Origin of the sequence: Lihuaxuella thermophila (genome assembly GCF_900110165.1) — a bacterium.
GTDB lineage: Bacteria > Bacillota > Bacilli > Thermoactinomycetales > Thermoactinomycetaceae > Lihuaxuella > Lihuaxuella thermophila.
The window spans coordinates 230686-288356 of sequence record NZ_FOCQ01000002.1 but is presented as its reverse complement, the minus strand read 5'-3'; the positions used below and the strand labels follow the sequence as shown (position 1 = coordinate 288356).

The window sequence follows — 57671 nt, the reverse complement described above, 5'->3', positions numbered from 1 at the left end:
TTTTTATTTGGACACAGCATGGGCTCTTTTCTTTCCCGAAGATATATACAAAAATACGGGCAGGAACTTTCCGGCGTCATTTTGTCAGGCACGGGGGCCGATCAGGGAATATTAAGTTCCATTGGCATCGGGATCGTGAAGCTGGAGATGCGGATCAAAGGAAAAAAAGCCCCAAGCCGCCTGCTCCATTTTCTCTCTTTCGGAAACTTCAACAAACGCTTCAAACCCAACCGAACTCCGTTTGACTGGCTGAGCAGGGATGAACGGGAAGTAGACAAATACATTCAGGACCCTTATTGCGGCTGGCTCCCAACGACCGGTTTTTTCTGTGATTTACTGACCGGGATCAAGCAACTGGACCATCCTGAACAGATCAGCAGGGTTCCGAAAGATTTGCCGATCTTCCTGTTTTCGGGAGACCAGGATCCGGTTGGACTTTATACCAGAGGAGTTCTAAAAACCTACAGAAACTTAAAAAAAGCGGGCATTCGGGATATCAGTTACAAATTCTATGAAGAAGGGCGCCATGAAATGCTGAACGAAATCAACAGGGATGAAGTGTACCAAGATATCATCAACTGGTTAAAAGCCCGAACGCCGACAAGCTCTTCATGAGATGGCAACAGTGTTGCCGGAAATCAAACTTGGAAAAAGCTCCGGACTCAACATCCGGCTGATCAACTGTCATATGATTCCTGTCGGGAGGGGACCCTATGTTTTCTGAGTCAAAGGAAACAGGATATATATCGAAAGAAATCAAACGGGAACTGGTTTCCATCGTGGGCGCTGAGTGGTATCTGGATTCTCCGAATGAATTGTATGCGTATTCGTATGATGCCACTCCCATTTTTCAATCCATGCCGAACGCAGTGGTCATGCCGGGAAGCGTGGAGGAAGTGGCTGCTGTTTTAAAAGTGGCCAACCGACATCTGATTCCGGTTATTCCCCGCGGCTCGGGAACGAACCTGGCCGGCGGAACGATCCCGATCCACGGCGGGATTGTGATGAATATGAATCGATTCAATCAGATCCATGAAATTGATCAGCAAAATTTGACGGCCACCCTTGGTCCGGGAGTGGTGACCGCGGATCTCCATCAGGCAGTCGAGGCGGTCGGCCTGTTTTATCCGCCCGATCCGGGCAGTATGAGAATTTCCACAGTCGGCGGGAACCTCGCGCAATGCGCCGGCGGAATGCGCGGCCTCAAATACGGGGTAACCAAAGATTATATCCTGGGAGTGGAATATGTATTGCCATCCGGGGAAGTCTTGCGTTCCGGAGGAAAAAACGTCAAAGACGTGGCCGGATATGACATGACCCGTCTGCTGGTCGGATCCGAAGGCACACTTGGCGTCATTACCGAGATAACCGTCAAGCTCCTTCCGTTGCCGGAAACCAAGCGCACCCTGGCCGCTTACTACAAAAACCTGGTTGATGCGGCAAGGACCGTGGAGAGAATCATCGCATCCAAAATCATTCCCGCTACGATTGAGTTTATGGATCAGGCCACCATGAAAGTCGTCGACGACTTCGCCGGTCTCGGCCTGCCCACGGACATGAAAGCGATGCTGCTGATTGAGCAGGATGGCCCCGAAGAACTGGTGGTGCGGGATATAGAAAAAATGGCCGAAATCGCCCGGCGGGAGGGGGCAGCCGATGTGCAAATTGCCCGCAACATGGAAGAGGGGGCTAAATTGCTGGCTGCCAGACGTGCCGCTTTATCTGCACTCTCCCGCATCAGACCGACCACCATTCTGGAAGATGCGACGGTCCCGCGTTCCAAGCTGGCGGAAATGGTGGAAGAAATTGAGCGCATCGCGGAGAAATATCAAGTGCAAATCTGCACCTTCGGCCACGCGGGAGACGGAAATCTGCATCCGACCTGCATGACAGATGAACGCAATAAAGAAGAGATTCAGCGTGTCGAGCAAGCATTTGACGAAATTTTCCGCACGGCGCTCCGGCTGGGTGGAACGATCACCGGAGAGCATGGAGTCGGGATGGCCAAACTCAACTATTTGGACTTACAGGTTGGCGATGGGGGAATCGAATTGATGAAACGGATTAAACAGGCATTCGACCCCAACAACATCATGAATCCCGGAAAATTGGTTCCGAATCATGGGCGTCGCAGACTGGTGGTGAAAAAATGAGTACCATTCCGGAAAAAACTGAACAGCAGACAGGCCCGGCATGTGAGTCCGCCTCCTTGATCAATTCGGAAAACGGGAAATTGCATAAATTTAACATGGATGAAATCCTGAACTGCATGCACTGTGGATTTTGCCTTCCTGCCTGCCCCACCTACCGGCAGACCGGAAGAGAATCGGCCAGTCCCAGAGGCCGGATTGCCCTGATGAAAGGAGTTGCCCGTGAACAACTCCCCATCGATGAGGAGTTTGAAAATAATATGTATCTGTGCCTGGGATGCCGGGCTTGCGAAACGGCCTGTCCGGCCGGTGTTCCTTACGGGAGCCTGTTGGAAACGGCGCGCGGGGTGATTGAAGAAAATAAAAAATCCAGTCAGCGGCCCTCTTGGATTCGCCGGATCGTATTTGAAAAGTTGTTCCCATACCCCAAACGGATCAAAGCGCTGGGGACACTCCTCTGGGCAGTGCAGGCTACTGGTTTGCAATCATTGGCCGCCAAGACCGGTTTGATCAAGATCTTTCCCCGGGCGATGGCCGAGATGCAGCAAGCATCAGGAAAGATCGCTTCTCCTTTCGAACGGAAAAAGCGGAAAAGGGTCATGAAAGCGGAAAAGGAAAAACTCTTTACGGTCGGGCTTTTCACCGGTTGCGTGATGGACATCCTGTTCTATGAAACCAACCAGGCGACGGCCCGACTGTTAACCAAAGCCGGCTGCGATGTCGTCTTCGTGGAAAATCAGGCATGCTGCGGAGCCTTGCACGTCCACTCGGGTGAAATGGACCTCGCCGTCCGTCTGGCTAAACGCAATATTGAAGCTTTTGAACAAGCCAATGTGGATTGGATCGTGAATAATGCGGGCGGCTGTGGTGCAGCGCTGAAAGAGTACCACCACTGGTTCCATGGCGACCCCGATTGGAAAGAACGGGCCCTGGCCTTCGTGAACAAAATGCGTGATGCCAATGAATTGCTTGCAGAACTGCCTTCGTTGACATTTGGCAAACCGCTCCCTGTTCGCATCACCTATCAAGACTCCTGCCATTTAGCCCATGGGCAGGGAATCCGCAATCAGCCCCGCGAGCTGTTGAAGCGCATTCCGGGCATCGAATATGCAGAAATGGAGCAGGCCGACAGTTGCTGTGGTTCCGCAGGCATTTATAACCTGACTCACTTTGACATGTCGATGCGGATTCTTGATGAAAAGATGGAAAATGTCAAACAAACCAAAGCCCAAATCATCGCTACTTCCAATCCGGGCTGCCTGTTGCAGATGAAACAGGGAATCCTCCGAGCCGGCCTGCAGGACCAGATGGAAGCCGTTCATGTGATGGACCTGCTTGATCGAGCAATGCAGAGTCCACACGAATAAAAGTAAGCCGCCCTACAATGTGGCGGCTTTTGACGACTTTTATCTATCATTCCTGTGCAAAAACCCGCCCTTCATAAGCGCAGGACGGGTGCTTGCTTTGTCATAAAACCTACAATCCGATTCGTCTAACGGCGATAATGTCTTCTTTCATCGACGATGTCAGTGTTTTATACTGAATTCCCGATGATGAAAAGCTGACCAGAATGGTATCGGAATCTACATAGAAAGCAACATAATCGGACTCCCCATCCTGGTCGGAGTCAAAAAACACCAGATCTCCCGGCACGGCATTGGCCAAGGAAACCGCGGTTCCTTGCGTCCGCTGTTCATTGGAGTAACGGGACATGCCGACATAGTGATCATAAAATACCTTTTGGACAAACTTGGAGGAATCGGGCGTAATCATGGGAGGCTGACCGTTTTCCCCATCCGGTCCGATATCTTGGATCTGGGTCTTGCCCACATAGCTGACAGCGGTTTTGAATACCTCTTCATTGATCGGCAGAGGACCTTTCAGATCCAGAATGCGTTTCCCTTTGACATACGCGCTGTTCCAGTAAGACGAAGAAGCAAAGGTGGTGTAGGTTACTCCTTTGGATACGGTGTTATGGAGCAGGCGGTCCTCATTGATATAAATGGCGACATGCGTGATAATCCCGTCATGGTCGCTGTCGAAAAAGACTAAGTCCCCTGTTTTCAACTTCTCTCTCGGGACGTCGATGCCCACCTTCGACATATCATTCGCTGTTGCCGGGAGCGAAATTCCGCGCTCCGCAAACACCTGATTCACAAACTTGGCGGCTGTTGAAAAAGAGGTTCCCAGATACTTTTCACCGGTTCTGACGATGTCGCGTTGTGTAACGGCAGGGATGGATTCATTGATCATCCGCTTGACCATCACTATGTTTTCTTTACGTTCCCGGTTAAAGTAGGTATAGTTGACGCCGTAGGTTTCAGTGGCGTGCAGGAGTGTATGTTCATTAATATAAATAGCAACGTGATGGATTTTCTCCAGATTCGGCGTTTCCACCTCGTTGTCGAAGAAGATCAGGTCGCCTTTCTTCAGCAGCGGCCGAATATCTTCGAATCGCAAACGCTCCCCTTTTGGCTTTACCGTTCCGGCTCCGATAAATTCTTCGGGATTCGGTACAGAAGCAACGGTTTTCCCCTGGGTGGACTGTTCCCGGGAGTCCCGTTTTAAATAGATGCCATTTTCTGCAAATATACGCTGGGTAAAAGAGGAACAATCAAAATAGCGGTTGGTTTCGCTATACGGCTCTGCTCCCCATTGATAGGGGGTTCCCAGGTATTTGTCTGCGGAGTTGAGTACATCATTCACCTTGGACTGAGACGGCAGATTTGCTTGGGATGTAACCATCTCCTCCGGCCCCAAATAATCAGGCTCTGCCCCATGGGCATTGCTCGTACCGATATTGAATCCTACGATCATCGATGCCGCGAGCACCAAAGCCAAATGCCTTTTCTTCAAACAGATCTCTCTCCTCATGTTCTTAACTTAATACGAATTCAAGTTTACCAAAATTCATCTGCTTTTTGTATAGATAGATGATGACAGATGCTTGACGTATCGCGGATAATAAAGTATCAGAATAAATAAAAGCAATAATATCTCATCGAATCCTGATCCCGAGCATTTTCTTCGTCCGTAGGCTTCAGACGTCGCTCAAACAGGTCACCGGCTTCCTTTGTGCGGAGTCTCCTCCGGCTACATCCCAAAGACACTCCGCTCGATCACAGCCTCCCTGCGCGATTTTGCCGATCCTCACCCGGATGTGCTGGCAAGTGATGAAAGTTGTCAGCCAAATACATCGTAAACCTTACCGCAAAACACCCTGACTCCTTCCTCTATCTCCACCACGATTAAATCCAGCATCGGGAGGTTAATGATCGCTCCTTCTGCCGTCACCATCTGCACCATCCTCAACCGCCGATCGGGCCGATGCCTGACATAGCAGGTGACACTTACATCGATCTGCCCTGTCATACCTTTGTTTTTAACTTCCTGGTGAATCAGTTCAATTTGCGGCCGCTGTTTCAAATCATGCAGAAACGGCTGAACCTTATTGGGTTGACCTTCTACTTGAAGCTTAATCAATTTTTTTTACCCCCTTTTTAACATTCCTCATAAAAGGAATCACCTAAATCCGATGAATATAAATGATTTTCCGAATTATGCTAAGAGGATTATATGTTAATTGTGAATGTGAAATCAATCATTTTCCCGTCTAAGTTTAAGTTTAGGCAAATGAACATCTGCCTGATCGATCCAATCTTCATACATAGCTAAAAGGGCATTTGTCTATTCAGGAATTAGACAATTTTACAATATGATTCTTTCAATTTTTCACAATAGAACTGTAATATATAATTATCGATAGTTTTACGAAGGAGAGGTTGAATGAGGATCGACTTAAAGGATGATACGATTCGATACGTTCTGAGAAGACGGAGAAAAAAAGAGTTAAAAAAAAGCACAAGAGACTTGGAAGACCATGATATCTCTAAAGGAACCGTCAGCAATATCGAGCAGGCCAAGGGAAACATTAAGCCGGAAACCATTGAGATCTATCTTAAGAAGATCGGTCTTACCGCCGATGAAGTAATCGCACAGGCTGAAGAAGTGGAAAATAAAATGAAGGAAGTCTACTATCAGCTGGAAGCGATCGAGCATATCATTGATCGGGGGCATCCCGGAACAGCGAAAAGACAACTGGAAAGGTTTCAATTTGAAGACTATTATCCCTTAACCCCTTTCATCCATTATTTGAAAGGAAGAATCTGCTACGAAGAAAAGAGCTGGAAAGAAGCTGAGGAAAAATATCACCATGCTTTAAAGCTGCTTAAACATTACCGATTTAACCCTAAAGACAATATTGTGGCTGCTTGTTATACTGAATTAGCCCGATGCAGCTTTTCTCAAAACAATATAGAACAGGCACTGAAGTTTGTTGAGCAAGGATTGAAACAGTTTGACGAAACAAAAGAAAAGAAGGGCATCAAGTACAGATTGTTGGGAAATAAAGCCTTGTACTTATTGAGAACTTCCCGAAATGATCAGGCTTCCCGCTTGCTGGATCAAGTTTGGCCGGAAGTAGAAAAGCTGGATCACAGTTACGAGGACTACCCTGTACTCAACCTTTATAAATTCAGATCCATGATCTTGCGTGACCAAGGGATGTATGAGGAGGCCATCGACTGCTGTCATAAGGGAATGCAAATTGCCAGAAGCCGCGGGAGCATAAGAATAGGCCTTTATCTCGATTTTCTCATCATCTATGGAAGCATAAACTTAAAGCAAAAGGAATTTACCAAAGCTTATGACAGCTTTCAATTGGCGCTGGCCTCAGACCCGGATTTTCGCTCTCCCCGCCGGCATGTCGATGCACACACTTATCTGGCCGTCTTGTTTAATTCGCAAAAAGATTGGACTCAATCCATGGTTCATTTGGAGGAAGCCATAAAAATTTTGCAGGAAAATCCTGATCCGTTCCGCCTTGCAAAAACCCTGATTGTCAAAGGTAACCTATTTTTCCTGCAAAAACACTATGCTGAAGCCCTCCCATATTTTCAAGAGGCGGCAAAAATTTCAGGAAAACACGGTTATCAGCAGAGGGAATATACAGCTTTATTGAAATCAGCAGATTGTTTTGATAATCTATTCGATAAGGAACAATTTTATTATAGTTTAGAAAGAATGTATCGAATTCAAAAAGAACTCCACATCAAAAGTGAGGCTGAGATTTATGAAGTGTAGAGGATTCATTTCTTTTGCTTCAAGGTACGGCGACGATGACGACCAAGAGTAAGTGGCCGGTTCACCACAGGACTTATTCAATAGTCTTTAATAAGTAAACAGGGGAGGGATTTCTCCCCTGTTTCTGTGTTCGCACTCTTTTACCATTCGCGTCAAGCTAAGCAAGTGACATAAAAAAATGAATATATGTCTCTATAAATGCCACCGTGATCAGAGAAGGGCATACAAGTTAAATAAATCTGTTCTCCTTGGAGCGGTGAATTGGCGGAACTGAACAGGAGTCAGTCGGAGAAAGAATCTTTCAAAGAGGAGTTGGCGATGAAATTATTTCACTTCAGCGAAAACCCGGCTATTTCTTTATTTGAACCGCATATACCAGCAACCAATCCCGATCAGCCGCCGCTTGTTTGGGCAATTGATGAAGAACACGCACCTCATTACTATTTTCCCCGTGACTGCCCACGGGTGATTTACTGGATCACTTCGGACACCACCCCTGCAGACATCGACAAGTTCTTCGCCCATACGACTGCGCGTAAAATCATTGCCATTGAAGGAGCCTGGCTGCATCGAATCAGAAATACGCGGTTGTATGCATACCATCTTCCCGGCGAAACGTTTGAATGCATCGATCCCAACGCGGGTTATTACGTTTCCCGTGAAACGGTTAAACCTTTATGGGTGGAGCCGGTAGAAGATCTGTTGGAACGCGTGATCGCGGACAATATAGAACTGCGCGTCACCCCCTCCCTTTGGAAGCTCCATCATGCACTTGTCTCTTCATCTGTGTCTTTCTCCATGATTCGTATGCGCAATGCATCCCTGGAAACGGATTGAGATTATAGTCCGAATTCTGCACCTTCTCCACATCTCCAGGAAGATATAGCCATTTCCCCACATGATCTCTCAAATATGAGATGATAAACACACGGACCTTCCTTTCATCTTAGAGATTGATGGCAGCACATCGAGGGAAGAAGCCAACCCTGGCGTTTACAGAACCGGGAAAGAGAGGTAAATCAAATGCTCACCCTCTTCTTCATTTTTTCATCTATCGCATGCATAGCCGTCTCTTTTTGGATCACCTTTAAACTGGGAAAAATGCAAAATCCGTCACAAAATGAGAAATATAAAAAAAACAGGGGCAAAACTTTTCTCTTATTAAGCGCGATCTACGGATTCACTCTTCTTCTCGCTGTGTGTCTGGTCTACCTTTTGTTTTTGTAAGCGGGGATCAGCCAATCCTTTCCCTGTCACATGGAAAAGACCCGGATACAAATGAGAGTCCAAATCGGTAAGTGATTTGGACTCTTGGTTTATACGTACCGGCTCAGGTCGGCGTCCTTTCATAACAGAACAATGTCCCTTCTACTCTTTGCTCAACAAGGAAGCCCCTGCAATTCCGGGATGTGTCATTTCATAGGGATCTAAAATCAGATCCAATTCCTCTTCACTTAAGACATTGTATTTTAAGCATAATTCACGTACGGATTGGCCGGTAAGGATGGCCTCCCGTGCGATTCGTGCAGCAACTTCATATCCGATATGGGGATTGACTGCGGTTATCACACCCACACTCTTGTCTACATATTCCTTGAGCCTTTTCTTATTCGCTTCAATCCCGGCCAAACAGTAATCGGTAAAGACACGGAAGGCATTGTTCATGATACTGATCGACTGGAGTAAGTTAAAGACAAGGACAGGCTCCATGACATTCAGTTCCAATTGCCCGGCTTCAGAGGCAAGACAGATGGTATGGTCGTTGCCAATCACTTGAAAAGCCACCTGATTGATGACTTCGGCCATCACGGGATTTACTTTTCCGGGCATGATGGATGATCCGGGCTGACGGGCGGGCAAGGTAATCTCAGCCAGTCCGACCCGGGGACCCGAGGCCATCAACCGCAAATCGTTCGCGATTTTGGACATGTTCATCATGCATACTTTTAACGCTGCGGAAACTTCCGTATAGGCATCTGTATTCTGGGTTGCATCCACCAGATGTTCCGCACCGACCAATGGGAATCCGCTGATTTCGGCAAGATGTTTCACCACACTCTTGATATAGCGCGGGTCCGCATTTAATCCTGTGCCGACCGCGGTTGCCCCCATATTCACCTCATACAAATGTTGGCGGGATTGTTGAATCCGCTTGATGTCACGCTCCAACACCCGGCTGTAGGCTTCAAATTCTTGGCCCAGACGAATGGGAACCGCATCTTGAAGGTGGGTTCGCCCCATTTTTATGACAGGGTCAAATTCCTGTGCTTTAGCCGTAAACACTTGATGCATATCTTCCATCGTTTTCAGCAGTTTCTCTAAGAGGGTGAGCGTAGCAATATGAATGGCAGTCGGAAATACATCATTGGTTGATTGGGACATATTGACATGAGTGTTGGGGCTGAGCTGAAAATAATTTCCCTTTTGCTCGCCCAGCAGTTCCAGGCCCCGATTGGCGATGACTTCATTGGCATTCATGTTGATGGAGGTGCCGGCCCCCCCTTGAATCGGGTCGACGATGAATTGATCATGCCACTTCCCGTCAATAATCTCTTGAGCGGCTGTGACAATCACATTTCCCAGGCGCGGGTTCAGCCGTCCGGTTTCCATATTGGCCAGGGCAGCCGCTTTTTTGACCATCGCGATGGCGCGAATCAGCGATTCGTGCAGGCGGTATCCGGTAATCGGAAAGTTTTCTTTCGCACGCAATGTCTGAATGCCATAGTACGCATCAGCAGGAATTTCTTTTTCCCCAAGAAAATCTTTTTCTGTTCGAACCGACTCTTGAGCGATCATCTGGCACCAACTTCCTCTTTGGTTATGTCATTGGCGATCGGTGACTCCATGATTCGCTTGACCTCTTGCAGATCATTGGTTTGACCCAAGGCCCACATCAATTTCGGAACAATCGCCTCCGTATTCATATCGCCGGAAAGAATGATCTGATTTTGAGCCGCTTTCCTTCCTACTTCATACAGGCTTAAATCTTCCCCTTCTTCCAGGCATTGTGTGGTGATCACCACCGCAATGCCTGAAGCGATCAGTTCTTGCAATTTGGGCAGAAGGTTTCTTCCTTGAAATGGAATGCCTCCACTCCCAAAACTCTCAATAATGACCCCTTTGTATAAGTGCTTGATGCAATCAAAGAGCTCCGGTTTCGCACCCGGAGTCAACTTCATCAAAAAGACATCCGGACACAGGGAAGGATTGAAATGGAATTTACCGCGCTTCGGCGAACGAACCGGTTTATTGTACGTCACTTCGGATCCGTTTATATAAGCGATATAAGGATGGTTAATGCTTTCAAAAGCATCATAGCTCTTGGTCCTTATTTTCACTGCCCTGGTTCCCAGGATGACCCTTCCGTCAAAAACAATAAAGACCCCTCCTGTGTCTTCACAGGCAAACCGTATGGCATCGGCAATATTTTTCTTGGCATCCGTCCTCTTAAAACTGATCGGAACCTGAGAACCTGTGATCACAACCGGTTTGGCCGCATTTTGCAACATATAGGAAAGGGCTGCCGAGGTATAGGCCATCGTGTCCGTTCCATGGGTGATCACAAAGCCAGCATAGTGATCATAGTGCTCATAGACGGCCTCGGCTATTTTTACCCAGAACTCGGGTTGCATGTTCGTACTGTCAATATTCATCAACAGTTTACTTTCAATCTGATAGCCTGCCCTTTCTTGCGGCAAGAAGCCCAAAAGATCTTCGGCGTTCATCCCGGGAGCCAGCCCTTCTTCTCGTTGCACGGATGCGATGGTTCCTCCGGTAGCCAGTAAGAGCAGTTTTTTCATATCCTCCACCTCAATCTCAGACAGCTTTCAGGATGAATGTTCAAAATATGACCCGATGCGAGAAGCGCCGATGCAAAGTGTACGCTTTACGCGAACTTTTAAGTGTATTATAGGGGGATTACTGCGTAAAATCAAGAAAACTATTACTCATTCCGCGTACTTTTGTGTTATCTTAACAAAAAACGGATGTTATAATAGGTTTGATGTAAAAAGGGGGAAAGGCGATGATTTTAGACAGGGTCATAGAATTAAGAAAGCGCAAAAGGTGGTCATTGCAATTTACGGCCGACCAGCTGGGGATCGCCAAAAGCACCTATGCCGGATATGAATCGGGTTATCGCCGCCCTTCACTGGAAGCAATCAAATGTATCGCCGATCTGTTTGAAACCTCGGTCGACTATCTGATCGGCCGTGTCGATACTCCCACTTTTCCACCGGAACCAGAGAGAATCAAACAACTCGAGCTGACGCAATTCTCCGAAGCCGAACTGACCGTAGACGGAAAACCTCTATCGGATGAAGAAATCAACCAGTTTATTGCCTTTATTCGCTCCAAACGGGAAATTGAACGGATGAAAGTTTAGATTTCGCTCCCATCCGGCAAAAAAGAAGGGAATGGATGTCGCCGTATCCATTCCCTTCTTTTGTCCCCTCGTTTGATGGGAAAGCGATGATAATCTGGTCTACAGTGGCGGCGCCACACACATAAATCCGGAGAACATCTTGACCCAAGTTCCTTCCTCTGCTTGAACCTCACCCAACAACTTTCACTGGCTTTTCATCCAATACACTGATCGGGCTAAAAGCCTCAAAGTGAATTCGGTTTTTCGGGATACCCATTTCTATTAAAGCTCGATAGATCACCCTCATGAACGGAATGGGTCCGCACAAATAAAACGTTCCATCAGGTTTGGAGATAATGGATTCCAACCAACTGCGGTCAATAAATCCCTCTTTGTCGAAATTCCGTGCTTGACGGTCTTTTTCCGTGGGCCTTTCATAACAGACATAAGACTGGATGTTGGGATTTTGGTCCGCCAACCGGGAGACCTCATCCTTCATGGCGTGGACGTCTCCGTTGATGGCCGCATGGATGAAAGTCACTTGTCGCTCGGGTTGTCTTTCCGCTGTTGTTTTTAACATGCTGAGCAGGGGTGTCAATCCAACGCCGCCACTGATGAGAATAAGCGGGTCCCTATTCTCCAGATCCAAAACAAAGTCACCTGCCGGTGCGCTGAAGGACAACATATCCCCTTCATTTACTTGATGATGGAGGTAATTGGAAACCATCCCCGGTGGGTATCCATTGTGAGCATCTTCCCTTTTGACCGTAATTCGGTAATAATCCTTGCCCGGTACATCGGATAAGCTGTAATGCCGGATATGGTCGTACTTCTCCCCCGGAATTTTCGCCCTTAAAGTCAAATATTGTCCGGGCAGGTAGGGGGCGATCGCTTTTCCGTCGGCAGGCTTTAAATAAAAGGATGTAATCACTTCACTTTCTTTTACTTTTCGATCCACCACAAAATCTCTGAATCCTCTCCAACCACCCGGTTGGGATTCCGCCTGTTCATATAAATCCCGTTCCAATCCTATAAAAATATCAGCGATGTAATGATACGCTTTTTTCCATGCATCCAGGATTTCCTTATTGGTTTGGCTCCCTAACACATCCTGAACTGCTTGGATCAATTTTTCGCCCACAATGGGATATTGTTCCGGAACAACCCCGATGGCCCGATGTTTATGAGCAATCCGTGTGATGATTGGTCGGATTGCATCCAGATTGTCCAGATGTTCTCCGGCTGCGTAAACGGAATGGGCAAGTGCTTTCTGTTGAATCCCCCGGCGTTGATTCGTTTGGTTAAATAGATGGTAGAGCTCGGGGTGGCTTCCGAACAATAATTGATAAAAACGTTTACCAATGGCTTCACTGTATTCTTGAAGAAGTGGTGCCGTGGATTTTACGATCGGGATCGTTTGGTTATCCATTATATTACCTCCTGTTTTGGGTATTACACCCTACGAGTATTCGGAAACGGCAGACATAGTTTCGCAGAATGATTCAACTGCAAGGTCCGAGTATGATCGGGAGCCCATTCAGGAGAGAATCATTTCTTTCTCCCCCGCGCTCTTCTGTTGTGATCTCTGATGTCATCTTTATATCAAGAAGAGACGGATGGAAATGTGAAATAGATCACAAATCAGCCCGATTTCACCTTCCAGACTAAAATCGGTCAAAATATCGGCACAAAAAAATGACTTGAGTTTCAAAAAGCTCTCAAGTCATCGTCAGTCGAACTTTTTTGTCCAAACCAAAAAATCAGAGGCGTGTAATCGAAACGAGAATCCATTGATAGATTCACCACCGAAATCCGGCAGGGATCTTTCACCGGTTCAACCTGTTGATAACAATCACGGGATTCATGAAGCCGGGGCTGTGTTTTTTAGATCCAATAGGGAAATAACATCAACACGACGATCATGAACATGGAGACGGCCGTTAAGAGGCCGAAAAAGCGAACTTTTCGCATCCATGGTTCAAGTTCATATTTACGGGGAGATTTAAGAAAATGACGGATATGATAGCCAAACATCCCACCGAATCCGCCGATCGCCAAATAGGCGAGTGCCACAAGAATCGTCCACTGGGCGGAGTATTCACCTTTTGTGTACAAGTAACCGCCCGTGAACAACTGAACGACGAGAATCCATTGACTGAGAAAGTTCAACCAGTACAATACGTGGAGAACGGATCTATTTTGAAGAACCATCCTTTGCAGGAAGAAGGGCAATACAAGGTAAAATCCCATTCCGACCGCCCCCAGAACGTGAAAAAATAAAATGATCCGAATCAACATCATTTCTCCTTCTCATCATCGGTTTATCCATTTCTTCATTTTATCATCGGCACCGTATGAGATACAGATCACCGATTCAGGGTGGCTATGGGGGCTGCATTCCGGAACGGGCGAACTTTCTATGTTATAAATGAACGATCGCAGCGGCAAACGTCCATAAGAGCCGTGTTTTGTATCACAACCGCTCGCTGATCCATGATGAGGTACATCGACGGGCTCTGCATTTGTTATTTTAAAATCAATCTTGAAGAAAGGAATATGTTGATGGAAAAACGGAATGGTTTGCAACAGTTTTCCATATTCCGAGACTTAAGCCCGCAGGAATTGGCCTGTGTCCAGGAAATCGCCATTCATCGCGTTTTTCGGAAAAAGACGACCATCTTCACAGAAGGAAGCGAAATCGAAGCGGTATTTTTTATTCAGGACGGACTTGTCAAAGCCTATAAAACGGATGAGGCCGGCCATGAACAAATTGTATCGCTGCTGCAAACCGGCGATATGTTTCCCCATACCGGTTTCTTTAATCAGACACCTTATCCGGCAACAACGGAAGCCCTTGTGGATACGCGTCTTTTGGCGATTCCCGTTCACGCTTTCGAGCAACTGATCTTGTCCATGCCCTCGATTGCCATTAAAGTCATTGATGTCATGAGTGAAAAAATCCGGGAACTCCAACAGAAACTTCAGCAGTTGACCGGTTCTGATGCCAACAGCAGGATTCTGTCCTTTTTGCTATATCTGGCAGACAAACACGGAAAAGTACACGGCTCCCGGATTCACATCCAATTGCCCATGACCAACCAAGAGCTCGCCAATACGGTCGGTACATCCCGAGAAACAGTGAATCGTCTGTTAAATCAACTGAAAAAGGAACAATTGATTGAAAAATACCGCCGGGAAATGATCATTTTGGACAAGAATGCGCTCAAACGCCGGATCGAATCCTAATGAGTGGATAGCTCCGTATTTATGGGAATTCAGATGAGGAGCATACTCATAGACAAATACTAGTGGACAAACTTCAACATCAACAGATGTTTCTTCTTTTACTTCTCTTTTAACAGCTTCAATAATTGATTCATTAGATTTAACGCCACCTGCCGGAAGATTATAATGGATTTCCTTTTTCGTCTTTGATTTCAACTAAAAGAATGGAATGATTATAATCACTGCTCCAACTCTCACGCTAATGTGATAAGACATACATCTTCCCTCCCAGTTCACTGATTTTTAAATATTTGGATCATAATACCATCCGTTTTTCGGACAAAAACACTCACCTCCCATCTCTAGAGTGAGTACTCACTTTACACCCATAAAAGTTTATATTAGAATGAACCTGAACTGATTTTCTTCTATAAGGAGGGGCTGATCAAACCGATTGTAAAGTAAGTGCTTAATTTATTTATGGAAAGCTGACCAGATCGTCCCTTCAAACTCTGTTCTCTCGTTCCGGGAGCAGCCATTTGTGCCTCTTTGCAGGGCGGGATCGGAAGCGAGACAAAATTCTCCCCTCGTCGTGACACACAAAACTTTGACAGAAAAATGAGAAATCTATTACCGGGCTTTTGCCAATACTCTTATATATTCATTGCAAAAATGTAAAGTCACTCGGAGCACACCGAAATCAGAGTAAGGACTCACTTTATTTTTCATCATAAAAGAGAGGTGACCAATCAATGAAATCCCATGTATTGTTTTTTGACCAAGTGGACCGGTCCAGCCTGCCTTATGTCGGGGGAAAGGGAGCCAACCTGGGTGAGCTGAGCAAGGCAGGGTTCCCGGTACCTGGTGGATTTTGCGTAACAACTCATGCCTACAAAACCTTTATTGCCACCAGTCCCGAAATGGATTCGCTGCTCGGTGAACTCAATAAACTGAACCCGAATGATTTAAATCAATTGCGGAAATGGGGGGAGCGGATCCGTTCCCACTTGCTTCAACTGGAGATCCCCGCCGAGTTGAAAAGTGACATCATTCATGCCTGGGAGGCGGTCGGAACCAGGTATGCTTATGCCATCCGTTCCAGTGCAACGGCTGAGGATCTGCCTACCGCTTCGTTCGCCGGACAGCAGGATACCTATTTGAACATCCGGGGACAGGATGAACTGCTTCGACACGTCCGGAAGTGCTGGGCCTCGTTGTTCACGGATCGCGCGATCGCCTACCGGGCTAAAAACGGCTTCGATCATCGCCAGGTTTACCTGTCTGTCGTGGTGCAGCGGATGGTAAACCCGGAAGTATCCGGTATCATGTTCACCGCCGATCCTGTGAGCGGAAATCGTAAAGTGGTTTCCATCGACGCCAGCTTCGGATTGGGAGAAGCGATTGTGTCCGGGATAGTTTCAGCCGATTTGTACAAAGTGAAAGCGGGTCAAATCATCCTCAAGAATGTATCGGAAAAGAAAATCGCCATTTATTCCCTTCCTGAAGGCGGTACGATAAAAAAAGACCTGCCTCCCGATCAGCAGACCCAACAAGCGTTGACGGACAGCCAAATTTTGCGTTTGGCTGAGCTGGGTAAAAAAATCGAAACGCATTTTGGCTCTCCACAAGATATTGAGTTCTGTATTGAAAACGGAAAGATCTTTGTTGTGCAAAGCCGGCCGGTCACGTCACTGTATCCTCTGCCTGACATGCCGCAGGAACCGCTTCGTGTCATGATCTCATTCGGTCATGTACAAATGATGACAAATGCCATGAAACCACTGGGGCTTTCGGTACTGCAAACCGTTTTTCCGAAAAATGTATTTTTGAAAGCCGGCGGACGTCTGTTTATCGACCCAACGGAAGTGCTTCGTACCAAGCTGGGCAGAACCATATTTCCCAAATTTATCGGTCATTTATTTGATGAAGCGGTCAGCAACGCCATCCGTGAAGTGATCCAGCGTCCCGAGTTTCTTCGGGTTCCCCCTCAACCGGGTTTGGTTCAGTCAGCACGACGACTGGTGACTCCGATCATCAGGGAGGTGTGGAAAAATCTTTGGAAGCGGGATCCGAAATTAGCGAAAAGCACCGTTGAAAGCTTTATGCAGAAAAAATGGACGGAGTTCCGGGAACAATTGCAGGGTGAAAATGGGGAGAGACGCTTAGAAGCTCTCCAACATCAATTAAGCATCTTTGCTAAGGATTTAATACACAACATCTTCCCATACGTCGCCTGTTTCCCGATCTCATTATTATTGCTGAAGAAATTGCTGGAGAGTGACCAGGAACTCCATCGGCTCAACAAGTCCCTCCCGGGCAATATCACGAGTGAAATGGGCTTGGTGATCGGTGATTTGGCCGATCTGGTCCGCGAACTGCCCGAAGTGGAAGAGTACCTCAAACAGGCAAATGACCGGACGTTCTATGAAGGACTCTTCCATGTACGCGGGGGAGATAGGTTTAAACGGGCGTTTGAAGCGTTTATCGCCAAATACGGACATCGTTGTCCGGGGGAAATCGACCTGACCCGGCCACGCTGGCGTGAAGCCCCTACCCAGCTGGTTCCCGCCATCCTGGGACACATGCGCAGCGTGAAGCCGGGGGAGCATCGGGAAAAATTCATTCAGGGAGAACAGGAAGCGAAAGAAGCTGCAAGGCGAATTCTGGATCAGGTCGGAAACAGCGGTTTTAAGGCCAAACGGATCAAACGTCTGATTGAAGTCTACCGATCCATGGGCGGGCTTCGGGAGCACCCGAAATATTTGTTTACATTGATTTTGGATGAGTGCAAAAAAGTGATTCTATCTGAAGCGGACGAGCTGGTAAAGAAAGGGATTCTACAGCAGAAAGAGGATGTCTTTTTCTTGACTCTTGACGAGCTGGTCCAACTCGGCAAAGGGGAGTTGAAACAAGATCCCGTCTCATTGGTTGCTGAGCGCAAAGAACAATATGAATGGCACCAAACATTGAACCCGCCCAAAGTCATGACGAGTGAAGGGGAAATCGTAACAGGTTCCCCCCGGAAAGGCAAATTTCCCGAAGGGGCGCTTGTTGGAACAGCCGCTTCAGCCGGTGTCGTTGAAGGAAAGGCACGGATCGTCCTGAAACCGGAAGAAGCCCATCTCAATGAGGGGGAAATTCTCGTTGCTCCTCATACCGATCCCGGGTGGACCCCCTTGTTCCAATCAGCCAAAGCATTGGTTACCGAGGTTGGGGGATTGATGACACACGGTTCGGTGGTGGCCCGCGAATATGGAATTCCGGCCGTGGTGGGAGTAGATGATGCGACCAGGAAAATCAAAGACGGGCAGATGATTCGTGTGGACGGAAACCAGGGATTTGTGGAGATTTTAAGTGATGAAAATGAGTAAGCGGTCGATTATATTCACGGGGATTCTATTGGGGGCGGCGGCGAACATGATGATGCAAACCGTCGTCGCCACCATCCTTCCCCAAGCCGCTCGGGAATTGGGCGATTCCCACTTGTATGGATGGGTTTTTAGCGGATATTTGCTGATGTCCACGATTACAATCCCGTTGTTCGCCAAATTAGCCGATCTTTATGGTTATAAGTTGTTTTTCACCCTGGGGATGTCTGTTTTTCTCATCGGATCTTTCCTGTGCGGGCTGGCACCGTCTCTTTCATTTTTGGTTATGGCACGGTTGATTCAAGGAGTCGGGGCTGGTGCACTCGGTCCGGTCACAGTCGCTTTAATCGGGACATTGTTCCCTATTGAAAGCAGGGGAAAAGCGCTGAGTGCCTTTGCTGCTATTCAACTGTTTTCCAATCTGTTGGGACCGGTTGCCGGAGGAATCGTTTCCGCATCCTATGGATGGTCTTCCGGCTTCTATATGGTCATTCCATTGGGACTCCTTTCCTTGATCACCATCCAGTTCGCCCAGATGCACAGGGAACAAACAGAACCAACTTCCTTGAAAAATATGGACTATTGGGGAGCATTGCTGCTCGGTGCCGCCATCGCCTTATTTATCCAAACCTGGACCGTATACGAAAAGTCCGGTTGGAATTGGAACACCACCACCCTGCTGGTTGCCAGTATTCTGTTGTTTATCTGGTTTATGTTTCAAGAGAACAAACACCCGGATCCCGTCTTGTCACCAGGTCTGATCCGGATTCGCAACGTGTCCTTAGCGAATCTGAGTGCCCTGTTTGTAGGCATATTAATGTATGGAGCCATTGCTGTCTTTCCTCTTTACGCTACCGTTATATTTGAAGGCAGCTCCAGTCAAAGCACTCCATTTTTACTGCCGCTGATGCTGGGGTTAAGCACCGGTATACTCTTTTCGGGTCGCATGATACAAAAGATTTCTTACAAAATGTTGGCGCGAACGGGTTGGCTGACATCGGCAACGGGTCTTTTCGGGACAAGCATCTCAAGTTTTATGGTTTTGCCGGTTTTTAGTATTTATATTTTCGCGTTTATCATCGGCTTCGGTGTAGGCACGATCATGCCGACTTTCTTACTGCCAGCCCAAAACGCTGTATCTGAAAAATACCAGGCGACAGTTGGCGGAATGGTTCAACTGAGCAGAAATATTGGAGGCGCCATCGGAATACCTGTCTTGACCAGTATTCTAGCCATCACATCAGGGTGGGGAGAGAAAACGTTCCAATACGGGCTTCTGTTTTTGGTTCTCTTCTTCCTCAGCCTTTTTGGGTTTTTGATTGGCAGTCAATTTGAAGGAGCAGCCGTGACAGGCGAACGGAAGGGGTAGAAAATGAACGATCAACTAAAAGCATTATTAAAGGAATCCCATAATATTTTGATCGACACCAACCTGACAGATAAACAAAAAGATATCATCCGGGCAGCCCTGGAGTTATTCGCAGAAAAGGGCTATGATGGAACCACTACCCAGTCCATTGCACAAAAAGCAAAGGTGTCAGAGAAAACTCTCTTTAAGTACTATGGCAGTAAACAGGAGTTGTTCAGACAAACGGTTTACCCTGCCATGCTACAAGCATTACAACCCATGTTGTTGGAACGTATAGATGGAATTTTAAGCAAAGAAAATGACTATCATGATATTCTTCACGCCATATTTAAGGACAGAGTAGAATTTGCCAAAGAAAACACAGATGTCATCAAGTTAGTATCCCAGGAACTTCTCCTGAGTCCGGAATTTCGCGAAGTGATGTCGAAGTTTGTGAAACAAAGTGTGTTGCCAAGGATTTCACAAGTATTCCAAACCATGAGTAAAGCCGAACATTCAAGCATGCCCCTTTCCTCTTTAATCCGGATCATTCTCAGCTTGCTGGCCGGATATGTGATAACAAGAACCATTCTCCTGCCTGATCAGGAATGGGACGATGAGAAAGAAATTCAATTCATGTTGGATATTTTATTTAACGGCATAGACAGATAGAAAAACGGTAAAAAACCGATCACTCGCTTCAAAACAGTGGGTGATCGGTTTTTCATTGTTTATGAAGGTACAGACTCGGAATGGATGAATGGAATCATAACTTTTCATTCCTGTCGACATTCAGCCCATCCGGTTTTCTGTTTTTTCCAAAAACAGGAAACCGCTGGAATCCGGCCCTTCACACAAACTCCATGCGAATACGTTATAATTGTCGCGATGTAGAGGTGAAACTGAAAAATGTCTTATTCTGTCCTGGTTGTCGAAGATGATCTGGATATCCAAGAGTTGATACGGGAATTTCTGCAGTCGCAGAATTATGAAGTGGATGTCGCCAGCGATGGGCTGGAAGGCATTCGCATGCATCAAAAAAAACCGTATGACTTGGTCATGTTGGATGTGATGCTCCCCAATCTGGATGGGTACAGCGTCTGCAAGATGATCCGCGCCAAGTCGCAAGTGCCGATCATCATGCTCACCGCACTGGGGGAAGAACCCGATCAAATCAAAGGGTTTGAGCTGGGCGTAGACGACTATATCACCAAACCGTTTTCTTTCAATGTTCTGATTAAACGCGTGGAGGCCGTGTTGCGGCGCGCGCATCGGACGCAACCGCCTCAGCAGCTTCACTATAAAGAGCTGAAACTGGATGCCGACGGGTATACAGTGACTGTCCACCAGCAAAAAGTGGATTTAACGACCAAGGAATTCGAAATCCTGCATGCGCTCTTGCGCAATCGCGGCAAAGTGTTAAGCCGCGAAGCGCTGTTGAATCAGGTCTGGGGGTTCGACTTTTACGGCGATCCCCGTGTCGTCGATACGCATATCAAAAACCTGCGAAAGAAATTGGGAGTTCCTTATATACAAACGGTAAAGGGGATTGGATATAAAATTGATGGATAAGCTGAGGCAAGGCATCACCGGCAAAATCTTTCTCATCACCAGCTTGTTATTATTTGTCTCGGCCCTGCTCATCTTCTTGCTCTTCTACTTTCTCCTTCCCTCCTTTTACTATCAATACAAAATGAACCGGTTGGAAAATGGCTTCCATATACTGAAGACCCAGGTCGCTTCCATCCCGGTCACCGAGGCGCAAGAGAAGTTGGACACGTTTGCCAAACAGTACAATGTGGGATTGCTGATTGTCGATTTGGAGGGGAACGTGATTTATCGTCCACCCATCTATATCCTGATCAAACGGTTGCCTGCCGATCTGTCGGCTCCCTCCCTCCAGGGGCGATTCCGCTCCAACGAAACGAAGGAAGAACGCATCTATTCCGCACAAAAACCGCTCAGCTTTCTGGATGGAACCTATATCGCCCTCATCAGCGCAACCCTGCAGCCGATCGACGAAGCGTCTGACGCCATATTCATGTTCATGCCGTATGTCGGCTTGATCATTCTGCTCATCTCCCTCGGCGGTGCGATGGTTTACGCCAAGGTGATCTCCCAACCCCTCTTGCGCATCAACCGGGTGGCCAAACGGATGGCGCAACTCGATTTCAGCGAAAAGTGCGAAGAAGGGTCCCAAGACGAAATCGGCGAACTGTCGCGAAGCCTCAATGAATTGTCCCGCAATCTGGAAGCGGCGATGTCCGATTTGACCAAGGCCAACGCCAAACTGAAGGATGATATCCAGCGGGAGCGGGAACAAGAAGCCAAGCGGCGGGAATTCCTCGCAACGATCTCCCATGAACTGAAATCGCCGATCACTGCCGTGATGGGCCAGCTGGAAGGCATGATTCACAACATCGGGGCCTACCGTGACAGAGACAAATATTTGCAACGCTCTTATGCGATTATGCAAGGATTGCGCGAATTGGTGAACGAGATTTTGGAATTGTCCAAGTTGGAAAGAGTCGATTTCTCCTTAAAGCTGGAACCCGTTTCCCTGTCAAAGTTGGTGGAAAACGTAATCAAACGGTTTGATTACTTCAGCAGCAGTAAACAAATCCACCTGCAAACGAACATCCAACCCGCCGTTCACATCCATGCGGACCCCACGTGGCTGGAAAAAGCCATCTCCAATGTCATCGACAACGCCATCAAATACGCGCCGGAAAAAGCGACCGTCACGGTGTCGCTAACAGACACGGATGACGGGGTCTGCCTTCGCGTTCACAATACAGGGACACATATTGAGGAAAGCGAGATTGAACGCCTCTTTCAAGCATTCACACGCGTGGAAAGATCGAGGAACCGCAACACCGGGGGAAGTGGGCTGGGCTTGTTCATTGTGAAGCGCATTTTGGAAGTCCACCGTTTTCCCTACCAGCTTGCCAATACCGAAAACGGGGTCCTGTTCACCATACGCTTTCCCGCCTCATCACGGACCGATTGAAGCCCGACCGGGCTTCTTTTTTTTGCCATGTGGATTCCATGCACACCACATTTCTGCTTCATCCCAACTTCACACAGCGCCTTTACGATGAATAACAGCAAAAGGAGGGAAGCTTACATGAATTTTGTCAAGCGCGCGATGTTGAGCGTCATCATGCGAAAAGGAAAAGCTTTTGTCATCTTAGCCGTCTTCTTCATCGTCGCCAACCTGGTCCTGGCCGGCTTTGCCATCCAGTCCGCCACCGGAAAGGCGGGGGATTTGGCGCGCCAAAAGCTGGGTGGAAGTGTCACTTTGCAACCCGACATGGAGAAAATTATGAACCAACAGTCCACAAACGGGCAGATGGGACAAGGCGTGCGGGTGAAGATGCCGTCGCTCTCTGAAAAAGATGCCCAACAGCTGACCTCGCTGGATCATGTGCAGGCATACAATTATCTTTCCAACGCGCCCGCGGTGGCCAACGGGTTCAAACCTGTGGAAACGGAAGACTCCGCCTCAGGGGATTCGGGACAGGGACACAGGATCGTCATAGGCGGTATGGCAAACGGGGTTCAGCCTGACATCATGTTGAGCGGAGTCCGCACAACCGATCTGTTGGAAGGATTCAACAACGGAACCGATCAGATCGTGGAGGGCCGCGGCATCCAACCAAGTGATGCCGGAAAATCGGTCGCCGTGATCGAAAAACAGCTGGCTGACGCCAACAAACTGAAAGTGGGCGACAAGATCAAGGTAAATGGTATACGTGAGGGAAGCACGGCCGAGTTGGAGATTGTGGGGATTTATCAAACCACCAACGCAAATGACATGGGAGGCATAGCTTTCACAAACCCCGCCAACAACATTTATGCTCCCTACACGGCCGTCAGTCCGCTCAAAGCCAAAGGCGAAGAGGGGGAAGTCAATCTCAACGCCGCCGTGTACTATCTTGATGATCCGAAGAATATCGAGGCCTTTAAAGAAGCCGCCCAAAAAACCTCGGTCGACTTTGACACCTATATGCTGGACGCCAATGATTCCGCCTATCAGCAAATGATGGGACCCATTGAAAACGTGGCTTCTTTCTCCAATCTCGTCATCTATCTCGTCACGATCGCAGGCAGCGTCATCCTGGGGCTCATCGTGATGTCTTCCATCAAAGAACGCCGATATGAAATGGGTGTCCTGCTGTCCATTGGTGAAAAGCGCTTCAAGCTCGTCGGCCAATTTCTGACGGAAATCCTGGTTATCGCCCTACTGGCCTTTGGCCTGTCCGTCTTCACGGGCAACGCCATCGCCCAGGCGGTGGGAGACAAGCTGGTGCAACAGGAAATCGCCACGGCCAAAGAACAAGAAGCGCAACAACCGATGCAAAAAATGATCCGTATGGGTCCAGGCGCCACGAAACAAAACATCGATGCGGAACCCATCGACCATCTGGATGTAAATGTCACCTCTGCGGAAATGGGCAAGCTCGCTCTCGTCGGCCTGTTAATAGCGATGGTCGCCACTCTGATCCCGTCGATCTCCATCATGCGCTTGCATCCCAAAATGATCCTTGCAAAAAACGATTAAAAGGAGGTGAAACGAAATCGATGAGCGCGATCTTGCAGTTTGACAAGGTAAGTTATGCCTATAACGAAGGCAGGACATCGATCCCCATCCTGAAATCCGTCGACTTTGCCTTTGAGCGGGGACGGTTTTATACGATTCTCGGTCCATCGGGGTCCGGCAAAACAACCACTCTCTCCCTTGCCGCCGCTTTGGATTCGCCCCGATCCGGCCGCATCCTCTATGAAGGACAAGATATCAAGCGATTGGGCTTGGAGCGGTATCGCAACGAAAAAGTGGCGATCGTCTTTCAAAGCTACAATTTGCTCCCTTATATGAGCGCTTTGCAAAATGTGGTTACTGCGATGGAGATTCGCAAAACCAAAGCGGCCAATAAAAAGGCCAAAGCATTGGAACTGCTTGAGCGCGTGGGCCTGACCAAAGAAGAAGCGGAACGCAATGTCCTGCGGTTAAGCGGCGGGCAACAACAGCGTGTCGCCATCGCCAGAGCTTTGTCTTGCGATGTCGATCTCATCCTTGCTGATGAGCCAACGGGCAACCTGGATGAAGAAACGGCGATGGAAATCGTCAACATCTTCAAAGAGCTGGCCCATCAGGAAAACAAATGCATCATTACCGTGACGCACTCCAATGAGATTGCCAACCAGTCGGATGTCACCATCTGGTTAAAGCAAAAATCGTTTGTCGTCGTTTGACCGAAGATGATCTCCGGAACATGCAATTCTCTCCCGATCGATGTTGCATCCGTCCCTCGAAACGAGGGCGGATTTTTTTATCGTTCTTGTCCCTGAACGGCAGGCAAAAAATCCTCCGCTTCATTCTATGATATAAATGTTATAACCCTTGGACCGATTCGATATATTGCGAACTTATCATTAACGGAGGGCATGAACCCTCAGCGGTTGGCAATTCAACCTCCGACACGCGGTTTAGGAATACTTGAATCGAGGAAATAATGTTTGCAGTCTTGATTGGTTATATTCGTTTGGTTTTGCAATCAAGTACGAAGGGCTGACTCTCCCCCCTGCTTTTTTACGAAATTTTATCATCACGCACAGCAACCTATTCTGTTTACTGAGCGTCTTTTTCATACAAAAAGCATATGGGGGATTTCCATGTTCAAAAAAATGGTTATATCCAGCATGGCTTTTTTTACCCTGTTGTCGGGCTGTACGACGCCAGCCCCAAAACCTCATTCTAATCCGCCGTCCGCTAAACCTGTCTATGATATCAAGCAGTTGGACAGACGCATCGTTCACGCAAACAATCGTTTCGGGCTCCAGCTTTACCGGCAAATCATTCAGACCGAAAAAGGTAAAAACATCTTGATTTCTCCTTTAAGTATTGCGATGGCTCTGTCTATGACTTATAACGGTGCGAACGGGAAAACAGAGGAAGCGATGAAGAAGGTGCTTCAGTTTCGGGAATTGTCTATAGATGAGGTGAACAAGGGCAATGCTGTGTTGAAAGATCTTTTGACACATAGCGGTACGGGTTTACAGCTTTCGATTGCCAACTCCCTCTGGGTAAAAAAAGGATGGAAATTTCATGACAGTTTCCTGCAAAATACGAAGAAATATTACGGCGCCGATCTGTCAGCACTGGATTTCAGCAATGCTAAAATCATCAATGACTGGATAAAAAGGAACACGAACAACAAAATCTCCAAAATTGTAGAAGAGCCGATCGACCCGGATACCGTTCTATTCCTTATCAATGCTGTTTATTTCAAAGGTAACTGGGCTCGTCCGTTTCAGGAATCAGCTACAGAGAAGGATCAATTCCAATTGCCGAACGGCTCGAGCCGATCTGTACCGATGATGTCTCAATCCGGGCAATTTGAATATTTGCAGCATGAATTTTTCCAGGCGATCCGTCTTCCTTACGAAGGTGGAAACATGAATCTGCTGGTGATCTTACCAACTGAAAAAACCGATCTCGACAACCTGCTGCAAATCTTGTCGGCCGATCCAAACAGTTGGTCCAGGCCGTTCCCCAAAAAAGAAGGAACCATCCGGCTTCCCCGTTTCAAGACAGCATACGAGACCGAACTCAACGATGCCCTGAAATCGCTGGGAATGGGGATCGCCTTTGATCCATATCACGCAGATTTTGAAAAAATGGCCCCGATTCCGCCCAATACGAATCTTTTTATCAGCAACGTCAAACACAAATCATTCGTAGAGGTCAACGAAAAAGGAACCGAGGCCGCAGCGGCTACCTCTGTAGAAATGCAAGTAACCTCAGCTCCGGCAGATTCATTCCAGATGACCGTGAACCGCCCCTTCTTTTTTGCAATCGAAGACCGCCGGACCGGTACTTTACTCTTCCTGGGTTCGATTTACAATCCTTTATAGTTGAAGCTTTTAACCGGTTTTATGGACAACAGCAGATTTCCTCTGTGTTATGTCCAATTGGGGTAAATAAAAAAGGGTCCGAATCGCGAAACCCTTTTATTTTGATGGAATGGGTGGGATTCGAACCCGCGGAGGGTGTGAACCCTCGGCGGAGCATAGTAATTGTTAATAACATCGACTCCAATCGGACAGTTGTTTTTGCAATTCGCGGATCTGAATCCACCAATTGTTGGTACATGTACAAAATATACTTAGGTGGGAAGAGAGCAATGATTTGTAATACTTCTTGATTCGCTGCGATAAAGGCTCCTTTTCTTTTTTCCGAATATGGGCTGCCCCAGTTGGTTTCTGTGTCCATTTTAGATATGTTGACGGGGGTTTAACTCCTAAGATATCCTCTAACCGTTTTACGTCTTCCTCCTCATCATTTGCTCTTGTTTTCAATAGATCATGATGAACTGTACAACCGAATCCCTTTCCCCAACAGATATTCATCCACGTGCCTTTTATACTCTTTAAGAAAATCCCAGGGATTCACTTTTAGCTTCGTTAATTCACGATCGTAAAACTTAACCAGGATTTTGTTGTTCCCCATTTCTCGGACAGCTTCCTGACCGAGACGATTTTGAATAAAACGAATGACAAGGTCTGTTGGAACATGCGTGTGAAAACGGTCAACAAGCGCAAGAACTTCATTCCGGACTTTTAATGTATACAAGAAAGTCCCGATCTTTTGTTGTAAGGATTCCGGGCGGTATAAAAAGGCGGGTTCGCCCATAAAAGCGTTCCAGTCATCTCCCATCCAACATTCACGGATTGAGGGGTGATTGGCTATGTCTGTAAATACTTTGAGCAACTCTTCGGTCCGATGTTCATTTACTTCGGGGCTGCTTGTCCGGAAAAATTTTAGATTGTCATATTCCTTTACACTCATCATATATTTACCGATTTCCAGCCGATTGACATAGATTTCTTCTGTAACTGTTGGGTTAAAATATGTTACATCAAATATCTCATAATCCCCTTCACTTCTGCGTTGCAGGATAATTTCCTTTAAACGGTCCAGAGAGTTTATATCATCTATCGGACGCCTTTTTGAAAAGTGTTCACTTCCTTCAAGCCTTTTGACTTCCCCCCAATACTTCATAAGCATTTGAGCAATGTTGATGCCAATGTCAGCATAAGTATCAGGATCCAAATAAGAACCCCAGTAGGTAAAGATCAGTCGAGTTTTCTTTTCCACTTGTATATACCTCCTATTTTTTTCCCCAATTCACTTTTCTAATATCTATTGGCAGTCTATGTTGTTCAAAAGCTCGTTGAATTTTACTAAGAGCTTCATCAGGAGCAAAATGAGGTACTTTTAACATATATGTAACTTCATTGTTTGCACAGTGTATGCCCAAAAAATATGTAAACCGCATGGGAAAGGTCGATGAGAAATGTTACCGCTAGTGTAAGACGTTCATTCACCGTAAAAAAAGCCTCTGAACCCGTCACTTAACAATCTGACGAGATTCACAGGCTTTTTCTCATGAATCGTCTAATGCCTTATAGTGCAAAGCAATTCCTATAAGTGCGTGATCAATATATGATCAAGGTCTGATTAGCGCAAATCTCCTCAAAAATGGGACACCGCCAATTTTTGTTGAACATATTTTTGATAAATATTTTTCCTCAAATATATAATAATAACTTTGAACTTACGGTAGCCCACAACAAGATTTAATTCTGATCTTCTCTCAAATCTCTTAAAAAGGTCTGAAAAGATGGACGGATAATTATCATCGCATCCTTCAAAGGCTCAAACTCTGTTAAGTCGTCATCTTTGCTTATCCACACTACATTAGGCTCTTCGCTTTCATAATAAAGTGCATAGTAATTATTAATACCATCGACCCCAATAGGAACAATTGTTTTTGCAACTCTCGGATCTAAATCCACCAATTGCTGATACGTGTACAAAATATACTTAGGTGGGAAGAGAGCAATGATTTGAAATACTTCTTGATCCGCTGCGATAAAAGCTCCTTTTCTATTTTCTGAATATGGAGTACCCCAGTTGGTTTCTTGCGCCCATTTAAGATATGTTGATGGGAGTTTAACTCCCAATACATCCTCTAATCGTTTTACGTCTTCCTCATCATAATTTGTTCTTGGTTTCCAATGGATCATGATTACCCTATCCCCAAATTTTATGTCCCCCAGTATGTTTTGCTGCAAAATGAACATCAGAAGGAATCAAAATCATTCTTCCTGTCTGCTGATGATGATGCCAGGTTAAACCAGTTTCCCCAAGGTAATCTCCGATAGAACCTTCTCCATTCAGTATATCTTGAATTTGATCCGGCTGGAAATCAAAACGCTCTTGCCAGTCCGGAAATTGTTCCCGAAATAACTCGTTGCTTTCGCAGTTTGTTCAGGGCTTGTTCCAACAATCCAATCATCCGGCAACTGAACTTCAGCAAGTAATTGACCATCCCGACTTCGAACAATAAATGGAGTAAAATCTGGAAATCCTTCTTCATCATAACGTACGTGTACCTCTCTACCCAAAGGTGTTTGTAATGTGACAGTTGTACCTGCCCGATCACTTTTTATAAGATTAAATGATCGTCCATCCGAAGTAGTCGCTCTTTTGCAAGGAGTACCGTCTTTTTTGGTCGAGTCTGAAACAGTATAGTGAAAATTTGGATCTCCTCTTTTTGCAAACTTCTGGATAAAATCCTCTGCTCTTTTTCCTAATCCATGATTTAAAAGCTCTCAATCTTCTTTCCTATTCTTACTTGAGGAATTCGGTTTAATCCTGCTTCGATCCCGAAGGCAAGTGCTTCTTGCGGACCCATTCGGGCCAGTCCGGCCAGCCAAGCCCGCGGATTTCGCAGAAACGTCCCAAACTCCCCTGCCATCCCGAGTACATCCCCGGCAGCAAGACCAAAAGTTATGGCTCCCCAAGGCCCTGTAAACAATAAAGATAGGGCAATCAAGCTTCCTATAATCATCAGTTGATCAACTGTATCCAGTCCGTTCCACCAATCGCCAATATCTTCAAAAACACAAGCCAGGCAAGCCGGATCGTGCACAGCCTGGATCATGGACACAACGGCTCAGGACAGTGAAACGCTCAGAATCAAGAGAAGGGTGAGCATGACCGCCAATTGCTTTTGAAACTCCGCCGTTCGTATCTTCAGCTTTTCAATCTCTGTATAGTCACCCGGATTCCCATACAGATATCTGAATCCCAATTCTCTTCGGTCCCGGTAAAACTCCAGCAAGTATTTATAACGCTTACGATCTCCCAACAGGCTAAAGAATAAATCGAAAAACTCTCTGACAGGTTCAATTACAAATTCTCTTTCCAACAAGGGGAGTTTCGTCCGAATGCTGTTTAACTTTAACTCAGGTGATGATAGTACGTCTCTGTCACGTTTAAGGAAATATTTTACCTTTTACTTCGCACACATTTTTCCCTCCGTCGAATTTCAAATCAAACAGTCACAAACACGAAAAAACGCACTTAACCGTTCATCACGGTAAGTGCGTTTTTCTTTATTTGGCGGAGAGGGTGGGATTCGAACCCACGGAGGGCGTGAACCCTCGGCGGTTTTCAAGACCGCTGCCTAGGTTGAATACCCTGTCAGACCACACCACGACTAAATCTATTACACTTTATCGCTAATCGACCACTGCGGTCACGTTAGAGACGTTCATTTTCGTACTAGACCGTGGATTTAATATAAATATACAACTTCGTCGCTTCAGATGCAGCCCCTTAGTTCCAAAAATCGCCCTTTGTATAACGATATCGTAGGAATCTCCGTCAATGAACAATGAACGTCCTGCCCTTGAGAGCCTTAATCCTCATTCTGCGTGCCATACTTCTCTAAACATCAACCCGGTCAATTCATGCTCTTGGTATTTCGCTAAAAATGTATTCGATACATAAACTGAACCCGGATCTTGTGGAATTTTAAATATGACCTGGCCCTGTACTTTCTCTGGTATAAATTTATACTTAATGACTTTCATAATCCTTCCGCTGCTTTTAAATCGCTTTACATCGGAAGCTTCTTCATCTAAAGCATCGATGCGATTGATAGTGTTAAACGCATAATGTTTTTCGCCTTCGATGATAACAGGTAAAAACTCACCATTTGGCCTTAATAATTCATAAAACGCATTTTTCGCATTTTGGTTAAATATGGGCACATCTGTCAGAAAGTTTGGGAAGTCGCTCTTTGGAAGCTCTTTTTTTGCGTCAGGAACAAACATTTCAATAGGTTTCCAATCATGCTCTAAGGGTTGGCCAAACTGTTCAAAGCGATCCAGTAGATTCTCCTCAATAGTCATTACAGACTGATATTGATAATCGTGGTCGAGCAGAAAGACTTTCATTACTATTATCACCTCTTATTTAGTATGGAAAGATATTTTGTTGTAGTTCTTCCTTTATTTCTTGCAAAACGTCTATCAGTTCTTCCTTGGAAGTTACTGCTCTTAATCGTCGATGTAACTCCGCATAATAAACATCTGTATGAATTTCAGGATGGTAGGCTTCCGTTCCAATTCCTCTACGCTGTGGTAACCATACACCATTTATTGCTGCGTTAATGGGATCATCCAGATGAGTGTAAGTTCTGCTCGGATCTAACATCAACCTGTCAAAAATTCTTCTTGCTGCTACAGCATCAGCATTAAAAGATTCATTTCCTGGTACAATATGATGCGCGGCATACCAAGGACGCGGTTTTGGCTCACCTGCTTGTTTTAATCTCGTAGCAAGCGTACTTGATTGTCCTCTTAAAATATTACCACTTGAATCACGAACTAATCTGTAAATATAATCTTCAAGCTTGTTTCCAATCTTCTTCCCTATTCTTACTTCAGGAATTCGGCTCAATCCTGCTTCGATTCCGAAGGCAAGTGCTTCTTGCGGACCCATTCGGGCCAGTCCGGCCAGCCAAGCCCGCGGATTTCGCAGAAACGTCCCAAACTCCCCTGCCATCCCGAGTACATCCCCGGCAGCAAGACCAAAAGTTATGGCTCCCCAAGGCCCTGTAAACAATAAAGATAGGGCAATCAAGCTTCCTATAATCATCAGTTGATCAACTGTATCCAGTCCGTTCCACCAATCGCCGATATCTTCAAAAACACAAGCCAGGCAAGCCGGATCGTGCACAGCCTGGATCATGGACACAACGGCTCCGGACAGTGAAACGCTCAGAATCAAGAGAAGGGTGAGCATGACCGCCAATTGCTTTTGAAACTCCGCCGTTCGTATCTTCAGCTTTTCAATCTCTGTATAGTCACCCGGATTCCCATACAGATATCTGAAGCCCAATTCTCTTCGGTCCCGGTAAAACACCAGCAGGTATTTGTAACGCTTGCGATCTCCCAACAGGCTAAAGAATAAATCGAAAAACTCTCTGACAGGTTCAATTACGTATTCTCTTTCCAACAAGGGAAGCTTCGTCCGAATGCTGTTTAATTTTATGTAGTCGTAAATAATCGCTATCAGAAGGAAAAGGAGGAAGACCGGTTTCGTATAATAGCCGTTTCCGATCCAGTCATGGATTTCGTACACCCATTCATCAAACTTATCAAAAGAATTCAAAGCGGAGTGATCAAGAAAACACCACAGAAAAAAGAAAAACGGAATACTGTATGAGACAGAACCAGTCTTTGATCTCAGACGAACCGCAGATCCAATGGCCAAGGCAACCAACGCAGTCGCCACCGCATGGCTGACCGACATACGCACAGGAAACAAATTTTCTTCAAAATACCCGGGAAACAAGGTGAAAAGCTCCCAGTGAATGACATCTCCTCCGCTCAAAAGACTGGAACTGTACCCGAATATCTCCGAAAAAATACCGTTGTTCGCAAGTCTTCGCAAAGTTTCTTCGACAAACTGAAATCCGGCCCCTGTTGCCGCCCCAATCAATGCAAAATCAGCTAAACTCATCGTTTTTGCCCGTTGAAACAGAAGGAGAAAAAAGAATAATGGAAGCAGCTTAAAGGATTCCTCGATGAAAGGAGTGACCACGGCCTGACTCCACAAGTCGTGCGGTTCACCACCCGTGATCCTGTGAATCCCCGTCATAAATAAAACCACCAATGGAGCCACCAGCCAGACCCCTGCAAGGAAAAACCGAATGTATATCTTCCAAGGCAATGTTTTACTTCTGGCAAGTATGAAGAATTGCCAAAGGACATAGTAAGACCAAAGGAATTGAATGAAGATTTTACGGGAATCTTCAATGAAAATCAGGCTGTAAATCAGTGCAAAAATGGAGAGCCAACTGAAAATCACATATAATTTGACCAAGATTGGGTATTTTTCGGGAATTTTAGCTATTATTTTTCCCCATTCACGTAAACCGTTCAACATATTCTCCTCCTGAAATATTTGTAATGATGGCAGGTTATGTTTATATTAGAAACCATATAATGAGTGTCATAAGAAGGAGAATAACATCCTTTTAAACTCCCTACAATTACTGTGAAATCAAGAAAAAATAAATAGAATGCTTCAAGATGTGGTTTTCAAGATGAAACACGAAAATTTACCGTTTTTCATAGTTTTTCAGTCTGTACTTCGATGGGGGATGCATGGAATTTCATCATGACTTTTGACCGTATCCTTACTTGGATACTGATTTGATGATAAGGCGTCTCTGCCAGGTTTACGGGCATTTTTAACTTTTCATTCGCTCATATTTTGTCGAGTGTCGAAATCAACGGTTACAAACACAAAAAAAAACGCACTTAACCCTGATGAATGGTTAAGTGCGTTTTTCTTTATTTGGCGGAGAGGGTGGGATTCGAACCCACGGTAGCCTCGCGACTACGGCGGTTTTCAAGACCGCTGCCTTAAACCACTCGACCACCTCTCCACAGCCGATATGAAGTTACAGAAACTTATTATACATGTTTTTTCGTTTCTGTCAAGGGATCGGCCGGTTCGATGGGGCGTGAGGGCATCTCCGCCATGGGATTCGAACGATTATTTTTTGTGGATATGAGTGATTCCGCCCATATAAGGACGAAGAGCTTCCGGAATGCGGATGCTGCCGTCTTCTTGCTGGTGATTCTCGAGCAGGGCGGCTACGGTTCGCTCAATGGCCAGGCCGGAACCATTTAAGGTATGGACAAATTCAGGTTTTGCTTTGGAATTGCGACGGAAACGGATATTGGCCCGTCTGGCCTGGAAATCTTCAAAGTTGCTGCAGGAAGAGATTTCACGATACGTGTTGTTGCTGGGCATCCAAACTTCAATATCGTATTTTTTGGCCGCGGTGAAACCGAGATCCCCTGTGCACATATTGAGAACCCGATAGGGGAGTTCCAGCAGTTGCAACACCTTTTCGGCATTGGCAACCAATCGTTCCAGTTCATCATAGGAATCTTCCGGACGAACCAGTTTGACCAATTCCACTTTATGGAATTGGTGGTGACGGATCAATCCCCGGGTATCCCTTCCTGCCGAACCGGCTTCGGAGCGGAAACAGGGGCTGTATGCCACATAATACTTCGGCAGATCCGCGTCATCCAAAATTTCCCCCTGATGATAGTTGGTGACGGGCACTTCCGAGGTAGGGATCAGGAAATAATCGGAATCGGCAAGCGCAAAGGCATCTTCCGCAAATTTGGGCAGCTGTCCCGTCCCTACCATGCTTTGGCTATTGACGATATAAGGGGGAATCATCTCGGTATAGCCATGCTGTTCGGTATGGAGATCGAGCATGAAGTTGGCCAGGGCACGTTCCAGCCTTGCCCCTAATCCTTTATAGAAAACAAAACGGGAGCCGGTGACTTTTCCTGCCCGTTCAAAATCCAGAATGTCAAGTTCAGCCGCCAACTCCCAGTGCGGCTTTAACTCAAACGGTACCTCGGGAATCTCTCCCCAGTGGCGAACAGGAACATTATCTTCCTCAGTCAGCCCAACCGGTACGCTTTCATGAGGAATATTGGGCAATGTTAACAGCAATTGGTTGATTTTTTCATCCAGGACGCGCAATTCTTCATCCAACCGTTTAATCTCATCGCCCACCCGGCGCATTTCCAAAATCTGATCCTGGGCATCTTCTTTATTTTTCTTTTTCTCCGCTATTTCCCGGGAAACCATATTGCGTTGATTTTTTAGCCGTTCCGTTTGTTGGATGAGCTCCCGTCTCTTCTGGTCGTATTCGGCAAAAGAATCCAATCCGCTGATATCCTCATTGCGGTATTTCAGCTTTTCCCTGACTTCATCGAGCTGGTTGCGCAAAAGTTTGAGATCGAGCATATGCTTACCTCCTTTACAAAATAAAAACCCTCCGCCCTCGAAGGGACGGAAGGTTCCGCGTTGCCACCCTTATTGACCGCAAGGGCACAGGCACTTGCAAGTCCACTCTTAGCGGAATAACGGCCCGCTGCCGAAGGCGCTTAGACGGAGATCCCGTGTTCGCGCTTCGCTCCGAGGCGGATTCACCGCTGGTCTGGGGCGATTCGCACCCTCCATCGCCTCTCTGAACCAAACCGAAAGCGGTTACTTCTCTCTTCTTCGCGATTCCGATGTATAGTTACTCCTTATTATATCCTAAAGATTCACCTTGGTAACCATCGATTCCTGCACCATTTTCACAAAATAGGCATGAAAGCGCAGGTCATCGGTTAATTCCGGGTGAAATGCGGCACCGAGCAAGGTTCCCTCGCGTGCGGCGACAATTTTGCCGTCCACGGTTGCCAGGACTTTGACACCGGGGCCCGCTTGTTCGATATAAGGAGCGCGAATAAAGACTGCCTGGAAGTTGTCGCCGATCTCTTCGATGTTTAAGGCAGCTTCAAAACTTTCCCGCTGCCGGCCAAATGCATTTCTTTTCACGGTGATATCCATCAGACCGAGATGGGGTTCATCCAAACCTTCCACCCGTTTTGCAATCAGGATTAATCCGGCACAAGTTCCAAAAATGGGTTTCCCTTCCCGGTGCATTTTCAACACCGGTTCGGTCAATTGATATTCTCGCATCAGCTTGCCGATCGTCGTCGATTCCCCGCCGGGAATGACCAGCCCGTCCAGATCCCGGAGTTGTTCAGCCCGCTTCACTGCCACTGCGGTCGCTCCGGCCTGTTCCAGCAGTTGAACATGCTCCCGAACCGCCCCCTGAAGGGCGAGTACTCCGATTTTCATCTCTTACCAACCCCGCTCCTGCATACGGTCCGCCGGGCTGATTTTGGAAATTTCGAGACCGGTCATCGGGGTTCCCAAATCCTTGGACAGCTCTGCGATCAATGCGAAATCTTCGTAATGAGTGGTTGCTTGCACAATGGCGCGTGCATATTTCTCGGGATTTTCCGATTTGAAGATGCCGGAACCGACAAAGACACCGTCCGCCCCCAAATGCATCATCAGAGCTGCATCGGCCGGTGTTGCGATTCCGCCTGCCGCAAAGTTGACAACCGGGAGTTTGCCTGTTTCATGAACCTGGAGCAACAGTTCATAGGGGGCTCCCAGTTCTTTTGCTTCGGTCATCAATTCATCGCGCGACATATTTTGAACTTTGCGGATCTGGCTTTGCATCATGCGCATGTGACGCACGGCTTCCACCACGTTTCCGGTGCCGGGCTCCCCTTTTGTACGGATCATGGAAGCACCTTCCCCGATCCGGCGCAAAGCTTCTCCAAGGTTCCGCGCACCGCAGACAAACGGTACGGTGAACTGCGATTTATCGATGTGGAACACTTCATCCGCAGGTGTGAGAACTTCGCTCTCATCAATATAGTCAACACCGAGCGCTTCCAGGAGACGGGCTTCAACGAAATGCCCGATCCGCGCTTTTGCCATGACCGGGATGGAAACGGCATTCATGACCTCTTCGATCACGCGCGGGTCAGCCATGCGGGCGACACCCCCGGCAGCACGGATATCCGCCGGAACCCGTTCCAGTGCCATGACGGCGACAGCCCCTGCCTGCTCAGCGATTTTGGCCTGTTCCGCGTTTACAACGTCCATGATGACGCCGCCTTTTTGCATTTCTGCCATGCCGCGTTTTACACGATCTGTACCTGTTTGACGCATTTGGTTTTCCTCCCTACTCTAGCCGGACAAATAGAAACCATCCGCCGAACATTTGAATCTATGACCCATTGTAGCTGAATGATGCACCTTTGACAACTAACCAAGCGATTCCAAAAGGAGTTTTCCCTCTGAATGCCGACGCTTGGAATGGGCGAAATCAGCGTTACTCAAACCAGCTTTTGACGGTGTCACCCACGTCCCGGAAGAACAGGCGGAACCAGCTTGCTTCTTCCACATGGGCGGCAGCCAACAGATTGACGGGAGCCAGGCCTTTAATCTCTTGCCCGTTGTACAGCACTTTTACTTGGCCGACCACCGCCCCCGTTCCCAGAGGAGCTTTCACGCCCGGATTAAACGTGACCTTAAATTGATATTTATTTTCCTCTCCCATTCGTACAGGCAGTTGGATCGCTTCTTCCACCACCACCGGTACGGTTCGTTCCACCCCATTGGGCAGGGCGAGAGAAGGAGTGCCCGGAACGGGTTTAAATTCGGGGATTAATGTCTTCAACTGATATCGTTGAAACCCGTAGTCGAATAATTTCTTCGTTTCCGTAAACCGCAGCGTTTCCGATGCGGTTCCCATCACAACACTGACAAGGCGGTAATCACCGCGCTTGGCCGTTCCCGTAAAGCAATAGCCGGCGGCATTGGTATGTCCGGTTTTAAGTCCGTCCACTCCTTTATAGTATTGCTTTAAACCGGGGAGCATGCGGTTCCAGTTTATGACTTTCTGTTGGCGAGGGGTTCCCTTTCGAAACGTATATGTAGGTAAGGCAGTGATTTGAAGAATATCCGGATGAGCTCTTAACAATTGAACCGCCAAAATCGCCGCATCACGGGCGGACATCACGTGTTCCCCCTCCACCTTCGGGGGGACCGGGTATAATTTACGGTCTAGACCTGTGGCATTGACGTAATGGGTATGTTCCATGCCCAGTCGTCTGGCCTTATCATTCATCAACTGGACAAAAGCTTCTTCGTTTCCGGCAACATGTTCCGCCAAGGCGACGGTGGCATCATTGGCCGATTGAACCGCCATGGCGATAAACAGCTCTCTGACGGTTTCCCTTTCACCGGCTTTGAGATGAATTTGGGCTTCTTCGATCGCCGCTGCCCGCTTGCTGACCGTCACTTCATCTTCCCAGCGCAGTTCGCCCGCTTCGATCTTATCCAAAACGATGTACGCTGACATCAGCTTGGTCATGCTCGCGGGAGGACGCGGTTGGTCCGCAGCTTTTTCATCCAGAATGACGCCGGACGCAAAATCCATCAAAATATATGATTTTGCTCTGACTCCGGGAAGTTCTTCAGCAGCATAGCTTTGCACGGGCAGAAGAAGAACGAGGAGCAGCAGGCAAAGATATGTAATCGAAATTTTCCTTAGCACAGAGATAATGTCCCTTCCTTTGGGCGCAAGCATTTTTATCTGATTTCAGTTTACAAAAATTATACAAAAAAAGAAATGAAAAAGCAGGGGGTTTCCCTGCTTTCACAAAATATCCTCACATATGATAGTTGGGCGCTTCTTTGGTGATCTGAACATCATGGGGATGGCTTTCGCGCAGAGAAGCGCCGGTAATGCGAATAAAACGGGTTTTTTCTTTGAGTTCCTGCAAATTGCGTACACCGCAATACCCCATTCCGGCACGCAAACCGCCGATCATTTGATACACGGTATCGGCCAGCGGCCCTTTGTATGGAACACGTCCCTCAATGCCTTCCGGCACCAATTTTTGTTCGTTTTCCTGGAAATAACGGTCTTTGCTTCCCGCCTGCATGGCACCGATCGAACCCATGCCGCGATATACTTTGAAACGGCGCCCCTGGAAAATCTCGGATTCGCCCGGCGCTTCCTCCGTACCCGCAAAAATGCTGCCGAGCATGACCGCATCAGCTCCGGCGGCGAGGGCTTTAACAATATCTCCGGAGTAACGGATTCCGCCGTCCGCGATGATCGGAACACCATATTGCCGCGCCACGGTCGCACAATCGTAGATGGCCGTGATCTGGGGGACACCGATTCCGGCCACCACACGGGTAGTGCAAATGGAACCGGGGCCGATTCCCACTTTTACCACGCTGGCGCCAGCTTCGATCAAGTCGCGGGTCCCTTCACCGGTTGCCACATTTCCTGCGACGATGACCAGGTCGGGATATCGCTTTCTGAGTTCGGCCACCGTCTCCAAGACTCCGGCCGAATGACCATGAGCCGTATCGACGACGATCACATCCACTTCCGCTTCCACCAGGGCAGCCACCCGGCGCATCGTGTCTTTGGAGACACCGACTGCGGCCCCCGCCAGCAGCCTTCCTTGGCTGTCCTTGGCGGCATTCGGGAATTGGGTTGCCTTTTCAATATCTTTAATGGTGATCAGGCCCTTGAGTACCCCGTTATCGTCCACCAGCGGAAGTTTCTCGATTTTGTGCTGCTGCAGGATTTCTTCCGCTTCTTTCAATGTCGTTCCCACCGGAGCGGTCACCAGGTTTTCCCTAGTCATCACTTCGGAAATCGGGGTGGAATAGTTGCGGATGAACCGCAAATCCCGGTTGGTGATAATGCCGACCAGCTTTTTGTTCTGATCGACGATCGGCACCCCCGAAATGCGGTATTTGGCCATTAATTCTTCGGCATCATGCACTTTGTGTTCCGGAGTCAAATAGAACGGGTTGGTAATCACTCCGCTTTCGGATCTTTTGACCCGGTCGACTTCTTCCGCCTGCTCTTCCACCTTCATGTTCTTATGGATGATTCCCAGTCCGCCTTGCCGGGCTATGGCGATGGCCATGGCGGATTCCGTCACGGTATCCATTCCGGCGCTGATCAGCGGAATATTTAATTTTACGGTTTCCGCCAACTTCGTGCTGACAGATACATCCCGCGGCAAAACTTCCGATTTTGCGGGAATGAGGAGAACATCATCAAACGTAAGGCCTTCCTTAACAAATTTCTCTTCCCACATGGATCGATTCGTCCCCTTTGGTCCCCAGTATTTTTAGCAAGTGTAACAATGCTTGTGAAACCTGTCAATAATGACAAATCGGAACGAACAATGAACTTTATCCACGGATGAAAAAAGTTATCCACAATTTTTGTGTATAACTGCTGTGCAAATGTGGATAACTGTGGAATCCCGGTGTGTGTTCCGTAGTTTTCCCCCGGATTTCGTTTTTTTAGTCATCGGTTACGGCAGAACGGCAGCCGCTTTTTTGGCTACATCCGGTTCACGAATGAGATCCAAGTGGTCATACGCATCAAAGGTTGCGAGATGGACAGCTCCCCGGATCGTTGCCTGCCCCTCCATGACCACTCCGTCATTATCCGCACCATATTTTAAACTGATGAGGGTCCACCCCACGGCCAGCTCCCCGTGCCAGCCGCGGTTTCCCCAACTGTCCGCGTCACCCGAAATGGTATACAAGTATCCATTTCGGTAAAAGGGGCTTCCTTTCACGGGATATTTGCGGTTGAAAGCTTTCACGGCTTGCGGTGTCATATCCCGAATCGCTTTCTCTCCCCGCACAAACATACCGACCCACTCGTACTCCTCGGCAAGAGGAGTCCCGTGATGAGGGGTCCCCAGTGTGACCAGCCCGGCTACGGTGTGCGGGCGAAGATACACCACTTCCCTTGCAACCAGTCCGCCCATACTGTGAGCGATGATATTGATGACCGGACTGAGCCCGTATCTCTTTTTCAGGAGATCAATTTTCCGGGCCACGATCCGGGCTTGTTCGTCAATCGATCCGTTGCCGGCCGTATGGTCTCTTTCTCCGATAAAGGTGACCGTGTTGCCGCCCATTTTCCTGGTCCACACCCGGTTGGACTGATTGCTGTACACCACATAAACATGGCCGGATCCCCAATTCGCAGCCAGCTCTGTTAAAAATTCATCCCCCCATTGATGGCGGTTGTTAAAGCCGTGAATCAACACCAGATCATACTTTTTGTTGGATGTGACCGCCATCCCCGGGGAGACAAATGCCACTGCCAACACGAGCATAAGGATCATCAGGATGAACCTTTTCCCCATCTTTGCTGCCAGATCCCCCTTCAACGCATCCAATTTTGTTATAACATGGAACTTTCATTCAAACAATAAAGGAGATATCACTTTCAGGGAATGCGATGAGTTGGAGGTGAAAAGATTGAATCCGGTTCCGGTGCGGAAAGTTTATTGTGAGTCACCGCAGCAATACATATGGGAAGAATATTTATTTTTTGAGAATGAAAGATCAGCGCGAACGTTTTTAGAAGAGAAATACGCCCGGTTGGGAATGGAGCACCCGGAACGCGCCGCATTTAAAAATGTGCAGGCTTTTACCGCCTACGTCAAACAAGCCAAAAACATTTTCGCCACACTGGGGCAGAACAGCTTATGGGTGCGCCCGTTTCTGCTCTATTACGGGATGATGAGTCTTCTGAAAGCGCTGGTCCTCACACGGGACATCGATTATCCGCAAAACACCGCCGTCTTGCGGCACGGCTTGTCCACACGAAAACGAAAACGGGAGCATTACAGTTTTTTTCAAGATGAGATTCGGGTGCAAAAAGAAGGTTTATTTCCTCTGGCCGCCTCGCTCATGCAAAAACCGGTTCCCACAGGGGAATCCTATACACCGAAGGAGCTGTTCGGCTGGATTCCGGAACTGCAAACCAGTTACCAAAAACTTTTTCATGCCGAGACCCTTTTCCCGGTCGAATGCTGCCCGGACGGGGAAGACGGCATGCTCCTTTTGCTCGGGGAACGGATTCTCAACCGGTTGCATGTATCAACCGGCTCTTTATTGGACAAATTGAACGGCTTGGCCGGTGAGGCACAATTTTCCCTGGCAGAACCGGCTGTTTCTGGAGGACATCTCCGGCTGATTTGGAGACATCCGTATGTCCGTCATGTGGAGGATTGGGAAAAAGGGTTCGACCATCCCTGGTTTTATGAAAACAGCAAGGGCGATTATTACCTTTGGGTGGGTAACAATCGCCCGATGGAACCTTTGACGGAAATACTGGTTCACTATATGCTTCTTTTCTCGCTCAGCATGATCTGCCGCTATGATCCTCCCTTATGGGGAGAAATGATCCAGGGTCATGCTTCTGAGAAAATGGTGTTGGTGGAACAACTCTTATCGCTGGCGGAGCGGAAATATCCCCAACTGCTCCTCCGCGCGCTCACCGGTGAAAAGCTGATCCTGTACGTTCATTGATCCTCGGTTTCATTTTCCTCTTCATCGGTGATTTGTACCCGCGCCACAGTGGAGACTTCGTCATCATCTACCGTGATGAGCTTCACTCCCTGTGCATAGCGGCTGAGCACGGAGATGTCCGATACATTTAAGCGGATCACCATGCCGGATTGCGTGACAATCATCAAATCCTCTTCCTCGGAAACCACTTTGTGGCCGACCACTTCTCCTTTTTTCTCCGTGAGGCTGAGTGTTTTAATCCCTTTGCCTCCCCTGGATTGGATACGGTATTCCTCCATCGGAGTCCGTTTTCCGTAACCGTTTTTGGTGACAATTAACACATACTTGTCAGGGATGACGATATCCATGTCGATCACCTGATCGTCTTCGGACAAAGTGATTCCCTTGACCCCGGTCGCGGAACGTCCCATTTCCCGCACTTCCGATTCATGGAATCGGATGGACATTCCCTGTTTGGTGCCCATAATCACTTCCTGATCCCCGTCGGTCAAGCGAACGCCGACCAGCTCATCCCCGTCGCGCAAATTGATGGCAAACAAGCCGTTGCGCCGAATATTTTCAAACTCGGAAAGAGAAGTCTTTTTCACCACTCCGTGAGCGGTGGCAAAGAAGAGATATTTGTCATCCGTAAATTCCTTGACCGGAATTACGGCATAAATATGCTCGTTCTGGTCGATTTGAATCAGGTTGATGATCGGCGTACCCCGGGCCGCACGTCCGAACTCGGGCACTTCATAAGCTTTCAGCCGGTACACTTTCCCCTTGTTCGAGAAGAACAGCAAATGATTGTGAGAATGGGTGACAAACAGGTTTTGCACAAAATCGTCCTCGCGCGTCCCCATTCCGGTAACCCCTTTGCCTCCGCGCTTTTGCGCCCGGTAAGTGGAAAGCGGCATCCGCTTGATATAGCCGCGATGGGTGAGGAGAACGGAGACTTCCTCTTCGGGGATGAGATCTTCTTCGACGATGTTGTCTTCATCCACTTTGATCAGGGTCCGTCTTTCGTCTCCAAATTTATTTTTGATCTCCGTGATCTCTTCGCGAACCACTCCGCGGATTTTTGCTTCGTCCGCCAGGATGGCCTTCAGTTCTGCAATGGTTTTCAGCAGCTCCTGGTACTCGGATTCGATTTTCTCCCTTTCCAAACCGGTTAACCGTTGGAGCCGCATATCCAGGATGGCCTGGGCCTGTTTCTCGCTGAGCCCGAATTTCTCCATCAATCCTGTTTTGGCTTCCTGCGTGGTTCGTGAACCGCGGATCAGCGCGATCACTTCGTCAATGTGATCCAGTGCGATCCGGTAACCTTCCAGGATGTGAGCACGCTCTTCAGCCTTGTTGAGGTCGAATTGTGTCCGTCTCCTGATGACCTCTACCTGGTGCTCCAGGTAATGATGGATCATCTCCTTCAGGTTCAGCACGCGGGGTTGCCCGTCGACGAGAGCCAGCATATTGACCCCGAAACTGGTCTGCAAGGCGGTATGTTTATACAGGTTATTGAGCACGACCCTCGGGTTGACATCCCGTCGCAGCTCGATGACCACGCGCATTCCGTTGCGGTCCGATTCGTCGCGAAGATCGGTGATCCCGTCCACCTTTTTATCGCGGACAAGCTCGGCGATTTTTTCCACCAACTTCGCTTTGTTCACCTGGAACGGAAGCTCTTCCACCACGATCCGCATCTTTCCGTTCCCCGCTTCTTCCATGCGGGTTTTGGCACGGATTTGGATGCTTCCCCGACCGGTACGGTAAGCCTTGCGGATTCCTTCGTGTCCCAGAATAATTCCTCCGGTCGGGAAATCGGGACCTTTGATGACTTTCATCAATTCTTCCACTTTGACCTCAGGGTTGTCGATCATGAGCAGGATGCCGTCAATCACTTCCCTGAGGTTGTGGGGCGGAATGTTGGTGGCCATTCCGACCGCGATTCCCGCCGCTCCGTTGACTAGCAGATTGGGAAAACGCGAGGGGAGGACGAGAGGCTCGTCCAGCGTGCCGTCGTAGTTTGGCCCGAAATCGATGACATCTTTTTGGATATCCCTGAGCAGTTCCAATGTAATCGAAGCCATTCTGGCCTCGGTATAACGCATCGCCGCAGGAGCATCGCCGTCGATCGAACCGAAGTTCCCGTGACCGTCCACCAGCATGTAGCGATAGGAGAAATCCTGGGCCATCCGGACCATGGCATCGTATACCGCCGCATCGCCATGGGGATGGAACTTGGCAATCACATCCCCCACGACGCGGGCCGATTTTTTGTACGGTTTGTCCGGAGTCATCCCCAATTCGTACATCGCATACAGAATTCTCCGGTGCACCGGCTTCAGCCCGTCACGAACATCGGGCAACGCGCGGCTGACGATGACACTCATCGCATAGTCCAAAAAGGACGTTTTCATCTCTTCACTAATGTTAACCGCTTGAATCCGTTCTCTTTCTGCCACTTATTACTCACTCCCCGCTCTACCGACAAACGACTTGCCCATTATACATCCAGGGTAGCCTGATTGGCGTACTCTTGGATAAAATCACGCCGCGGCTCCACCCGGTCTCCCATCAACATCTCAAATACCTGATCTGCCTCCATCGCGTCGTCGAGAGAAACCCGCAGCAAGGTGCGGCTTTCCGGGTCCATGGTGGTTTCCCAGAGCTGCGCCGCGTTCATTTCTCCCAAACCTTTATAACGCTGCACCTCGATCTTTCCTTTTCCTTCCATCTCCTTGATGATTTCATCCTTCATGCGGTCATTATAGGCATAGCGAATCGTTTTCCCCTGTACGATCTTATACAAAGGCGGCTGGGCGATGTAGACATACCCCTTTTCGATCAGCGGGCGCATATAGCGGTAAAAGAAGGTGAGGAGCAGGGTGCGAATATGCGCTCCGTCCACATCGGCATCGGTCATGATGATAATTTTGTGGTAACGGGCTTTCTCAATATTGAAATCATCTCCGATTCCCGTTCCGAGCGCCGTGATGATCGTACGCACTTCTTCGTTGGACAACGCCTTATCCAATCGTGCTTTTTCCACGTTGATAATTTTACCCCTCAAGGGAAGAATAGCTTGAAACATCCGGTCCCGCCCTTGTTTTGCGGTACCTCCGGCGGAATCCCCCTCGACCAGGTACAATTCGCTGTCAGCGGCATTGCGGGATGTGCAATCCGCCAGTTTCCCGGGAAGAGAGCTCACTTCCAGCGCATTTTTTCTCCGCGTCAGTTCGCGCGCTTTTCGGGCGGCTTCTCTCGCCCGTGCTGCCGTCACCGCTTTGCCGATGATTTTTTTGGCCACAGAGGGGTTTTCTTCAAGGAAATTTTGAAAGTGCTCCGCGAATAACTGCTCGGTGGCTGTCCGCGCTTCGCTGTTGCCCAGTTTGGTTTTGGTCTGTCCTTCAAACTGGGGGTCTGAAATCTTGACGCTGACGATCGCTGTCAGACCTTCGCGCACATCGTCTCCGGTCAAATTGCCATCGCTATCTTTGAGCAGATTGTTGCGGCGGGCATAATCATTGATCACCCTCGTCAATGCCGATTTAAAGCCCGATTCGTGCGTTCCGCCTTCATGGGTGTGAATATTGTTGGCGTAGGAATAGATGTTGGAAGTATACGCGTCATTGTACTGCATGGCGATTTCCACGTGAATCGTCTCTTTTTCCCCCTGGATATAGATGGGCGGGGAATGAAGCACTTCACGGTTTCGGTTTAAATGTTCGACAAAGGATTGGATTCCGCCTTCGTATTGATAAACCTGGGATTTTCCTTCACCGCGTTTATCTTCCAGGATGATTTTGACGCCCCGGTTTAAAAAGGCCAGCTCGCGCAGGCGGTTTTGCAGAATGTCATAATCAAATACCGTCGTTTCCGTAAAGATGTCCTTATCCGGTTTGAAGGTGATTTTAGTTCCGGTTTCATCGGTTTGCCCGATGACCTGCAAATCTGTCTCCGGGACGCCTTTCCGGTAGCTTTGACGATGGATTTTCCCCTCCCGTTTCACTTCCACTTCCAGCCATTCAGAGAGGGCATTGACCACGGACACCCCTACTCCGTGCAAACCGCCCGAAAATTTGTATCCGTCGCCGCCAAATTTTCCGCCGGCATGCAAAACCGTCATCACGACTTCGACGGCCGGGCGTCCCGTTTGCGGCTGGATCCCGACCGGAATCCCGCTTCCGTTGTCAATGACGGTAACGCTGTTGTCCTCGTTGACGATCACCTGGATCGTGTCGCAACGTCCGGCCAGCGCTTCGTCAATACTGTTGTCTACCACTTCCCACACCAGGTGGTGAAGTCCGCGGCTGGAGGTTGAGCCGATATACATCCCCGGTCTTTTGCGAACCGCCTCTAACCCTTCCAGCACCTGAATTTGTGTTTCATCGTAGTTCGTTTTTTGAACGGCCACTCTTCGTCACCTGCTCTCTTTCCTATATCACACAGATATCCTTTCTCTGTGTAAGTGTCAATGTCAGCAAAGTAAGCCAGGAGCTTCCGACTCCATCGGAACAGACTCGGAAAAAGATATCAGAGCGAGGGTATCAACTTTCACGTTCATCCCGGTTTGCCGACCCGCCATGAAAACGGATGAGACCCGTCGGCTACTTCCATTGTTTGAGGTGGAAGTCTGCTCTCTTCTTCAGCGTAACGGAGGAAATCGGTGATGCATATACCTTATCATCGGTAATCACATAGGATTTGATCTCCTCCGGCGAGATTTGTTCCATTTTGCCTTCCTTCATTGCCGCTTCAATCAAAGGGTCCGTGACAGTTTGGGTTCGCTGGGCTCCCGCATCCAAGATAGCGATCACTTCACGAATCCGAATCATCCGGTTCCCGCCTAGGTGGATAAACACCTGTTCCGCTCACCCCTGTTCTTGTATCGTCCCTTGCCTAACCTGGTAGATCCGGGCTCTTGTCAGTGTTTCTGCATCAATGCCGTCTAACCCGGTCGTGGTGACAAAGGTTTGCACACGACCGCGGATCGCCTCCAACAGGTGGGTTTTTCTCGAGTCATCCAGCTCGGACAACACATCATCCAACAATAAAATAGGATAATGACCAGTCTCCTGATAGATTAATTCGATTTCCGCCAATTTGAGGGACAAAGCAGCGGTACGCTGTTGCCCCTGTGAACCGAACGTATGCAAATCCAACCCGTTTGCCAGCAAGCGAAGGTCATCGCGGTGGGGACCGATGAGAGTGGTCCCGCGCATCAGTTCTTTTTCGCGCAAACGCTTTAGTTCTCCTCGCAGGGATTCGGCCAAGTCCCCGTCTTCCATCCGGGGGGAAATCGCCACTGACGGCAAGTATTCAACCGCAAGTTCTTCCTTATCCTGCGTAATGGCCCAATGGATCTTCTTCGCCCACTCAGATAAGGAATCGAGGAAGCGGTAGCGCTTTTTCCAAATGTGCACCGATAGTTGAATGAGTTGGTCATCTAACACTTCCAAGAGCTCGGACTGGTAAACTCTTTTCTGAGCCAGCTGCTTGAGCAAACTGTTGCGCTGTGAGAGGAGTTTTCCCAGTTGAGTCAGATTGTGGACATACGCCGGACTCACCTGGCCGATCTCCATGTCCAAAAAGCGGCGGCGGATTTGCGGGCTGCCCTTGACGATCGCCAAATCTTCCGGTGCGAATAACACGGCGGGAAGAGAGCCGATATAGCGGCTCAACTTCGGTTGCTCCACTCCGTTTCGGCTCACCTTCTTCCCTTTTTCCGACAACTGCACTTCCAGGCGCAGCAACTGCTCATCCTTCTTCACTTTCGCCTTGAGGGTGGCCCGGTGCTCCCCAAAGCGGATCAATTCTTTGTGAGAACGTGTCCGGTGTGATTTCCCCAAGGCGAGCACATAAAAGGATTCCAGAATGTTGGTTTTTCCCTGGGCATTGGGTCCGACAAACAGATGGAGCTCTTCCGGGCAGGCGAGCTCAAGCTGTGCAATGTTCCGGTACTGTTTTAACTCCAAGGACTCAACCCGCAAAGCTCAAGCCTCCCTTTTAACCTTCGACCACTTGGACTGCGGGATGCCCGGCAATCTCCACAATATCCTGCGGATAAATCTTTCTTCCTCGTCTCCGTTCCACTTCGTTGTTGACTTTGACTTCGAATTCGTGCAAAAAGTGCTTGGCTTGGCCGCCGCTGTCGATCACATCCAGCTTCTTGAGGAGTTGGCCAAGCGTGATATACGGTCCGTCTATCATCAATTGTCGCACAGATGGATTCCTCCTGTCGGACGGTTAGCGCGTGCGAATCGGAACGATCAGGTGGAGGGAGTCCTCACGGTCCACCGGCTTGATCAAAAACGGGGTCATCGTTCCGGTGAATTGAATGCATATTTCTTCGCTTTCGATGGATCGGAGCGCTTCCATCATGTACCGGGCATTGAACGAGATGGACAGCTCCGGTCCGCTCACCTTGGCCATCACTTCTTCCGTGACGCTTCCGATATCCTGAGCGGCTGAGTTGACCTCCACCTTGCCGTCTTTCATCGTCCATTTTATCACATTGTCGCGTCCGTCCCGACTGATGAGTGATGCCCGGTCAACGGATTGTAATAATTCGCGGGTGGAAGAAATCAATTGGGTCTCTCCTCCGGGGGGGATCACACGGTTGGTATCCGGATAGGAGCCATCCAATAGGCGGGAATAAAACTCCAATTCCTCCGTTTTCACCAATATCTGGTTATCGGCGACGATGATATCCACATATCCGGTGGCGTCGGTTAAGGTTTTGGCCAGTTCAGACCAGCTTTTACCCGGAATGATCACATTTTTGAGCGTAAGTTCTTCCGAACCTTCCACGGCGGCTTGTTGGCGCGACAGGCGGTGGCTGTCGGTGGCTACACAAGTAAGCATTCCCGACTCCAGTTGCATTAAGACTCCTGTGAGCACTCCGCGTGCTTCATTTACGGCGACGGCAAAGCCGGTTTGCCGGATCAACGATTTGAGCGTATCGGCCGAGATGGAGAACATTTGCTCCTGAAGGAGTTGCGGGAGGCGCGGATATTCATCCGGGTCGAGGCCATTCAGCTGGAATTCGGCTTGTTCGGAACGGATCGTCGTTTGAAAACGTTCATTCACAATCCATTCTACTTCGTCGCCGGGGAGTTTACGTACAATATCTCCAAATATTTTTCCCGGCAAAACAACTTGACCCGTTTTTTCCACAAAGACCTGGTCGGTTTCACCCTTTTTTTTGGGAACACGAACCTGAATGGTAATGTCGGAGTTGCTCCCGGTTAAAACCAGGCCCTGTTCGTCTGCAGCCACTTTGATCCCGGTCAGGATCGGAATGGTTGTTTTTTGCGAGACGGCTTTTGAAACGTGGGAGACAGCATCTACTAATGCTGATTTAATTACACGCAGTTTCATAGACATCCTCCTTGAGACAAAGTAAGGATTCATCCACAGGTTCTGGGGATAAAATGGAATAATGACGACTGCCCGCTCATATATTTATTATTTTTTAAGTAAAAAATAGCAGTCATAGTAGTAAGGCCTGTGGATAATGTGGAAAACCCGTCTGAATGAAGCAGGACAGCCTATACACGGTGTGGATAAGCTGTGCATAGGCTGGTCAAGGTTGTCCACAGGTTTCACAACGGGTTCAAGTGCCGCGTGAGATTCGCTTTTTTAATTCGTTGATCGCTTGTTGCAATTGGGGATCATCCTCGAGTATACGGCTGATTTTTTCATGGGCGTGGATCACGGTCGTGTGATCGCGTCCGCCGAAATCTTCCCCGATCTTCGGCAGTGAGTAATCGGTGAGTTCCCGGCATAAGTACATGGCGATCTGTCTGGGGAAAGCGACGGTTTTGGTTCGCTTTTTGCTTTTTAAGTCGTCTACCCGCAACCGGTAATAAGCGCTCACTTCCTGCTGGATTTCCTGAATGCTGATCACTCTCGGACGCGAATCGGGCATAATATCTTTCAGCGCTTCAGCGGCTAATTCAGGGGTAACAGGCTGATTCATCAAGGCTGAGTAAGCGACGACGCGAATCAATGCACCTTCCAATTCGCGGATGTTCGTATCCACGCGGTCGGCGATAAATGCCAACACTTCGCCGGGGACATCCAAGTTATCAGCGATCGCCTTTTTGCGCAAGATGGCAATCCGCGTCTCCAGATCAGGCGGTTGGACATCCGTGATGAGTCCCCATTCAAAACGGGAGCGCAGCCGGTCTTCGAGAGTGGGGATTTCCTTGGGCGGACGGTCGCTGGAGATGATGATCTGTTTATTATCTTCATGAAGTGCGTTAAACGTGTGGAAAAACTCTTCCTGTGTCTGTTCTTTTCCGGCGAGAAACTGAATATCATCGATTAACAGGATATCCACAGATCTGTACTTGTTTCTGAACTGGATCGTTTTGTTGTCACGGATGGAGTTGATAAACTCGTTGGTAAATTTCTCCGATGAGAGATAGACGACCCGGCTGGAGGGAGTATGGCCCAGCACATAATGACCGATCGCATGCATCAGATGGGTTTTTCCCAAACCGACTCCCCCGTAGATAAACAAGGGGTTATACGCTTTGGCCGGTGCTTCCGCCACCGCGAGCGAAGCCGCATGCGCAAACCGGTTGCCCGATCCGATGACGAATGTGTCAAACGTATAGCGCGGATTGAGTTGGGTTTTGGGAGGCTCCGCTTCCTCGCCGACGATCTCGGTTTCTTCGTCCGAGGGGCCGGTATCTTGTTCTTCATGGCTGATGAACTTGACACCGATCACGGACCCGGTGACTTCCCGCAGGGTTTGGCGGATGAGTTCGGCATATCGGGATTCCAGCCAGTCGCGGGCAAAGTCGTTGGGGGCTGAAATGACGAGTGTATCGTCCCGGAGATCAACCGCTTCTGTCGATTTCAGCCAGGTCTCAAAACTGGGCTTGCTTATTTTTTCTTGCATGACATCTAATGTTCGCGCCCATAAATCTTGGATATTGGACACAGAATTACCTCCTTCCGATCCAAATGTATTCTTTTTACTTATTCACAGGAAAAAGACAAGCCACATGCCTGATCGGGGTAGTTATCTACATTTTCCACAGCCTGTGGATGATTTTTTCCACAAGCTGTGGATAGATACTCACACAGTTATCCACAACTTGTGGATAAACTTGTCGGGGAATCCCACTTATCCACTGAGGAAACAAACATAGAATATCAAAAGATACCAGTATTTACAACGAAAAATGTATAGTTATCCACAATTCACAGCCTGTGGGGAATCACTTATTCACACCGGTGGATACTGTGGATAAACGGAGGATTCGGACAGGATAACATGTGGACAGGAAAATAGTTATCCACATGTGGATAAGGAAAAACTGTTGCGGTCCCTTTTCTTGACATCTTAAGTAAAATACCGCTATAATGATGGGGATTGTCGTCGATGGACGTTTGATATATTTCATATAGAAGGGAGGAACCCTGGTGTGCCTCACTGTCCCGTCAGCGGGAACAGCTGATCGGTAACCGCCTTTTTGACAGTGAGCGCCCTGTCGACCAGGTAGATCTCGATGAAACGCACATATCAACCAAGCAGACGCAAGCGCAAAAACGTACACGGCTTTCGCGCTCGGATGAGCACCAAAAACGGCCGCAAGGTTTTAGCCAGACGCAGAAGAAAAGGAAGAAAAGTACTATCCGCATAATCGAAGGCCACTCTTCCAAGTGTGGCCTTTTTTCCTATAAACCTGACGTTTATTCTCCCTCTTTTTTCACCATAATGTTGGTTGATAGGCTGTTTGATGGAAGGAGACCTTCTTTTGCAGCAAGAATATCGTCTGAAAAGGCGAAATGATTTCAGAAGGGTTTTTCGGGCGGGAGAATCTTTTGCCAACCGGCAATTTGTGGTGTACGTTTTCCGGCGCACGGAACCGGGGCCGTCCCGAATCGGCATTTCCGTGAGCAAAAAACTGGGAAAAGCCGTGGTTCGCAACCGGATCAAACGGCTCATCAAGGAAGTGACCCGGCACTGGATTCCTGTGATGAAGCCACGGACGGATATTGTAATCATTGCCCGGATGCCTGCCAAAGATTTGGACTACCACCAGATCAAGTCCAGTCTGCGGCACGTTTTTGCGAGAGCCAAATTGTTTGAACAAAATCCTCCCGCTGTTTGATCAAACCTCTCAAATGGGGGGAACGTTTTGAAAACGGTCGCTTTGGCTTTGATCCGTTTTTATCGACGCTTTATTTCGCCTTTAAAACCGCCGACTTGCCGTTTTGTCCCCACTTGTTCCGAATACGGGCTGATCGCGATCCAGAGGCATGGTTTTTGGCTGGGAGGATGGTATACTTTAAAAAGGATCTGCAAATGCCATCCTTTTCATCCCGGTGGATTTGATTACGTGCCTGAAAAGAGAAACGAATCGGGCTCTCAAAAATAGATAAGGCCAAAGATGCTTTTTTAAGGAGGAGTTTTCTTGTGCGACGGCAGCGCCAGATTGCTATCATTGTCTTACTTGTTTTCGCCGTAGCTCTCGTAGCGGGATGTTCGCCGGATCCGTCCCAGTACCAAAAATTGGACCCTGAGAACGCGGGGTTTTGGGACAAGTACCTGGTCATACCGCTCGCCGATCTTTTGGATTGGTTTAAGAATCTGCTCGGTAATTACGGCTGGTCGATCCTGGTCGTCACCTTCCTGGTCCGGCTCGCCGTTTTCCCGCTGACGTGGAAACAACAGCAGAGCACGAAAGCGATGCAGGAGTTACAGCCGCAGCTGATGAAAATCAGGGAAAAGTACAAAACCAACCAGCAAAAAATGCAGGAAGAGACGATGAAACTCTTCCAGAAACACAATGTGAACCCGATGGCCGGCTGCTTGCCGCTCCTGGTCCAATTCCCGATTTTGATCGCGTTCTACCAGGCCATTATCCGAAATGAACATATTGCCGAGTCCAGTTTTCTTTACATGCAGCTGGGGAAACCGGATCCCTACTTTATTCTGCCGCTGCTCGCGGCATTCACGACCTACCTGCAATTTATCGCAACGGGCGCAGGGGACAACCCGCAGATGAAAGTGATGATCTGGATCATGCCGATCATGATTTTCTTCCTGGCATACCAGTTCCCGGCGGCTCTTTCCCTTTACTGGGTGTACAGCAACATCTTCACCATTCTCCAGTATGTGCTCATTTTTAAGCCGAAAAAAGGAAATGTGACGCAGGAGGGTACCGCCCGTTGAAAAAAGTGGTTGTTCAGGCCAAAACAGTGGAAGACGCGGTCCGGCTGGCACTTGAGCAGCTGAATGCGCCGCGCGAAAAAGTTCAGATCCAGGTGTTGGAACAGCCGAGCAAAGGTTTTTTTGGCCTTTTTGGGAAGCGGGAGGCCAAGGTGGAAGTGGTGCGGATCCCGGACCCGGTCGAAGAGGCGGTCGCCTTCCTGACCCAGGTGGTTGAAAAAATGGGCATCGAGGCGGAGGTAGAGGTGGAGCCGCACGAAAATCCCTCCGGTTCTGTTGTTCTCAACCTGAAAGGGGATCAGCTGGGCATTTTGATCGGGAAGCGCGGACAAACCCTTGATTCCCTGCAATACTTAGTGAACATTGCCGCCAACCGGGATGCCGACAAACAGGTAAAGTTCATCCTGGACGCCGATGGTTACAGAAAGCGGAGAGAGGAAGCATTAACCGCTTTGGCCGACCGTTTCGCCAGACAAGTGCTCCGCACGAAAAAACAGGTGGTATTGGAACCGATGCCTTCAAACGAGCGAAAGATCATTCACCATGCCATACAAAAGGAAAAGCATCTGACGACCCACAGTGTTGGTGAGGAACCCAACCGATGTGTCGTCATCAGCTTCAAATCTTAATTGATTCTCCCCTGTCCGGGGAGTTTTTTTGTAAGGCCGCTTTTGATTGGTGGATGTTGGTATGCTAAGATTAATAATTAGGAACTTTATCGAGGTGAAATGATGGAAACAGATACAATTGCCGCGATTGCAACCCCGTTGGGGGAGGGCGGAATCGCCGTCATCCGCGTCAGCGGACCGGAAGCCATCCCGATCGCGGATCAGATATATAAAGGCAAAACATCCTTGGCGGACGTCCCGACCCATACCGTTCATTACGGATATATCGTCCACCCCGACACCGGCGAGCGCATCGATGAAGTGCTGGTAACGGTGATGAGGGCGCCGCGCACGTTTACCCGGGAAGACGTGGTGGAAATCAGTTGCCATGGCGGAATGGTGCCCGTTCACGCCGTCCTGGAAGCATTGCTGTCGGCCGGGGCCCGTCTCGCCGAGCCGGGGGAGTTTACCAAACGGGCATTTTTGAACGGACGGATTGATCTCTCCCAGGCCGAGGCCGTCATCGATCTGATCCGGGCGAAGACGGATCGAGCCGCCAAAGTGGCCTTGAAACAGCATGAAGGCCGCCTGTCCCGCCTGATCCGCCAACTTCGCAATGAAATCGTGGAAACGCTGGCCCATCTGGCTGTCAACGTCGATTACCCCGAATATGATGCCGAGGAGATGACAAGCCGCTTTTTGCGCGAACGCTGTCAGCAGATTGAAAAAGAGATCGACCGGCTGCTCTCCACTGCCCGCCAGGGGAAAATTTACCGCGAAGGAATCGCCACCGTGATCGTGGGTCGCCCCAATGTCGGGAAATCCTCGCTGATGAATGCCCTGACCCAGGAAAATAAAGCCATCGTCACCGAGATCCCGGGTACGACACGCGATGTGATCGAAGAATATGTCAATGTCCGCGGGATTCCCCTGCGCCTCCTGGACACGGCGGGAATTCGCGAAACGGAGGATATCGTTGAACGGATCGGTGTGGAGAGAACCCACAAAGCGCTGGAACAGGCCGACTTGGTGCTCCTGGTGCTAAACTACGCCGAACCTTTGCACGAGGAAGACCGGAAGCTCATCTCGATCCTGAAGCAGTATACGGCGATCGTCATTGTGAACAAAATCGATTTGCCCGGCCAACTCAACCTGGAGGAAGTCCGTTCCCTTGTCGGGGATACGCCCTTGATCACCACCTCCCTGAAACAAGAAAAGGGAATCGAGGAGTTGGAAGAAGCGATCGCCAGCCTATTCCTGCTGGGCAAAGTGGAGACAGCGGAAGGAACCTATGTCAGCAATGCCAGACATATTCATTTGCTGAAGAAAGCCAAACAGAACGTCCGTGATTGTATCGACGGGATTGATGCCGGTGTGCCGCTGGATATGGTGGAAATTGATTTGAAAAACGCCTGGCAAAACCTGGGGGAAATCATCGGGGAAGCGGTTGCCGAAGACTTGATCGACCAGATCTTTTCGCAGTTTTGCTTAGGTAAGTAAAAAGGGGTGAACAGAATGGGTTACATCGCAGGGGAATATGACGTGATCGTCGTGGGAGCCGGGCATGCGGGTTGCGAAGCCGCACTGGCCGCCGCCCGCATGGGGTGTTCCACTCTGCTTTTAACGATCAATTTGGACATGATTGCCTATATGCCCTGTAATCCCTCGATCGGAGGGCCGGCGAAAGGGCATGTCGTTCGGGAAATTGACGCCCTTGGCGGAGAGATGGGCAAAAACATCGATAAAACGCACATTCAAATGCGGATGCTCAATACCGGCAAAGGTCCGGCTGTCTATGCGCTCCGGGCACAGGCGGATAAAGTGTTGTACCAGCGGGAAATGAAAAAAGTGCTTGAAAATCAGCCCAATCTGGTTTTACACCAGGGAATGGTGGAGAAACTGATCGTAGAAAACGGCACATGCAAAGGTGTGGTGACGCGCACCGGGGCCCATTACCGGTCCAAAACGGTCGTGCTGACCACCGGCACTTACCTGCGGGGAAAAGTGATTATCGGCGACCTCTCGTATGAGAGCGGCCCCAATAACCAGCTGCCGGCCGTCAACCTGGCTCACCATTTGCATGAACTGGGATTTGAGATGGTTCGCTTTAAAACGGGAACCCCGCCGCGGGTCAACAGAAAATCGATTGATACCAGCCGGATGGAGATTCAGCCCGGGGACGAAGAACCCCGAGCGTTTTCGTACGAGACGACGGAATTTATCACCGATCAATTGCCTTGCTGGCTCACTTACACCAATGAGAAAACCCATCAATACATCCGTGACAACCTGCACCGGGCCCCGATGTATTCCGGCGTGATTGAAGGGAGAGGGCCGCGTTATTGTCCGTCGATTGAGGATAAGATCGTCCGCTTTGCCGACAAGGGCCGCCATCAGATCTTTATAGAGCCGGAAGGCCGGGAAACGGAAGAAATGTATGTTCAGGGGTTATCCACAAGCCTTCCCGAAGATGTGCAGCTGCAAATTCTGCGCACCATCGAAGGATTGGAAAAGGCGGAGATGATGCGTACCGGTTACGCGATCGAGTACGATGCGATCGTTCCCACACAACTGTGGCCCAGCCTGGAAACCAAGCTTGTGGAAAACCTGTTTACAGCCGGTCAAATTAACGGAACTTCCGGATACGAGGAAGCGGCGGGGCAAGGCATTATGGCAGGAATTAACGCCGCCCGCAAAGTCCAGGGCAAGGACCCGGTGATTTTGGACCGTTCACAGGCTTATATCGGGGTCTTGATTGACGACCTGGTGACCAAGGGAACCAATGAGCCGTACCGCCTCCTGACTTCACGTGCCGAGTACAGGCTCCTTTTGAGGCATGACAATGCCGATTTGCGCTTGACAGAGATCGGCTATGAAATCGGACTCATTTCAGAAGAGCGCTACCGCCGTTTTATCGCCAAGAAGGAAGCGATTGAGAAAGAAATTGCCCGCTTGCGTGCCACCAAGGTAAAACCGACGCCTGAAGTACAGGCCATCTTGAAGGAAATGGGCACCACCGAGATCCATAATGCAGTGGAACTGGCTGATTTGATCAAGCGCCCGGAATTGAGTTACAAGGAGATTGCCCGCATGTCACCGCCACCGGAGCCGCTTGCCCCGGAAGTGGAAGAACAAGTGGAAATCCAGCTCAAATATGAGGGCTATATCAAGAAATCGTTGCAACAAGTGGAAAAGATGCGCAAGATGGAGGAAAAGCGGATTCCGGATTGGGTGGATTACAATAAAATCGCGGGAATCTCTTCCGAAGCCCGTGAAAAGCTGAACCAGGTGCGGCCGGTCTCGCTGGGGCAAGCGTCCCGGATTTCCGGTGTCAGTCCGGCCGATATCTCCATTTTGATGGTGTATATCGAGCAGGGTGGCAAAGTCTACTCAAAGACATAGAACGATTCAAGGTCTGATCATAGGGAGATCAGGCCTTTTTTAAGCAGGATGATCCGTCCAACCGCGATGGACGAGTTTTTCGAGTTTGAGTTTCAGCTTGAATTGCACCGTATAAGGGGGGCTGACAGCAATCCGGCTCGCGACCTGATGAACCGTGAATAGGAATCGAATCATGCCGTATGCTCCGCTGTGCAGATTACCTTTACCAACTATGTTACGAAGGGAGGGCAGGGGGTATTCTCCCACCTGAAGCATCGGGAGGAATGCTCCTGATTTTGTGAATCAAGGTGAATGGCTGAACCAACAAGCGGCAAGCCGGGGAATTGAATTGTCGGGTGAACAGCTGGATCAATTTCAACGGTATTATGAGCTGCTCATCCAAAAAAACAAAGTGATGAATCTGACTGCCATTACGGACCAGCATGAAGTTTATGTGAAACATTTTTTCGATTCCCTGACCATCGCCCCGTCTCTTTCACTCAATCAAGTGGAACGCATCATCGATGTGGGGACCGGAGCCGGTTTTCCCGGTATTCCCCTTAAAATCGCTTTTCCTCACCTGAAGCTCGTCTTGCTGGATTCATTGAAGAAGCGGGTCGGTTTTCTGCAAGAGGTCGCAACTGCCCTCGGGCTCAAGCAAGTGGAATGTATCCATGGCCGGGCTGAGGAATTGGCCCATCAAGCGAAATACCGGCAAACTTTTGATCTGGCC

General features: G+C 48.6%; 51 protein-coding genes, 1 tRNA gene, 1 pseudogene and 1 other annotated feature (2 of these 54 only partly in view). Of the genes and pseudogenes, 24 read left to right on the top strand and 29 right to left on the bottom strand.

Annotated features, from left to right (window positions below):
* The 3 genes from BMW55_RS03275 to BMW55_RS03265 all read left to right on the top strand — a co-directional run.
* On the top strand, positions 1 to 615 hold the 3' portion of the coding sequence (locus tag BMW55_RS03275; protein ID WP_089965332.1) for an alpha/beta hydrolase. 327 nt of this gene lie to the left of the window's left edge; the window shows 615 of its 942 coding nt (coding positions 328-942); the start codon falls outside the window, past its left edge; its stop codon occupies positions 613 to 615.
* A 98-nt stretch (positions 616 to 713) separates the two neighbouring features.
* A complete protein-coding gene (locus tag BMW55_RS03270; protein WP_089965331.1) occupies positions 714 to 2153 on the top strand; it encodes an FAD-binding oxidoreductase in 1440 nt (479 codons plus the stop codon).
* A 95-nt stretch (positions 2154 to 2248) separates the two neighbouring features.
* Positions 2249 to 3517 carry a (Fe-S)-binding protein gene (locus tag BMW55_RS03265; protein ID WP_244527426.1) on the top strand — a complete coding sequence of 423 codons (1269 nt, stop codon included), beginning with the start codon at positions 2249 to 2251 and terminating at the stop codon, positions 3515 to 3517.
* A 109-nt stretch (positions 3518 to 3626) separates the two neighbouring features.
* Here BMW55_RS03265 and BMW55_RS03260 read toward each other — a convergent pair whose 3' ends face one another.
* Positions 3627 to 5006, bottom strand: coding sequence for a C40 family peptidase (locus BMW55_RS03260; RefSeq protein WP_170839713.1), 1380 nt, complete (start codon positions 5004 to 5006; stop codon positions 3627 to 3629).
* A 327-nt stretch (positions 5007 to 5333) separates the two neighbouring features.
* The gene (locus BMW55_RS03255) at positions 5334 to 5633 is read right to left on the bottom strand and encodes a hypothetical protein (protein WP_089965326.1); all 300 of its coding nucleotides are present in this window, start codon (positions 5631 to 5633) and stop codon (positions 5334 to 5336) included.
* Between the two features lie 303 nt (positions 5634 to 5936).
* On the opposite strand from BMW55_RS03255, the gene BMW55_RS03250 reads away from it, so the two are divergent.
* Entirely contained in the window at positions 5937 to 7292 is a 1356-nt protein-coding gene (locus tag BMW55_RS03250) for a tetratricopeptide repeat protein (protein ID WP_089965324.1), read from the top strand.
* Between the two features lie 318 nt (positions 7293 to 7610).
* Positions 7611 to 8129 (top strand): DUF6886 family protein, encoded by a 519-nt coding sequence (locus BMW55_RS03245; RefSeq protein WP_089965467.1) that lies wholly within the window; start codon positions 7611 to 7613, stop codon positions 8127 to 8129.
* A 531-nt stretch (positions 8130 to 8660) separates the two neighbouring features.
* On the opposite strand, the gene aspA is transcribed toward BMW55_RS03245, so the two are convergent.
* Entirely contained in the window at positions 8661 to 10088 is a 1428-nt protein-coding gene (gene aspA / locus BMW55_RS03235; RefSeq protein WP_089965319.1) for an aspartate ammonia-lyase, read from the bottom strand.
* Positions 10085 to 11092: an asparaginase gene (locus tag BMW55_RS03230; protein ID WP_089965317.1), complete on the bottom strand. Its 1008-nt coding sequence runs from the start codon at positions 11090 to 11092 to the stop codon at positions 10085 to 10087. The genes aspA and BMW55_RS03230 overlap by 4 nt, the downstream gene beginning before the upstream one ends.
* A gap of 224 nt (positions 11093 to 11316) precedes the next feature.
* Here BMW55_RS03230 and BMW55_RS03225 point away from each other — a divergent pair, with 224 nt between their 5' ends.
* On the top strand, positions 11317 to 11676 hold the full coding sequence (locus BMW55_RS03225; protein WP_089965315.1) for a helix-turn-helix domain-containing protein: 360 nt from the start codon (positions 11317 to 11319) through the stop codon (positions 11674 to 11676).
* 169 nt (positions 11677 to 11845) lie between these two features.
* Here BMW55_RS03225 and hmpA read toward each other — a convergent pair whose 3' ends face one another.
* Entirely contained in the window at positions 11846 to 13084 is a 1239-nt protein-coding gene (hmpA, locus tag BMW55_RS03220) for an NO-inducible flavohemoprotein (protein WP_342027730.1), read from the bottom strand.
* 455 nt (positions 13085 to 13539) lie between these two features.
* Entirely contained in the window at positions 13540 to 13950 is a 411-nt protein-coding gene (locus tag BMW55_RS03215; RefSeq protein WP_139179424.1) for a hypothetical protein, read from the bottom strand.
* A 267-nt stretch (positions 13951 to 14217) separates the two neighbouring features.
* On the opposite strand from BMW55_RS03215, the gene BMW55_RS03210 reads away from it, so the two are divergent.
* Positions 14218 to 14901, top strand: a complete 684-nt coding sequence (locus BMW55_RS03210) for a Crp/Fnr family transcriptional regulator (RefSeq protein WP_244527421.1) — start codon at positions 14218 to 14220, stop codon at positions 14899 to 14901.
* On the opposite strand, the gene BMW55_RS03205 is transcribed toward BMW55_RS03210, so the two are convergent.
* Positions 14806 to 15096 carry an NUDIX domain-containing protein gene (locus tag BMW55_RS03205; RefSeq protein WP_244527420.1) on the bottom strand — a complete coding sequence of 97 codons (291 nt, stop codon included), beginning with the start codon at positions 15094 to 15096 and terminating at the stop codon, positions 14806 to 14808. The genes BMW55_RS03210 and BMW55_RS03205 overlap by 96 nt on opposite strands.
* Positions 15097 to 15632: 536 nt before the next feature.
* Here BMW55_RS03205 and BMW55_RS03200 point away from each other — a divergent pair.
* The 8 genes from BMW55_RS03200 (at position 15633) to BMW55_RS03165 (ending at position 26514) form a co-directional block, all read left to right on the top strand.
* Complete coding sequence (locus BMW55_RS03200; protein WP_089965304.1) at positions 15633 to 18251, top strand: phosphoenolpyruvate synthase; 2619 nt, start codon at positions 15633 to 15635, stop codon at positions 18249 to 18251.
* Positions 18238 to 19617, top strand: coding sequence for an MFS transporter (locus BMW55_RS03195; RefSeq protein WP_089965301.1), 1380 nt, complete (start codon positions 18238 to 18240; stop codon positions 19615 to 19617). The genes BMW55_RS03200 and BMW55_RS03195 overlap by 14 nt, the downstream gene beginning before the upstream one ends.
* Before the next feature lie 3 nt (positions 19618 to 19620).
* On the top strand, positions 19621 to 20268 hold the full coding sequence (locus BMW55_RS03190) for a TetR/AcrR family transcriptional regulator (protein ID WP_089965298.1): 648 nt from the start codon (positions 19621 to 19623) through the stop codon (positions 20266 to 20268).
* 237 nt (positions 20269 to 20505) lie between these two features.
* Positions 20506 to 21168, top strand: coding sequence for a response regulator transcription factor (locus BMW55_RS03185; RefSeq protein WP_089965295.1), 663 nt, complete (start codon positions 20506 to 20508; stop codon positions 21166 to 21168).
* The gene (locus tag BMW55_RS03180; protein WP_089965292.1) at positions 21161 to 22606 is read left to right on the top strand and encodes a sensor histidine kinase; all 1446 of its coding nucleotides are present in this window, start codon (positions 21161 to 21163) and stop codon (positions 22604 to 22606) included. The genes BMW55_RS03185 and BMW55_RS03180 overlap by 8 nt, the downstream gene beginning before the upstream one ends.
* 117 nt (positions 22607 to 22723) lie before the next feature.
* Complete coding sequence (locus tag BMW55_RS03175; RefSeq protein WP_089965289.1) at positions 22724 to 24160, top strand: ABC transporter permease; 1437 nt, start codon at positions 22724 to 22726, stop codon at positions 24158 to 24160.
* A 20-nt stretch (positions 24161 to 24180) separates the two neighbouring features.
* Positions 24181 to 24852: an ABC transporter ATP-binding protein gene (locus tag BMW55_RS03170; RefSeq protein ID WP_089965287.1), complete on the top strand. Its 672-nt coding sequence runs from the start codon at positions 24181 to 24183 to the stop codon at positions 24850 to 24852.
* A gap of 420 nt (positions 24853 to 25272) precedes the next feature.
* Positions 25273 to 26514: a serpin family protein gene (locus BMW55_RS03165; protein WP_089965285.1), complete on the top strand. Its 1242-nt coding sequence runs from the start codon at positions 25273 to 25275 to the stop codon at positions 26512 to 26514.
* A 448-nt stretch (positions 26515 to 26962) separates the two neighbouring features.
* On the opposite strand, the gene BMW55_RS03160 is transcribed toward BMW55_RS03165, so the two are convergent.
* From BMW55_RS03160 to BMW55_RS03090, 15 genes and pseudogenes are all read right to left on the bottom strand, one after another.
* The gene (locus tag BMW55_RS03160; protein ID WP_089965282.1) at positions 26963 to 27757 is read right to left on the bottom strand and encodes a hypothetical protein; all 795 of its coding nucleotides are present in this window, start codon (positions 27755 to 27757) and stop codon (positions 26963 to 26965) included.
* A 482-nt stretch (positions 27758 to 28239) separates the two neighbouring features.
* The gene (locus tag BMW55_RS03155) at positions 28240 to 28689 is read right to left on the bottom strand and encodes an SMI1/KNR4 family protein (RefSeq protein ID WP_170839712.1); all 450 of its coding nucleotides are present in this window, start codon (positions 28687 to 28689) and stop codon (positions 28240 to 28242) included.
* Positions 28690 to 28696: 7 nt separating this feature from the next.
* On the bottom strand, positions 28697 to 28825 hold the full coding sequence (locus BMW55_RS19625; protein ID WP_244527425.1) for an HNH endonuclease: 129 nt from the start codon (positions 28823 to 28825) through the stop codon (positions 28697 to 28699).
* A gap of 442 nt (positions 28826 to 29267) precedes the next feature.
* Complete coding sequence (locus BMW55_RS03145; RefSeq protein WP_089965277.1) at positions 29268 to 29609, bottom strand: hypothetical protein; 342 nt, start codon at positions 29607 to 29609, stop codon at positions 29268 to 29270.
* Positions 29610 to 29621: 12 nt separating this feature from the next.
* Complete coding sequence (locus BMW55_RS03140) at positions 29622 to 29879, bottom strand: hypothetical protein (protein WP_089965275.1); 258 nt, start codon at positions 29877 to 29879, stop codon at positions 29622 to 29624.
* A 496-nt stretch (positions 29880 to 30375) separates the two neighbouring features.
* Entirely contained in the window at positions 30376 to 30909 is a 534-nt protein-coding gene (locus BMW55_RS03130) for an imm11 family protein (protein ID WP_089965271.1), read from the bottom strand.
* 19 nt (positions 30910 to 30928) lie between these two features.
* On the bottom strand, positions 30929 to 32311 hold the full coding sequence (locus BMW55_RS03125) for an AHH domain-containing protein (protein WP_342027729.1): 1383 nt from the start codon (positions 32309 to 32311) through the stop codon (positions 30929 to 30931).
* Positions 32312 to 32419: 108 nt separating this feature from the next.
* Positions 32420 to 32905, bottom strand: a pseudogene (locus BMW55_RS19895) (PrsW family glutamic-type intramembrane protease); the annotation flags it as partial.
* Positions 32906 to 33320: 415 nt separating this feature from the next.
* Positions 33321 to 33410, bottom strand: a tRNA-Ser gene (locus tag BMW55_RS03120).
* A 110-nt stretch (positions 33411 to 33520) separates the two neighbouring features.
* Complete coding sequence (gene serS / locus BMW55_RS03115; RefSeq protein WP_089965266.1) at positions 33521 to 34801, bottom strand: serine--tRNA ligase; 1281 nt, start codon at positions 34799 to 34801, stop codon at positions 33521 to 33523.
* Positions 34802 to 34839: 38 nt separating this feature from the next.
* Positions 34840 to 35069 (bottom strand) — a binding site (T-box leader).
* Between the two features lie 26 nt (positions 35070 to 35095).
* The gene (gene pdxT / locus BMW55_RS03110; protein WP_089965264.1) at positions 35096 to 35686 is read right to left on the bottom strand and encodes a pyridoxal 5'-phosphate synthase glutaminase subunit PdxT; all 591 of its coding nucleotides are present in this window, start codon (positions 35684 to 35686) and stop codon (positions 35096 to 35098) included.
* Between the two features lie 3 nt (positions 35687 to 35689).
* Positions 35690 to 36574 (bottom strand): pyridoxal 5'-phosphate synthase lyase subunit PdxS, encoded by an 885-nt coding sequence (gene pdxS, locus BMW55_RS03105; RefSeq protein WP_089965261.1) that lies wholly within the window; start codon positions 36572 to 36574, stop codon positions 35690 to 35692.
* Positions 36575 to 36737: 163 nt separating this feature from the next.
* Positions 36738 to 37964: a D-alanyl-D-alanine carboxypeptidase family protein gene (locus BMW55_RS03100; RefSeq protein WP_170839710.1), complete on the bottom strand. Its 1227-nt coding sequence runs from the start codon at positions 37962 to 37964 to the stop codon at positions 36738 to 36740.
* A 115-nt stretch (positions 37965 to 38079) separates the two neighbouring features.
* Positions 38080 to 39537 carry an IMP dehydrogenase gene (gene guaB, locus BMW55_RS03095; RefSeq protein ID WP_089965256.1) on the bottom strand — a complete coding sequence of 486 codons (1458 nt, stop codon included), beginning with the start codon at positions 39535 to 39537 and terminating at the stop codon, positions 38080 to 38082.
* 222 nt (positions 39538 to 39759) lie between these two features.
* The gene (locus BMW55_RS03090; RefSeq protein WP_089965253.1) at positions 39760 to 40608 is read right to left on the bottom strand and encodes an esterase/lipase family protein; all 849 of its coding nucleotides are present in this window, start codon (positions 40606 to 40608) and stop codon (positions 39760 to 39762) included.
* Positions 40609 to 40723: 115 nt separating this feature from the next.
* Between BMW55_RS03090 and BMW55_RS03085 the strand changes: the two genes are divergently transcribed.
* Complete coding sequence (locus BMW55_RS03085; protein WP_170839709.1) at positions 40724 to 41779, top strand: YaaC family protein; 1056 nt, start codon at positions 40724 to 40726, stop codon at positions 41777 to 41779.
* Here the strand turns inward: BMW55_RS03085 and gyrA are convergent.
* The 7 genes from gyrA to dnaA form a co-directional block, all read right to left on the bottom strand.
* Positions 41773 to 44220 carry a DNA gyrase subunit A gene (gene gyrA, locus BMW55_RS03080; protein WP_089965249.1) on the bottom strand — a complete coding sequence of 816 codons (2448 nt, stop codon included), beginning with the start codon at positions 44218 to 44220 and terminating at the stop codon, positions 41773 to 41775. The genes BMW55_RS03085 and gyrA overlap by 7 nt on opposite strands.
* Positions 44221 to 44261: 41 nt before the next feature.
* A complete protein-coding gene (gene gyrB / locus BMW55_RS03075; protein ID WP_089965246.1) occupies positions 44262 to 46172 on the bottom strand; it encodes a DNA topoisomerase (ATP-hydrolyzing) subunit B in 1911 nt (636 codons plus the stop codon).
* Positions 46173 to 46365: 193 nt separating this feature from the next.
* Complete coding sequence (remB, locus tag BMW55_RS03070; RefSeq protein WP_089965244.1) at positions 46366 to 46620, bottom strand: extracellular matrix regulator RemB; 255 nt, start codon at positions 46618 to 46620, stop codon at positions 46366 to 46368.
* Between the two features lie 9 nt (positions 46621 to 46629).
* Positions 46630 to 47748, bottom strand: coding sequence for a DNA replication/repair protein RecF (gene recF, locus BMW55_RS03065; RefSeq protein WP_089965241.1), 1119 nt, complete (start codon positions 47746 to 47748; stop codon positions 46630 to 46632).
* 16 nt (positions 47749 to 47764) lie between these two features.
* Complete coding sequence (gene yaaA / locus BMW55_RS03060; RefSeq protein WP_089965239.1) at positions 47765 to 47980, bottom strand: S4 domain-containing protein YaaA; 216 nt, start codon at positions 47978 to 47980, stop codon at positions 47765 to 47767.
* A 24-nt stretch (positions 47981 to 48004) separates the two neighbouring features.
* The gene (dnaN, locus tag BMW55_RS03055) at positions 48005 to 49138 is read right to left on the bottom strand and encodes a DNA polymerase III subunit beta (RefSeq protein ID WP_089965236.1); all 1134 of its coding nucleotides are present in this window, start codon (positions 49136 to 49138) and stop codon (positions 48005 to 48007) included.
* Positions 49139 to 49373: 235 nt separating this feature from the next.
* Positions 49374 to 50711: a chromosomal replication initiator protein DnaA gene (gene dnaA, locus BMW55_RS03050; RefSeq protein ID WP_089965234.1), complete on the bottom strand. Its 1338-nt coding sequence runs from the start codon at positions 50709 to 50711 to the stop codon at positions 49374 to 49376.
* A gap of 571 nt (positions 50712 to 51282) precedes the next feature.
* On the opposite strand from dnaA, the gene rpmH reads away from it, so the two are divergent.
* The 8 genes from rpmH to rsmG form a co-directional block, all read left to right on the top strand.
* Positions 51283 to 51417 (top strand): 50S ribosomal protein L34, encoded by a 135-nt coding sequence (gene rpmH, locus BMW55_RS03045; RefSeq protein WP_089965233.1) that lies wholly within the window; start codon positions 51283 to 51285, stop codon positions 51415 to 51417.
* 114 nt (positions 51418 to 51531) lie between these two features.
* Positions 51532 to 51888 carry a ribonuclease P protein component gene (rnpA, locus tag BMW55_RS03040; RefSeq protein WP_089965231.1) on the top strand — a complete coding sequence of 119 codons (357 nt, stop codon included), beginning with the start codon at positions 51532 to 51534 and terminating at the stop codon, positions 51886 to 51888.
* Between the two features lie 27 nt (positions 51889 to 51915).
* Positions 51916 to 52155, top strand: coding sequence for a membrane protein insertion efficiency factor YidD (gene yidD, locus BMW55_RS03035; protein WP_089965228.1), 240 nt, complete (start codon positions 51916 to 51918; stop codon positions 52153 to 52155).
* 38 nt (positions 52156 to 52193) lie between these two features.
* Positions 52194 to 52952 (top strand): membrane protein insertase YidC, encoded by a 759-nt coding sequence (yidC, locus tag BMW55_RS03030; RefSeq protein WP_244527418.1) that lies wholly within the window; start codon positions 52194 to 52196, stop codon positions 52950 to 52952.
* Between the two features lie 5 nt (positions 52953 to 52957).
* Positions 52958 to 53578: an RNA-binding cell elongation regulator Jag/EloR gene (gene jag, locus BMW55_RS03025; protein WP_342027731.1), complete on the top strand. Its 621-nt coding sequence runs from the start codon at positions 52958 to 52960 to the stop codon at positions 53576 to 53578.
* 102 nt (positions 53579 to 53680) lie between these two features.
* The gene (gene mnmE / locus BMW55_RS03020) at positions 53681 to 55057 is read left to right on the top strand and encodes a tRNA uridine-5-carboxymethylaminomethyl(34) synthesis GTPase MnmE (RefSeq protein WP_089965223.1); all 1377 of its coding nucleotides are present in this window, start codon (positions 53681 to 53683) and stop codon (positions 55055 to 55057) included.
* Between the two features lie 15 nt (positions 55058 to 55072).
* A complete protein-coding gene (mnmG, locus tag BMW55_RS03015; RefSeq protein ID WP_089965220.1) occupies positions 55073 to 56959 on the top strand; it encodes a tRNA uridine-5-carboxymethylaminomethyl(34) synthesis enzyme MnmG in 1887 nt (628 codons plus the stop codon).
* A 277-nt stretch (positions 56960 to 57236) separates the two neighbouring features.
* On the top strand, positions 57237 to 57671 hold the 5' portion of the coding sequence (rsmG, locus tag BMW55_RS03005) for a 16S rRNA (guanine(527)-N(7))-methyltransferase RsmG (RefSeq protein ID WP_089965216.1). It continues 285 nt past the right edge of the window; the window shows 435 of its 720 coding nt (coding positions 1-435); the start codon lies at positions 57237 to 57239; its stop codon lies beyond the right edge, outside the window.

Coding starts and splice junctions, on each gene's coding strand:
- BMW55_RS03270 (WP_089965331.1), top strand. CDS start 714: ATGTTTTCTGAGTCAAAGGAAACAGGATATATATCGAAAGAAATCAAA.
- BMW55_RS03265 (WP_244527426.1), top strand. CDS start 2,249: ATGGATGAAATCCTGAACTGCATGCACTGTGGATTTTGCCTTCCTGCC.
- BMW55_RS03250 (WP_089965324.1), top strand. CDS start 5,937: ATGAGGATCGACTTAAAGGATGATACGATTCGATACGTTCTGAGAAGA.
- BMW55_RS03245 (WP_089965467.1), top strand. CDS start 7,611: ATGAAATTATTTCACTTCAGCGAAAACCCGGCTATTTCTTTATTTGAA.
- aspA (WP_089965319.1), bottom strand. CDS start 10,088: ATGATCGCTCAAGAGTCGGTTCGAACAGAAAAAGATTTTCTTGGGGAA.
- BMW55_RS03230 (WP_089965317.1), bottom strand. CDS start 11,092: ATGAAAAAACTGCTCTTACTGGCTACCGGAGGAACCATCGCATCCGTG.
- BMW55_RS03225 (WP_089965315.1), top strand. CDS start 11,317: ATGATTTTAGACAGGGTCATAGAATTAAGAAAGCGCAAAAGGTGGTCA.
- hmpA (WP_342027730.1), bottom strand. CDS start 13,084: ATGGATAACCAAACGATCCCGATCGTAAAATCCACGGCACCACTTCTT.
- BMW55_RS03210 (WP_244527421.1), top strand. CDS start 14,218: ATGGAAAAACGGAATGGTTTGCAACAGTTTTCCATATTCCGAGACTTA.
- BMW55_RS03200 (WP_089965304.1), top strand. CDS start 15,633: ATGAAATCCCATGTATTGTTTTTTGACCAAGTGGACCGGTCCAGCCTG.
- BMW55_RS03195 (WP_089965301.1), top strand. CDS start 18,238: ATGAAAATGAGTAAGCGGTCGATTATATTCACGGGGATTCTATTGGGG.
- BMW55_RS03190 (WP_089965298.1), top strand. CDS start 19,621: ATGAACGATCAACTAAAAGCATTATTAAAGGAATCCCATAATATTTTG.
- BMW55_RS03185 (WP_089965295.1), top strand. CDS start 20,506: ATGTCTTATTCTGTCCTGGTTGTCGAAGATGATCTGGATATCCAAGAG.
- BMW55_RS03180 (WP_089965292.1), top strand. CDS start 21,161: ATGGATAAGCTGAGGCAAGGCATCACCGGCAAAATCTTTCTCATCACC.
- BMW55_RS03175 (WP_089965289.1), top strand. CDS start 22,724: ATGAATTTTGTCAAGCGCGCGATGTTGAGCGTCATCATGCGAAAAGGA.
- BMW55_RS03170 (WP_089965287.1), top strand. CDS start 24,181: ATGAGCGCGATCTTGCAGTTTGACAAGGTAAGTTATGCCTATAACGAA.
- BMW55_RS03165 (WP_089965285.1), top strand. CDS start 25,273: ATGTTCAAAAAAATGGTTATATCCAGCATGGCTTTTTTTACCCTGTTG.
- BMW55_RS03155 (WP_170839712.1), bottom strand. CDS start 28,689: ATGATCCATTGGAAACCAAGAACAAATTATGATGAGGAAGACGTAAAA.
- BMW55_RS03145 (WP_089965277.1), bottom strand. CDS start 29,609: ATGATCCAGGCTGTGCACGATCCGGCTTGCCTGGCTTGTGTTTTTGAA.
- BMW55_RS03130 (WP_089965271.1), bottom strand. CDS start 30,909: ATGAAAGTCTTTCTGCTCGACCACGATTATCAATATCAGTCTGTAATG.
- serS (WP_089965266.1), bottom strand. CDS start 34,801: ATGCTCGATCTCAAACTTTTGCGCAACCAGCTCGATGAAGTCAGGGAA.
- pdxT (WP_089965264.1), bottom strand. CDS start 35,686: ATGAAAATCGGAGTACTCGCCCTTCAGGGGGCGGTTCGGGAGCATGTT.
- pdxS (WP_089965261.1), bottom strand. CDS start 36,574: ATGCGTCAAACAGGTACAGATCGTGTAAAACGCGGCATGGCAGAAATG.
- guaB (WP_089965256.1), bottom strand. CDS start 39,537: ATGTGGGAAGAGAAATTTGTTAAGGAAGGCCTTACGTTTGATGATGTT.
- BMW55_RS03090 (WP_089965253.1), bottom strand. CDS start 40,608: ATGGGGAAAAGGTTCATCCTGATGATCCTTATGCTCGTGTTGGCAGTG.
- dnaN (WP_089965236.1), bottom strand. CDS start 49,138: ATGAAACTGCGTGTAATTAAATCAGCATTAGTAGATGCTGTCTCCCAC.
- rpmH (WP_089965233.1), top strand. CDS start 51,283: ATGAAACGCACATATCAACCAAGCAGACGCAAGCGCAAAAACGTACAC.
- mnmE (WP_089965223.1), top strand. CDS start 53,681: ATGGAAACAGATACAATTGCCGCGATTGCAACCCCGTTGGGGGAGGGC.
- mnmG (WP_089965220.1), top strand. CDS start 55,073: ATGGGTTACATCGCAGGGGAATATGACGTGATCGTCGTGGGAGCCGGG.